This window comes from Sorangium sp. So ce834 (assembly GCF_051521425.1).
Taxonomy (GTDB): Bacteria; Myxococcota_A; Polyangia; order Polyangiales; family Polyangiaceae; genus Sorangium; species Sorangium cellulosum_D.
In genome coordinates this window covers 7,252,572-7,310,242 of record NZ_CP150351.1, presented here as the reverse complement: position 1 = coordinate 7,310,242, position 57,671 = coordinate 7,252,572, and the positions used below count along the sequence as shown (strand labels likewise).

The window sequence follows — 57,671 nt, the reverse complement described above, 5'->3', positions numbered from 1 at the left end:
GATTAAGGCGACATCGGACGAGCTCGGCGTTACCAGTCGTGGGGCAGCGACATGAATCGCGTAGGAGGTCACAGGGCCTTGCTGGTCCTGGCCTCCACGGGCGCGCGCGTCGCTGACAACAAGATAGGAGAAGAGAAATGGCAACGTCCGTAGTGTTTGGTTCGGTGAGGCAGTCTGACGGCGGGATGCTGAACCCCGGCTCCGGGGGCTGGTCTTCCACGAGGGTTTCGACGGGGAGGTACAAGATCACCTTCAATGCCACGTCGTCGCAGGCTCCGATCGTCGTCGTCACGCCGGTCGACGATGCCGGCAGACAGTCCGCCGACAACCAGTTCTCGACGTACAACCACGAGCACAGCCCGCCAGCGGTGTATGTCTGCTCGGTCGACAAGGCTAGCGGTGCGCTGGAAGACGCGAACTTCTCGTTCGTCGCCTACGTCGTTCAGTCGTAGGGCGCATCCCGCCCGGCGGCTCTCCTCGGGTCGTCGGTGGCGACGATCCTCCTCCCTCCGTTGAAGACCACGCCACGCCCTCACACCCCTCCACGGCCGCGGCTCCCGACGTGATGTGCGGACCGCGCTCTCCCCACCCGGGGTGGATCGCCGCTCCCAGCCTGCACCTGCCGTGACGACCGCTCCTCCGGCGGCCGGAGGGCGGAGGTCTGCCCTCAAAAAACCTTCCGGCGAGGCGCGCATGATGCTCAGCGGCCGGAAAATCCGGCATCTCAGCACGGTCACCCACGACGGCGAGGTCGTCTTCTTCGGCACCAGTACCCGACCCAGGCGCCGAAGAGCGCGCCGCGGAGCGCTGTCTGGCTGGCTCCCAAAATTTTCACATTCTCTGACGTTTGTGCTCCCTTCTCCTCCAATGCCGGGTCGTGCGCCTCGCTTTGTCCAGACAAGCCATAGGGGTGAAGGGCCCTCCCGCGCCGCGCAGGCGCCGGGGATTGCGCGGGCTCAGCTTGTGTGCACGAGCGACGTCGGCGAGGCTCGGGAGGCCTTCCGCCGCGTTTACGTGGACGCGACCCTCGAGCCCAAGCGCGGCACATCGTTCGGCTGTGCGATGGTGGTCGCCTCCTTCGGCACAATCCGTGTCGTGACGGGCGACTGGCCCGGCGGAGGGCGGGCCTTCGTGCCGGCAGTCGGGGAGCAATACATCCTGTCTCTCTCGGCCGAGGGCGAGAGCGCCGGCGACCACGCGGGCGAGCCCTTCCGCGTCGTGCCGGGCCGGCGGGGCGCGCTGTTTTCACCAGGGCGATCCTGCTCGCTCGATGTCAGCGGGGAGTTTCACGGGCGGACCCTCGTGATCGACCGCGGAGCGCTCGATGCCCATTTCACCACGCTCACGGGCGCTGCGCTGCGCGGCCCGATCCGGTTCGGTACGGCGCTCGACATCGAGGACGGACCGGGCCGCACGGTCCACGAGGTCGCGCAGCTCTTCCGCCGCCAGATCGAGCAGTCATGGGCCTCGCCGATGCTGCTCGCCGGGCTGCGTGGTGCCCTCTTCACGAGCCTCCTGGTCCACACCCGGCACAGCCTATCGGAGGTCCTCGATGCACCGCCGCCGCGCGTGGCCCCGGCGTGCGTCCGCAAGGCTGAAGAATACATGGCCGCGCGCGCTGCGGAGCCCATCACGCTGGCCGACATCGTCGCCGCTGCGGGCGTGCCGGAGCGGTCCCTGCGAGCAGCCTTCGTGGCGAGCCGGGGAATGCCACCGATGGATTTCCTGCGGTGGCGCCGGTTCGAGCTCGCGCGCCGCCAGCTGGCCGAGCCCTCGGCCGGCACGTCGGTCGCGGGCGTCGTGGCCGCGCTCGGGCTCGGTAACCCGGGGCGGTTCAGCGTCGACTACAAGCGCCGGTTCGGCGAGAGCCCCTCCGAGACGCTGTCCGCGGGGCGCGTGGCCGCGGGCCTGCCACGCCTCCAGTCGCGACGCCGGCCCTGAACGTCACGAGCGCTGGCACCCACGAGCAACAACTCCGGCGACAACGCCACCCCGGGCCAACCGCCCGCAGCACACCATGGCGTACCCGCAGCCGGGTTCGACCTCGACGTATCGCACAGATCGCTATCGATCGCGTGCGCGAACGATGTCGCCTGTCCAGAAACGGCAGCGAGCTGTCCACGAACGGCAAGACAAGCGCACGCACGAGCTCGTCGCTGTTGCATCCTCGCCTGAACCTATGGTGGAAGATCGCTCTGTCATCGGACTCGGCAGGGTCGCCGCGGTCGGTCACGGCGGTGCGTCGTGGTGTCCGCAGGTGAGGCATTCAGGCAGCAGCAGGCGGCGGCGCGCGACTGGACCTGGGCGACGGGAACCGGCGGAGCGCACTCACCGAATGCCATGCAGGGGCCTGCGTCAACATCACCTCGGCAAGCGCCGATTCGACACTGGCATCTAACTTGAATATACCGGCCGACCCTTCTCCAGCCAGCGCAAGCACAACCTTGAAAGGATGACCCATGCGGTATCTTGCAGGTTCACTTCTCCACGCTCTGACGATCCCGGCTCTCTCCACCCTGCTGCTCGCAGGCTGTACCAGCGCCGGCCCCTCCGCGGCCGACGGCGACGAAAACGGGGACGCCGTGGGCGGGGGACATGACGCGCTCACCCCCGAGCAGTGCACCTATTTCGATCCCGGCGGCACGGTCCAGATCTGCCACCACACCGGCTCCGCGACGAAGCCGTACACGATCCTTCGTATCAGCGACAAGGCGTGCATCAACGCGCACAGCGCCCACGACGGTGACTACATCACCAGCACCGACCCGAGCTCGCCGCTCTACGACCCGACCTGCAACGGCCAGGGCTGCCTCCCCGTGAACGCGCCGTGCGACGCCACCCTCCCGTGCTGCGATGGCCTGCTGTGCCAGAACGGTACCTGCACCGACCCCTGCGCCTCGGCTCCCTGCCAGAACGGCGGCGCCTGCGCCGCGACCGAGAGCGGTTACACCTGCACGTGCGCGCCCGGCTGGACGGGGACGAACTGCGAGACCAACATCGACGAATGCGCGCCGAGCCCCTGTGTCCACGGCACGTGCAACGATGAGGTCGACGGGTACACCTGCACGTGCGCGCCCGGCTTCTCCGGGACGAACTGCGAGACCAACATCGACGACTGCGCGTCGGGCCCCTGCGTCCACGGCGCGTGCAACGATCAGGTCAACGGGTACACCTGTACGTGCGCGCCCGGCTGGACGGGGACGACTTGCGAGACGGCCGTCTGCGTCCCCACCACCTGCGACGCTCAGGGAGCGACCTGCGGCTCGATCGCCGATGGCTGCGACGGGACGCTCGACTGCGGTTCGTGCGGGTCGGGCTTCACCTGCCAGAGCGGCACCTGCCAGCCCACGGGGCCCACGGGGCCAGCGTGCCCGTGTGATGGCATGCCCGGGTGGGGTCCCCCTGCTCCCCCCGTCCGGTGCATCAACTACTCGGGTTTCATGGGCCCCGGCAGCATCTACTACTATCTGAAGAGTGACGCCAATGGCCACGAGGGCCCCTTCGTCGAGTTCGCTGTCAACGGCCAGTTCGGTCCGGAGCCCGACCAGTGCGGATACGTGTCGGTGGCCAACACCCTCACCACCATGCCGCTCACCAGCCAAGCTCAGGCGGACCTCTGCGTGCAGAGCTTCCTGAGCTTCGCCGGCAGCTGCCCCTGAGCTGGGCGACGCTGCGTCAACATCACCTCGGAAAGCGCCGCAAGGCTCCAACGTCATCGTGGGATCTCCACCCGCGCGCGGCAGTGCGCCGGAGGCTGGTCGGCCTCAGTAGAAGTCGTACCTGGCGCTCAGGGCAGGCATGAAGAGCGGGAAGAGCGGGGCCGTGAGGGGCTCGCCCGGAAACCAGGCCGAGGCGGCGTGATCGACCCCAGCCGCGGCGTCGACGAACACCCGCCGGCTCGACGCCGGCCTCGGCACGGCGATGAGCAGGGGCACCGCGAGCCCCAGGGTGAGCTCGACCCGCCTGGCCAGCCGGACGCCGGCGCGCACCTCGGGCGCGACGTACACGAAGCGCGCCGCCGCGCTCCGCTCGAGCGGGCCGAACGACGGCGCGCCGCTCGTCGACGCCCGCGCGCTCGCGCGCGACCCCGCGACCGCGCCGAACAGCCCGCCGGCGCCCAGCCGCGCGTGGAGCAGGAGGCGCTCGCCCGACGAGTACCCGACCCAGGCGCCGAAGAGCGCGCCGCGGAGCGCCGTCGTGTCGTCGACGCGCACCGAGTACGACGCCCCGCCGGCGGCCTCGAGCGTCGCGATGCGCCCGCGGACGGCTTGCTGCACGCCCAGATAGCCCGCGGAGGCGCCGAACGAGAGATGGTCGATGCCGTACCCTCCGTGGACGAGCAAGCTGACGCCAGACCCGAGGGGTTCGCTGCAGGACCCCACGCACCCCGTCGGCGTGTCCTCGCCGAGCGACACCACGAGCGGCGCCGCGGCGCTCACCTCGGCGAGCAAGCGGGGCGTACGGCGCGGGCCGCGCGCCTCGCGGTCGTCGATGGCCCCGGCATCTCGCGCCAGCCGGATCCGGCGTGCGTCCGGCCCCTCCCTCGGCGGCTCGGCGATCTCGAGCGTGCCCGTCTCCTGGAGCCGGATCAGCCGCGCCGTCACCTGGACCGTCTCCCCGCCGTCCACGTCGAGGCGCTGCTCGAACGGCTGGTACCCCGCCTTGACCACGCGGACGGTGTGGGGGCCGCGAGGCACGCGCAAGGGCGCGCCGAGCGGGAGCTCGCCGCGCGGCACGCCGTCGAGCAGGACCGTCGCGCCCGGCTCGGCGCCCACGATCGCGATGGCCCCGACGGCATTGTAAAGGAGCTTTACCACCAGCAGGATATCGCGCTTGTCCTCGCCCTTGAGCCGCTCGGAGAAGTCGCGCAGCGCGCTCTCGTACAGCTCGATGGCCTCCAGGTAGCGCTCGAGCTGGATGAGACACGCGGCGGCGTTGGTCGTCCCGTTCAGCGTCATGAGCAACGCGCGCGATGTCTGGAACTCGGCGAGCGCCTCGGCCCAGCGCTCCTGATCGCGCAGCGCGATGCCGCGCTGGAAGTGCGCGCGCGCATCCTCGCGACGCCGGACCTCGCCGGGCCCGCCCGGCTGCGCGGCGGCGAGCGAGCCGAAGGGCAGCGGCGCCAGGAGCACCGCCGCGAGGAGGAGGCCGCCATGCGCGGAGCGTCGGCGCGTCGTGCCCGGCATCGCGCGCGCCCTCATTCGAAGGCGTCTCCGGCCAGCACGCCGCTGCGCGGCTTCCCGTGCGCCTCCGCGGCCGCGCCGGTCGGGCACCTGGGGGTGACCTGCGCCGCCGGGGGACAGACGCACGCCGGACCCTCGCTCGGCCGCGCGGCGCCGAGCGCAGCGCCCAGCGCGGATCCGGGCGGCGATTCCATCGCCAGGTGACCCGCCAGCACGTCGTGCTCGGCGGCGACGCCGGGCAACATGGATTCGAGCGCCGGCTCCGGCGTCTCGGCGAGCTCCGGCGTCTCGGCGAGCTCCGGCGCGGCGGCGTCGACGGCTTCGGCGGCCGGCGGCTCGGCGGGCGCGGCCGGGAGGAGGCCGCGCCCGGAGCGGCGCGCCGCTCGCGCCAGCGCGGCGAGATCGAGCGAGGGCGGCGAGGCGCCGGCGTCCGTGAGGGTCACGGTGGTCTCGCCGTGCCGTGCCCCCCTGGAGACGCGCACCCGGTGCGTCTGCCCGACCTTGCCCGAGAGCTCGATGACGCCGTCCCGCCGCCGCACCGGGACGCCGTCGACCTCGACCACGGCGTCGGCGGGCAGGACGATCAGCTTCACCCGGCGCTCGCCGGCGCCGAGCCTGTGCACCTCCGGCCGCGCCGCCGCGGGGGCGCGGGTCTCGACGGCGATCTCGCCGGCGGACGTCGCCGGCTCGGCTCCGCCCTCCTCGACGCCGGGCTGCCCGCACGCGCCCAGGGCCGACACGAGCACCAGCGCCGCCGTCGCGGCCGTGTCGCGCGCCATCATCGCCCCCGGCCCTCCGCGAGGAGCGGCGCGCGCTGGTACGAGCGCTCGCACGCCGCGTGCCGATCCCGGGCGGCGGATGCCGTCTCCCCGAGGTAGGTGACGCGCATGTACGGCGGCAGGCAATCGGTATGCGCGGTCAGCAGGCGTTTCTTCAGGGTGTCCACGTCGATGCTCCATGTGTGAATGCCGTTGTCCATGGCGACGGTCATCAGCCGTTGCCCTCCGTCGAGGAAGGCCAGCGCGATGACCGGCGCCGACGCTCCGAGCACGATGGGCGCGCCCTCGCCGGCAGCGCTCCAGAGGCGGACGGTGGCGTCGGCCGACGAGGTGACGACGCGCTCGCCGTCGGGGCTGAAGAGGGCGCGAAGGACCGCGCCGTCGTGCCCGCGCAGCACGACGGGCTCGCCCTCGCCGCGCGCGCTCCACACCCGCGCCGTCCCGTCGTCGGACGCCGTCACGACGCGCTCGCCGTCAGGGCTCCACGCGCCGGCGTGGACGCCGCCGCCGTGCCCGCGCAGCACGACGGGCTCGCCCTCGCCGTCGGCGCTCCACACCCGCGTCGTGTGGTCGAGCGACGTGGTGAGCACGCGGGCGCCGTCAGGGCTCCACGCGGCCGAGGTGAGCCAGTCCTCGTGCCCGCGCAGCACGACGGGCTCGCCCTCGCCGTCGGCGCTCCACACCCGCGCCGTCCCGTCGTCGGACGCCGTCACGACGCGCTCGCCGTCAGGGCTCAACACGGCGGCGCGCACCTCGGCCTCGTGGCCCCTCAGCACGACGGGCTCGCCCTTGCCGTCGGCGCTCCATACGCGCGCCGCGCGATCGAACGAGGCCGTGACGACGCGCGTGCCGTCGGCGCTCGGCGCAGCGCTCGCCACCCACCCCTCGTGCCCCCTGAGCACGACGGGCTCGCCCTCGCCGTCGACCCGGAAGACGCGCGCCGTCCGGTCCTCGTGCGCCGCGACGACGCGCTCGCCGCCTTCGACGATGGACGCCGCGTGGAAGAAGCCGAGGTCGCGACGCCGGTGCGGCATCGCCCGGAGCGGCTCGGCGCTCCACACCCTCGCGGTGCGGTCGGACGAGCGCTCCCACGGATCGGATGCCGCGGTGACGACGCGCGCGCCGTCGGGGCTCCACGCCGCGGAGCGGAGCGGCGCGCGGTGCCCGACCAGGACGAGCGGCGGGCCGCTGCCGTCCGCCGGCCAGAGGCGCGCCGTACGGTCCGCGGAGGCGCTGGCGACGTACTCGCCGTCGGGGCGCCATGAGACGAAGGTCACGGCGAGCGCGTGGCCGGAGAGCACGACCGGCTCGGCGTCGCCGGCGGCGCTCCAGACGCGCACGGTCCGATCGGCCGAGGCGGTGGCCACGCGCAGGCCGTCGGGGCTCACGGCCGCGTGCAGGACGCTGTCCTCGTGCCCGGCGAGCACCACGGGCGCGCCGGCGCCGGCCAGCGTGAAGACGCGCGCCGTCCGGTCGCGCGAGCCGGTGACGACGCGCGCGCCGTCGGGGCTCATGGCCACGGCGATCACCTCGCCGGTGTGCCCGCGGAGGACGCGGCTCCTGCCCTTCGCGATCAGCCAGACGCGCGCCGTCCGGTCGTCGGAGGCGGTGACGACGCGCGCGCCGTCGGGGCTCCACGCGGCCGCGTTGATGCGGCCTCGGTGGCCCGTGAGGACGACCGGATCGCCCTCGCCGTCGGCGCGCCACACGCGCGCCGTGCCGTCCGCCGAGGCCGTGAGCACGCGCGCGCCGTCCGGGCTCGCGGCCACCGCGGTGACGGCGCCGCGGTGGCCCCTCAGCACCACCGGCTGACCGGCTCCGTCGGCGCGCCACACGCGCGCGGTGCCGTCCTCCGAGCCCGCGAGCGCGCGCTCGCCGTCGGGGCTCCACGCGGCCGCGAGGATGGCCCCGCCGCCGCCCTCCAGCACCACGGGCTGGCCGGTGCCGTCGGCGCGCCACACGCGCGCGGTGCCGTCGGCCGAGGCCGTGAGCACGCGCGCGCCGTCGGGGCTCCACACGGCCGCGGCGAGGGCGCCCGCGTGCCCGCGGAGGGTCGCGCGGAGCGCGTTCGCGTTGAGGGCGTCGCTCGCCAGCTCGATCCAGCCGCGGCGCGCGCTCGGCAGCTCCGCCTCGGGCAGGAGCTTCATCGCCAGCGGGAGCTGCGCGCGCACCGCGAGCTCGCGGAAGCCCGCGAGGATCCTGGCGTCGTGCGCCTCGGAGCGCCGCTCCTCCGCGGCGTCCCGCTGCCGGTCGGCCTCGCGTCGAGCACGGGCCTCCTCGACGCGCAGGCGATCCGCGCGGAGCTTCTGGCCGTACGCCACCGAGCCGAGCGCCGCCGCGCCGGCCGCGACCAGGAGCGCCGCCGCGGCGACGGCGGCGGAGCGGCGCCGCCGCGCGCGCTCCTCGGCGAGCCTCGCCTCCGCCTCGGCCCGCTCGCGCCGCCGCGCCTCCAGGTGCTGGCGCTGCCGCCGCTGATCGAAGACCTCGCGCGCCAGCCAGTCGTGGCCGATCTCGAAGTACCGGCTCCCCTGGTGCTCCGCCGCGTGGAGGATGGCCGCCCCCTCCAGCGCCCTCAGCGCCGGCCCGAGCTCTTCCGCGGGGAGGATCCGGAGCAGCTCCTTCTCGGTGCGCAGCGTGCGGCTGCCGTCCGCCGTCACCAGGTGATCCTCGAGCAGCCGCTCGGCCCCGCCGCGCAGCGCGCCGAGGCCGGCGAGCGTCGCCTCCAGGTACCGGCGCAGGATGGCCTCGGCCTCGACCGCATAGGCCGGCGCTCCCCCCTCCGCGCGCTGCTCGAAGAGCGCGCGGCAGACGATCTGCGCGTACGCGGCCTGCGCCTCGGCCTCGTCGCCCGCGGCCTGGCCGGGCACGCGCACCTGGAGCAGGAGCGGGCGCATGTCCGCCGGCGCCCACGCCTGCGGCGGCTCGCCCGCGGCGGCCGCCTGGCAGACGGCCTCGCAGAGCTCGGCGACCGTGAGCGGGCCGACGCGGAAGCCGTGATCGAGGAGCCGGCGGTGCTCGCGCAGCCGATCGCGGAAGCGGCCGAGGTAGTCCTCGCGGAGCGACAGCACCAGGCGCAGGTTGCGGGTGGGCAGCCCGGCGAGGCGGTCCACGCAGTCGAAGAGCGCCTCGGCCTCGGCCGGGCCGCGCGTCGCGTAGAGCAGCTGCTCGATCTGATCGAGGTAGACGACGGCGAGCCGCGGCGACCCCCGCGCCGCGCGCTGCGCCGCCGTGAGCAGCGCGTCCGCGGGCGAGGCGCCGGCCGGCCGCTCGCCGAGGCCGAGGGCGCCGTACACCGCGTCCGCGAGCCAGCGCGTCGGGTCCTGATCCTCGGGCCAGGCGTCGACCCGCGCCACGCGGACCTCCTGCTTCTCGATGAGCGACGGGAGGACCGCCGCCTGCACCAGGGAGGACTTGCCCGCGCCGGACGGCCCGAAGACGGTGACGCAGCGGTTGGCGAGGATGGATGCCTCGAGCCGGTAGGCGAGGTCGCCGCGCCCGAAGAAGCGATCGCGATCCGAGGCGCGGTAAGGCTGCGGGCCTGGGAAGGGGTTTCGGTTCAAGGGGCGTCCTCGGGCGCGGAGGCGGCGGGGGCAGCGCACCTGTCGGGCGACTCCGAGCGGGTCACCCAGCGCCGGAGATCGACGCTCACGGTCCCCAGGCGGGCGCCGTTCAGCACGCGGACGTTGTAGGACACGCCGGGCGCCGTCTTCTGAGCCTCTCCCCACGCGCCGAGCGCGCCGCCGAGGTCGCGCGCCGCGCCCCCCTCGCACGAGAGCCGCCCTGTCCAGGCGCCGCCGCCGGTGTCGAGCGCCGCGACGTTGAACGAGCACGCGCCGAGATCGCAGGTGTTGCCCGGCCCCACGGCCGCGTCGGCGCAGTCACTCTTCTGGTAAGCGACGCTGAAGCACTCGGGATAGTCCGCGAAGAAGAGGGAGGTCCCCTGGAGCCTCCGGTGCGACGAGCTCGCCGCGCTCAGGGAGGCGCCGCCGGTCGAGGGCGCTCCCACCGCGACGGTCAGGGCGCCCGCCTCCTCGGCCGCCACGTCGATCGTCGACGCCTTGATCGCGCGCGTCAGCACCTTCACGTAGGTCGTACCGGTCTCGGCGAACAGGCCCGCGCACGCGCCGCTCGCGTTCAGGTAGACCGCTGAGAGCCTGCTCTCCTCGAGGTCCGTCAGGGTGACGCTCGCGCTCCGCTTCGAGGACGCGCCGAGCGGGGGGGCGATGCTCACGGCGGGGCCGAGGTCGGCGCGGAGCTTCCCGTCGAGCGCGTCCTCGTAGTGGAGCACCACGGCCGACCAGCTCGGGGCCGCGGTACCGGGGTCGCCGTCGAAGCACGCGTTTGTCTCGGGCTGGCCCCCGAGCAGCCGGCGCCCGAGGCCCGCCGAGCCGCTCACGGGCGTCCGCGCGCGGTAGTCCGGCGCGAGCTCCCGAACCGCCTTGTCGATCGTGACCGTCGCGGCGCTCGCGCACGCCGTGAGCGGGAGCGCTGCCAGCGCGGCGACCGCGGCGCGGGCCGGCGAGGGCGTTCTGTCGTCGGCGAACTTCACGGTGGACCTCCTTCGAGCGCGGGATGGCGCGCCCGCGATGAACGTGCGCTGCGCGGCTACGGCGAGAGCGACGAGAGGACGTCCTCGATCTCGCCGGCGAGCCGATCGACGTCCGCCGACGCGTCGCGGGCGAGCCAGTCGACGTCGCCCCTCCGGCGGTAGATCTCGGCGCGGATCCGCGGGACGACGACGAGCTCTGCATCCCCGTCGAGCTCGTCGGCGAGCAAGGTCACCGAGACGTCGCACACCTTCGTGCTGCCGGCCGGCTCGGGGATGCGCAGGGTCGCCGTCGCGGTGGCGCGCTCGACGTCGAGGCGCGCGGTCGCGCGGCCCTCGAAATGGGCCGACAGGGCCTCGCCCACCGATCGCAGCAGCCGCTCGATCGCGCGCCTCGGCGTGTCGCCTTCGCCGAGGGGAGCGCGAAAGGAGACGCCGACCGTCACCGACGACGAGCCGCCGAACGGGAGAGGTTCGTTCTGGTCCATAGGATCTTCCGTGGTCATGGGCGCGGTCCTCGGGGCGGCCCCCTCGCTCGCGCAGAGATGCCCTCATGAACCGGACGGCGCCGAATGTCAGCTTAAGAAAAATTCATGAGAGCGCGGCTGGCGACGGGGCGACCGGGAGATCCCTGCTGAGGCGGGCGACGCCGAGCTCGTCATCTCAAGAGAAGTCAAGGTGAGCACCGCGCGGGCGTCCGCTCAACCCGCCTTCCCCTGCTTGGCATACTCCTTCCGGATTCCCTGCAGGAGGTCCTCTACCGTGAGGGGGCGGCCGCCCTCTCTCAAGGCCTGAAGTGAGGCGTAGCGGATCACGTTCATGATCGCGCCCCCCGCGAGCGCGTGTTCGCGCGCGATCTTCTCCAGGTCCACGGCGCCGTCGAGCCTCGCCTTGGGCGAGAGCCCCTGCCGCCACAGCCGCGCGCGCTCCTCGGCGCGCGGCGTCGGAAAGTAGATGATCGACTCGAACCGCCGCGCAAAGGCGTCGTCGAGGTTGTCGCGCAGGTTGGACGCCAGGACCGCGAGCCCGTCGAAGGTCTCGATGCGCTGGAGGAGGAAGGAGACCTGCTGGTTGGCGTAATGGTCGTGCGCGTCCCGCGTCTCGCTGCGCTTGCCGAAGAGCGCGTCGGCCTCGTCGAAGAACAGGATCCAGCCCCTGCGCTCGGCCTGGTCGAAGACCCGGCCGAGGTTCTTCTCCGTCTCCCCGAGGTACTTCGACACCACCAGGGAGATATCCACCTTGTAGACCTCACGGCCGGTGGACTTGCCGAGCAGGCAGGCGGTCATCGTCTTGCCCGTGCCCGGCGGGCCATAGAAGAGGCTGCGGTAGCCGGGGCGCAGCTTCCCGGCCATGCCCCAGTCCGCCATCAACGTCTCTCCGTGCTCGATCCAGGTCTCGATCTCCTCGAGGTGCTTGCGGGTGCTGGGCTGCAGCACGACGTCGTCCCAGCCGAGGCGCGTCTCGATCCGCTGGGCGGGAAAGCCGGGCCCGCAGCCGAGCCGTCGCGGCTCGCCGGTGGTGAAGAGACAGAGCAGCTCTTCCGAGATCCGGAGGGGAGCCTTCATCGGCGTCACCTCGTCGCCGCCCCCGAGCCTGAGGACGTCGTGCCTGGCGAAGAGGTGCTCTGGATCCAGGAGGAGCTGCGCCGAGAACCGGACCGCGAGGTCGTCACCACCGAGGATGAACGCCAGCGTCTCGGCCGTGGGCAGGAGCTCGCCGTCGGAGCCGAGCTGGGCGCCGCCGAACTCGGTGAGCCTCCGATTCACGGCGGTGTCGCGGCCGAAGCAGACGTCGAGGAGCTGGGGCCGCAGGTGCGGGACCAGGGCGAGCACCAGGGCGAGGCGCTCGACGAAGGAGAGCTGATGGCGCCGCACGAAGCCGGCGTACTCCGAGCTCGACCCGCCGAGGTCGGGCGGCGCGATGTCGAGCACGCTCCCCTCGGTCGCACCGTCGCCGAAATGGATCTTGATCCGCGCCTCCAGGACGCTGCGAAACCAGAATAGCTCCCGCTCGAGGTCGGCGGCGTTCTCCACGATCTTGGTCATCCTTGCCATACCCATCGAGCCGCGGCGCTCCTCCTCGCTCCAGAACCGCTGCGCGAACGGTGGCACGACACGCCCCGGTCACGCCGCTAAATACGAGGCCTCTTAAAATGGCTTAAGTTGTCAATGCGGCCGGCCGCGGGTACTACGGAGGTCGAGCTCGGCGCCGGCGGAGGACCCAGTGCTTCGTCCGCGGGCATCGAAGCGCTGTTCCATCGTGGCGATCCGCTCGACGGAGCCTGACGTTCAGGCGTCGCGCCGCGGATGCGCTGACCCGAGATCTTCAAGGATGAGAGCCAATGAGAGCGGGACAAGTTCAGAGCTCTAGGAGTCGTCAGCCGTGATCAGCGACATCCTCGTCCTGCTCAGGAACACGGTGAACGAGCACCTGACCGCGAGCTCGGGCTGGCGCGGCCCAGTGCCCGACCAGGGGCCGGTCGTCTTCCTCGACAGCGAGAAGGTGGACAGCCTCGAGCTCAAGCTCGGAGCCGTCACGCTCCTCCTGGTCAACCTCGAGGAGGATCACACGCTGCGACCGGCCGACCCGTTCCGGGTGACGCTGCCGGACGGCACCACGCAGCGCGTCCAGCCTGCGATCCAGATAAACGCTTACGTCCTCTTCGCCGCCCGCTTCAAAGAGTACGAGCAAGGCCTGCGGTGCATCTCGCTGATCCTGCAGTTCTTCCAGGGCCGCCGGGTCCTCGACCACGAGAACACGCCGGCGCTGAGCGACAGGATCGAGAAGCTCACCATGGAGCTCTTGACGCTCCCCCTCTCCGAGCTGAACCAGCTCTGGGGCATGCTTCGGAGCGCGTATCAGCCTTCGCTCCTCTACAAGGTCCGGATGGCCGTCTTCCAGGACAAGGACGGCCTCAGCGCACCGCAGATCAGCGATCCGGTGCTGAGGATCAACCCGTGAAGCACGCAGCGATCATCGAGGTGCTCCTGAAGCACGCGTTCTACACCGACCTCCGGTGTCCGTCCTTCTCGATCGAGCCGAGCGACGCCACGGCGCGCCTGCTCCGCAATCATCGCTGTCTTGTGCGATCGAGCCCCGAGGGCGTCCGGGTCCTCTCTCCGGTCGACCCCATGGGACAACCCTTCCTCCCGCTCCCGGGGGACGCGGCGCTGCTCTTTTACATCGAGGTCCAGGGCGGCGACTTCGTTGTCGTCACCGACCTCACCGGCGTCCGCGGGCACTCGGCGCCGGTCTTCACGGACGCCGGCGCTGGGACCGACGGCGAGCTGCGGCTAGCCCCCGCCGACCCGGCCCGGCCGCGGCTCCCGACGGGCGTCTTCGCCGCCGTCGAGATCCGCCCCGGGAGCGCGCCGCAGCCCGCCCGCTTCCAGGTCAGCTTCCCGGCCAGGCAGGCGCGATGGGCCTACTACTGCGTCACCGACCTGGCGCCGGCCGGGGGCGAGCTCACCGTGGTGGACGCCTCGCCCGCCGGGGCCATCGACGCGCTGCGCTTCAGCGCCGTGACCCTCGACCCTGTGGACCCGGTCGCGGCGCAGATTGCCAGTCGGTATCCCGGGATGCGCTGCCTGTGCTTCGTCTCCGATCAGCCCGTCGCCGCTCGCGCAGAGCCGAGGAAGAGCCTCGAGCTCCGGCTCGGCCCCGACCGCGTGGCGGGCCCGCTGCCCAATCCGTCGATGCAGAGCGCTGCAAAGGAGGATGTGCTGTTTCAGATCATCAAGTATCGAGCGCAACCGTTTCAAACCCCCTGAGATCGAGGAACAATGCCTGCTTATAAGACGCCCGGTGTTTACGTGGAAGAGGTGTCGACCCTGCCGCCCTCCGTGGCGGAGGTCTCCACTGCGATCCCCGCCTTCATAGGATATACCGAGAAGGGCCCGAAGAGCCCGTCGATCGCCCAGGTGAGCACGATGCTCGAGTACGAGCAGCTCTTCGGCGGGCCCAATCTCGCGACCTTTACGGTCACGGTGGACGCCGCGTCCCAGGTGACCGGGGTGACGCGGAGCTCCGATACCAAGTTCTTGCTGTACTACGCTGTGAGCCACTACTTCAAGAACGGGGGCGGGAGATGTTATGTCGTCTCCGTCGGAGACTACACGTCACCGCCCGCCAAGGACAAGATCGCCGACGGCCTTCTGCTGCTCGAGAAGGAGGACGAGCCGACGCTGATCGTCTTGACCGACGCCGTGAGCCTCGTCGCCGCGGACTACCACGAGCTTTGCCAGGCGGCCCTTGCCCAGTGCCACAAGCTGGGGGATCGCTTTGCGATCTTCGACGTCAAGAAGGACGCGGCGCCGGACAAGAAGGACATCGACGTGTTCCGCGACGAGATCGGGACGAGCAACCTGGCCTACGGCGCCGCCTACTACCCGTACCTCCAGACCTCCCTGAGCTACGCGTACGCCGACGCGGACGTCACCGTCACCATCCAGGGCGGGGCGGCGACCGGGGGCACCCTCGCCACCATCAAGTCGAGCCAGACGGCGACCTATCAGCAGGTCAAGGCCAGGCTGACGGCCGAGCGGGTCGTCCTCCCGCCGAGCGCGGCGGTCGCGGGCATCTACGCCAGCGTCGACCGGGATCGCGGCGTATGGAAGGCTCCCGCCAACGTCAGCGTCGCGGCCGTCATCGGCCCGGTGCTGAAGATCACCAACGACGCTCAGGATGCCCTCAACGTCGATCCGACGGCGGGTAAATCGATCAACGCCGTGCGCGCGTTCACCGGCAAGGGGACCATCGTCTGGGGGGCGAGGACCCTGGCCGGCAACGACAACGAGTGGCGGTACATCCCCGTCCGGCGGCTCTTCATCATGATCGAGGAGTCGGCCCGAAAGGCGACCTCCTTCGCGGTCTTCGAGCCCAACGACATGACGACCTGGCTGAAGGTCAAGGGGATGATCGAGAGCTTCCTCTACAGCCTCTGGGAGCGCGGCGCCCTGGCCGGGGCCTCCCCGGCGGCGGCCTACTTCGTCAACGTGGGCCTGGGCAAGACGATGACCAACCAGGACATCCTCGAGGGGCGAATGATCGTCGAGATCGGGATCGCGGCCGTGCGACCGGCCGAGTTCGTCGTCCTTCGCTTCTCTCACAAGCTGCAGGAGGCCTAGGCCATGGCACTGACCAAGAGCGAGATCGTGACCGCGTATCCTCTCCCGTCGTACAACTATCGAGTCGAGATCGCGGGCGCCGCGGTCGGCTTCTCGGAGATCTCCGGGCTCAGCATCAAGCGCGAGACGACGACCTACAAGGAGAGCCCCACCGGCGGGGCGGCGCCCGGTCCGGTGGTGATGAACATGCCGGCGCAGCCCACCGCGCCGACGCTCACGCTGAAGAAGGGCATCGTCAAGAAGACCAGCGTCGCCACGCTCTACGCCTGGATCAGCGCGATCCAGGTGAACCAGGTCGAGAAGAAGGACATCTACGTCCGCCTCTGCGACGAGAAGGGCGACGCGGTGATCAGCTGGAAGGTGCAGAACGCCTTCCCCACGAGGCTCGACGCGCCCACCTTCACGGCATCGTCCAACGAGGCCGCCATCGAGAGCATGGAGCTGATGGCGGACGCGATCCTGATCGAAGAGGCGTAGAGCGGCGCGATGGCCCAGTCGACGGACAACCAGCGGACGAGCTACCCGCTCGCTGCGTACAACTTCCGCGTGAAGGTGGGCGAGGCCTCGATGAGCTTCACCGAGGTCTCGGGTCTCGCGGCCGAGCGCGAGCACGTGACGTACGCGCACGGCCTGAGCTTCCAGGAGGGCCCCGTGATCATGACGTTCAACTCCAAGCGCTTCACGCCTGTCACCTGCAAGCGCGGCACCGTCCTCGGGGCAGATCCGCTGTTCCTGTTCAACTGGCTGGACAAGCGGGACAGCCGGAGCATGGAGGTCAGCCTCTGTGACGCGACGGGCGCGGCGGTGCTCGCCTGGAAGGTCGCCGTCGCGGTACCCGTCAGCCTCAAGGCGCCGGCCTTCAGCGCCACCACGAACGACGTCGTCGTGGACACTCTCGAACTGCAGGTCAGGGAGGTCTCCGTTGTCAGGCTCTGACGTTCGCGAGAGCGGCGGTCCCTCCGGCCGAGATCCGGGGCCCCGCGCGGATCCGCCGCGCGGCGCCCCGGGCCCCGGACCGAAGGGATGGAGGTCAGGATCATGAGCGCTGCCATCCCGGAGCTCGTTCCGCAGAGCGAGATGTTCGTAAACTTCCGCTTCGGCGTCTTCTTCTTCGCCGGCGGCGTGGTGCCAAACCCGCTCGACGTCCGCTTCAAGAAGGTGACTGGGCTCTCGGCGACAGTGAAGACGACGCCGCTCGAGGAGGGCGGACAGAACCTCTACACCCAGCCGCTGCCCTCGAGGGTCGAGTACGGCAACCTGGTGTTGGAGCGCGGTATGGTGGCGAGCTCGCCGCTGCGCCTCGACTTCGACGCCGCCATGTCCCTCTTCAAATTCGCCCCCTCGAACGTCCTCGTGACCCTCTTCAGCGAGGCGTACACCCCGGTGTCGGCATGGTTCTTCTCCAGAGCCTATCCGGTCAAGTGGTCGATCGCCGACCTCGCCGCCGAGCCGAAGGAGCTGCTCATCGAGTCGCTCGAGCTCGCCTACGCCCGGATGCAGATCATGAAGGTATGACCATGCCTGTGGAGATCAAAGAGCTGGTGATCCGCGCCGTCGTGGCGCCCCCGGAGGGGGCGCCGCGCGCGCGCGCCGCCGCGCCCGACGCCGCCGGGCAGGAGGCCGTGATCGAGGCGGCGGTCAAGGAGGTCCTCCGGGTCCTCAAGGCGTCGAAGGAGAGATGATCGTGGGACTGAACCTCTTCAAGCTCGAGAAGCTCAAGATCACGGCGTTCAAGGACGTCGGGCGCCGGCAGCCGAGCGGGGCGCCGTTCGAGGCGATGTTCAACCCGGCGTCGTTCTCGCAGCGCTACGCGATCGCCTGGGGGGCCAAGCAGGGGGTGGGCTCCAGCGGGCCGCAGCTCTCGTACAGCCAGAGCAAGCCGAGCGAGCTCACGCTCACCCTGATGGTCGACGGCACCGGCGTGGAGTCGATGGGAATCGTCGCGCCGGTGCGGAAGAGCGTGAAGGATCGCGTGAAGACGTTCCTCGACGTCACCTTCCGTTACAACGGGGACATCCACGAGCCCAATTACCTCCTCGTGGAGTGGGGCTCGCTGAAGTTCTCCTGTCGTCTCTCCGCGGTCGACATCAAGTACACCGCGTTCGAGCGCGACGGCACCCCGCTCCGGGCAGAGATCGAGGTGACGCTGATCTCCGACAAGGCCGCCAAAGCGCGCGCCAGGGAGGAGGGCAAGACGTCGCCGGATCTGACCCACAGCCGGATCGTGCGCAGCGGGGACACGCTGCCGCTGCTGACCAAGGACATCTATGGCTCGTCCGCCCGCTACCTGGACGTCGCGCGGTGGAACCGCCTGGACGACTTCAGGAGCCTGATCCCCGGCCAGGAGATCTTCTTTCCGCCGCTCGCCAACCTGGGCGCCGGCACCTCCGGGGAAGGGTAGACGGCGCCATGCCCGCGGTGACTTCCACGATCCTCAGCGACGGCAAGCCGATGGACCCGGCCTACGAGCTCATCTCCATCGACATCCGGAGAGAGGTCGACCGGATCCCCCGAGCGGAGCTGCGCGTGCTCGACGGCGACGCCGCGCAGCAGGCGTTCGCTATCAGCGATACGGGCTTCTTCGCGCCGGGGGCGAAGATCGAGATCAAGCTCCGGTACGAGGGGGAAGAAGACCGGTGCGTCTTCAAGGGGGTGGTGGTGCGGCACGGGGTGGAGGCTGGCGACGACGGCTCCGTCCTGGTGATCGGGCTCAAGGACGCCGCGGTCAGGCTGACCGGAGCGCGGCGGAGCGCCGTCTTCCGGAAGATGACCGACGGCGCGATCGTGAAACAGCTGATCGAGGCGGCGGAGCTCGAGGTCGGCACCATCGCCGAGACGAGGCCGGAGCACGCGGAGATGGTGCAATACCACGCCACGCCGTGGGACTTCATCCTCTCACGGGCCGGCGCGCTCGGCCTCCTCGTGGTCGTCGAGGACGGCAAGATCTCGCTCCGTAAGATGGAGATCGAAGGCGCGCCCAAACACTGCTTCTCTTATGGCATCAGCGAGATCTTCGACGTCGAGATCGAGGCCGACGCCGAGCACCAGTACGAGGCCGTGGAGAGCGTCGCCTGGGATCCCAAGGAGCAGAAGCCCACGCCGGCCCGCAAGGCGAAGAGCGCCCACGCCACCCAGGGGAACCTCGACGGGGGCAAGCTCGGCGGGGCGGTCGGCAACGGCACCTGTACGCTCTCCCACCCGGTCCCCGTCGTCGCCGAGGAACTCCAAGCCTGGGCCGACGCCCGCATGGCGAGGAGCCGCATGGCGCTGCTCCGCGGGCGGATCGCGGTGCCGGGCTTTGGCGACATCGGGCTCCTCGACGTGATGGAGGTCGAGGGGATCGGCAAGCGCTTCAACGGCAAGACGCTGGTGACGGGGCTCCGCCACCGGGTCGACGCGTCGGGCTGGCGGACCGACGTGCAGTTCGGGCTCTCGCCCGAGGAGCTCTCCCGCAAGGAGGAGTTCCGCGAGGCGCCTGCGGCCGGGCTCCTGCCCGCGGTGAGCGGGCTGCAGATCGGCGTCGTCGCAGAGTTCGAGGACGATCCCGACGAGGAGCTCCGGGTCAAGGTCATCCTCCCCGGGGTCGACGCGAAGCAGGACAAGGCCGTCTGGGCCCGGCTCGCCGCGCCCGACGCAGGCAAGGCGCGCGGGTACTTCTTCCGGCCGGAGCCCAAGGACGAGGTGGTGGTGGGCTTCTTCAACGACGATCCGCGCCGCCCCGTGATCCTGGGGGCCCTCTTCGGGTCGAAGAACGCGCCCCCGAAGGTGATGGGAAAGCCCAGCAAAAAGAACGACAAGAGCGGGATCGTGACCAAGTTCGGGACGACGATACAATTCCTCGACCCCGACGACGGCGCAAAATCGATCGTCCTCTCCGACCGGCACGAGAACTCGATCTCCATGGGTGAGGGTGGGATCGAGATCAAGAGCAAGAGCAAGGGGGATCAGGACTCGATCACTCAGAACTCGATCACCATGGGTAAGGATGGGATCGAGATCACGAGCAGCAAGCATCTCAATCTCAAGATCGACGGCAACGTCACGATCAGCGGCAAGGAGGTCGACATCAAATGAGCCAATCGAGGCAGGAGGTGAGAGAAATCCATCTCTCGGTGACGGTGGACGAGGCGAACCTGATCCTGGAGGGGGTGGGGCTGCTCCCGTTCGCCAAGGTCTACGCGCTGGTCGCCAAGGTGCAGCAGCAGGCAAGCGAGCAGCTCGCCGGCAAGCCCGACCGGGAGGAGCCGGATGCAACCTGAGAGCTCTTTCCTCGGTCGAGGCTGGGCCTTCCCGCCCTCGTTCAGCCGCGGCGGCGCTGACGTGGAGATGGTCTCCGGCCCCGCCGACGTCCAGCAGAGCCTGCAGATCCTGGTGGGGACCTCGCCGGGCGAGCGGGTCCTTGCGGAGACGTTCGGCTGCGACCTCGCGAGCCTGGTGTTCGAGGAGCTGGATCAGGGGCTGATCAACACCATCGAGCGGCTCCTTTCGGACGCGATCCTCGAGCACGAGCCGCGGATCCAGGTCGATCGGATCGACGTCGCGGCGAGCGACACCCAGCCGGGCTGCGTGCTCATCGCGGTCAACTACACCATCAGGGGTACGAACTCGCGCTTCAACATGGTCTTCCCGTTCTATCTCACGGAGGCGACCCTCCCCGGGTGGTGAGAGCGCCATGAAAAAAAAGCTCAAGAGCCCCGAGGAAGAAAGACTCATCCTCGTCAACGGCGACAAGGCGATCTTCCTGCCCAGTTTCACGCCCGCGCTCGTCCATCCCAGGCCCGGAAAGCTGGAGGGGAGCGGCCCAGGGACGCTGAACGGGAAGAAGCTCTGCGTCGAGGGTGACGAGGGCAAGGTCTCGGTCGCCAATTGCTCTTACGTGATTCCGGGGTACTCCATCCCGGGCAAGGGGACGCTGAAGATCGCCGCCCTCGGGAGCGATCAGAAGGCGGAGAAGACCAAGACCGGCGACAATGCTGTCCTCCTGAAAGGGACCACGTTCACCGCGACGTTCGAGGTCCAGAACCCGGCGAAGCAGCCGCCGAAGGGGCCGGGGCCGCCGATCCCGGACTCGACCCTGAAGTACCAGGGCAAGGGCATGTTCACGACGACCAACAAGATCTTCAAGGGAACCTGAAAGGCAAAGCCATCCATGTCGAGCACGTCGAGAGAGCCTGCGGGCGCAGAGCGCGACGGTACGAGCCAGGCGGGGCGCGCGCTCGCCGCGCTCGATCCCGGCTACGTCTCGGTGGACGAGCGAACGTCCGCGGAGCTCCTTTCGTTCGCGCGCGCCTACGGCAAAGAGCTCACGTACTACGGCGCCGGCGGTGGGCCGGAGGGCGACTGGAGCGGATTCGTCGACGCGAAGCTCCGGCCCGAGGACGTCGCGGCGTTCCTCCGGGAGCCCGAGAAGTTCACCCCCGAGGCCGCGCCCGAGCTCTACCGGCCACATTTCGTCCTCTTCCTCGCGTTCCTGCAGCTCTTCGAGAAATCGCGGGCCGAGCTCAACACGCTGACAGGACGGCACCTCGACTTCTACTATCGCCAGGTCCTGCGGATGGCCCGGAGGCCGCCCGTCCCGGATCGGGTGAACCTGATCGTCGATCTCGCCTCCCGCGGCCGGGAGGTCCTGCTGCCCGCTGGGACGGTCCTCGACGCGGGCCCGGACAGCCTTGGACGAGCCCGGAGCTATGCGACTGATCGGGATCTCGTCGTCAACCAGACGCAGGTCGAAGCGATCAGCTCCCTCTTCATCGATCGACGGCGCGTGGGGCTCCGGGAGATATCGAGCGGCTACGCGAACGACAAGCCGCGGGCGTGCGAGGCGATGTTCGCTCTCGCGGTCGGAGGCCCGCTTCCGCCCTATCCCGGCTCCGGTCAGCCGGTCGACTTCGCCAAGCTGACGAGCCTTCGCGACCTCGTGAAGCGCTCGGACAGCGGCTTCTTCATGTCGCCCCCCACGCTGCGCGATCTGATGGAGCAGAGAAAGGAGCGCGCGGAGACGCCCTCCGAGTGGGACGAGATTTACGCCGCGCTGGAGCTCGCCGGCACGAAGAAGAGGGGCGCTCCGTTCGCGCTCGCCCGGAGCTCGCGGGACCTGGAGGCGAACCTCCAGGAGGCCGTGGGGCCTTTCACCTACGGCACGCTCGCCCAGGTGAGCACCGTCGACGATCTCTACGAGCACCGGGCGCGCGGCGACGTGCAGGCGTTCATCCAGGGGACGCTGTACTTCGCGCTCGCCGACTTCGAACGGATGATGCAGCTCAAGAGGCGGTTCGACGCCGCGTGGGGCGAGATCAATCGCATCCTCGAGAGCGCCGGGCAGAAGCGGCGGAACGACCCCGACTACCGGCTGTTGCCCGCCGACGTCACGGCCTTCGCCGACAACGCGAAGGCTGCTGTCGGCACGGACGGCATCGAGGCGTACTGGGGAGAGGTCCTCGTGCTCGAGGGGTACTTCTACATGCCGGTGGAGAGCTTCGCCATGGCCATGGGCGAGGTCCTCGACACGCCGCAGGACGACTGGAGCCAGGTCTTTTCGATCCTCGAAGAGGCCCACCGGGAGAAGCTCCGCAAGGACCGCAGAGACGAGCTCCGGCGGCTCCACGAGGCCACGCCGCCGGCGCGCCTCGTGGACCTGATCCGGTACGTGCTCGGCGAGGACCCGAGCTCGGAGGACGACCCCGCCGCGATGGAGCGCCTCGAGCCCTACCTCGGCAAGCCGGATCTCGCCAAGCTCCAGGAGTCCGCGACGACGCGCGACTGGGAGGGGATCTATGCCCTCCTGGAGATCGCCCAGCGCAATCGGCTCGGCGAGCCGCCGGCGGAGAAGGAGGAGTGGTTCAACCTATTTCCGGCGGAGGACGCCACCACGGTGTCCATCCGCCCGAAGGGCACCGCGGGAGGCGCTCCCGCATGGGCCACCTTCGGGGCGGCGCGGCCCTCCTCGAGCACGGACCCCGCTCCCGAGCCCGTCCTCGGCTGGGCCCTCTGCTCTCCGCTGCTGGTGCTCGGCGAAGGCCAGCGCGTCATCACCCTCACCCTGGGGTTCAGCCCCGCGCGCACCCCCCTCGAGGATCTCTTCCTCAAGGGCGGAGAGCATCCGCTGCTCTTCCAGCTCAGCACCGCCAAGGGCTGGGTCGAGTGCACTTCCGTCGGGGTGCAGATCGGTTCGTACAAGGTTCTGACCGGCACGACGTCCGAGGGCGACCCCCTCGGAGCTCGATTCACGTTGACCCTGCCGCCCGGCGTCGACCCGATCGCGGCGCCGCCTGCGGGGCTCGCCGGGATGGACAGCCCGTGGCCCATCTTGCGGCTCATGCTCCGGCCGATCTGGAGCGGGGCAGACCAGAAGTACGTGGTCCGCTACCGGGAGCTCGGCGACCTCCTGATGGTGTCGGCACACCTCAAGGTGGAGGTCCAAGGGCTCAGGGCCATTGCGCTCCAGAACGACGAGATGACGTTGGATGCGAAGAAGCCCTTCGAGCCATTCGGCAGCGCGCCGGCCGTCGGATCGCGCCTCCTCATCGGACACCCCGAGATCGCAGGCAAGAAGCTCGACAGCCTGGCCATGAGCTTCCAGTGGATGGGAGCGCCGGCGGACCTCGCGTCTCACTACGCCAACTATCCGGCTGCCCCTTTCGCCTTCACCGCCAAGGTCAGCTTGATCGACCGACGCGGGGCGACGGAGCTCGTCAAGGCAGCGCCGCTCTTCGGCGCGAAGAGCTCCGATCCGACCTCGATCACCGTCACCACCGCCCTCACCGCGGCCGCGGCGGCCGACCCCCAGGCGCTCGTCGAGGGCTCGATCGACGAGGACCTGTCGGCCTCGGGGCGCACCCTGCAATGGGAGCTGAACGCCCCGGATTTCCAGCACGGGAGCTACCCCGTGGTGGCCTCGAGCAAGGCGCTCGCCCTGTCGGTTGCTGTCGCCAGTAACCCCGCGGCGGTCAACGCCGCGCAGTACCAGATAAACCCGCCTTACACGCCGAAGCTGAAGAGCCTGACCCTCGATTACGCGTCCTCGCTGGAGCTCCGCTTCGACGGCGCGCCGCGGGCCGCGGGCGTCGATCGGGTGTTCCACGTTCATCCCTTCGGCGCCTGTGACGGGGAGAGAGAGCGATCGAGCGCCGGCCTCTCCTTCCTGCCCAGATACGAGAACGACGGCGAGCTCTACCTCGGCCTGCGCGACCTCTCCCCGCCCCAGACCGTCTCCATCCTCTTCCAGATGGCGGAGGGCAGCGCCAACCCGGATCTGCCGCCGCAGCCCGTCAGCTTCAGCTACCTGAGCGGCGACCGCTGGATCCCCCTCGGGCACCGTCTGATCTCGGACACGACCCGTGGCCTCACCAACTCCGGCATCGTCGAGCTCGCCCTCGACCCGGCGGAGCCCAGCACCCGCCTGCGCAGCGATCTCTACTGGATCCGCGCCGCCGTGGAGCGGGACCCACGGAGCCTCTGTGACACCATAGCGGTTCACACCCAGGCGGTGACAGCCACCTTCGTCAACCACGACAACGCGCCGGATCACTTCAGCGAGCCCCTCCCCGCCGGGACCATCACCAAGCTGAGCTCGGCGATCCCGGAGATCGCGGGCGTGCGCCAGCGCTACGCGTCCTACGGAGGCCGGACGGCGGAGGGCGCTGACACCTGGGCCACGCGCGTCAGCGAGCGCCTCCGCCACAAGCAGCGCGCGCTCACCGTGTGGGACTACGAGCGCCTGGTCCTCGATCGGTTTCCGGAGATCTACCGGGCCAAGTGCGTCCCACCGACGCTCGGCGAGCCCGGGAAGGTAAAGGTCGTCATTATCCCCGATGTCCGGAACAAGCTGCCGGCCGATCCCTTCGAGCCCAAGGCGCCGGCGAGCCTGCTCACGGACGTGCGGGAGCACCTCTCGGCGCGGGCCCCCGCCTCCGCCTCGATCGCGGTCGTGAACGCCCACTACGTGGCCGTCCGCGTCCGCCTCGGCGTGCGCTTCCGGGCCGACAGCAACGACGCCTACTACACCCAGCGGCTCAACGACGATCTCAACCGCTTTCTCGCTCCCTGGGCCTACGCCGAGGGCGCTGAGCTCGCCATCGGCGGGAGGATTTACGCCAACAGCATCGTCGATTTCGTCGAGCGCCGCCCTTACGTGGACTTCGTCGCTGGCATCAAGCTCTTTCGCAGCGACGATGGAGAGAGGTTCCAACTGGTGTCGCCCCCGGCCGACGGGAGCGGAGCCTTCGTTGGGACGATGAGGCCTGACGAGGTCCTCACCTCGGCCAGAGGGCACCAGATCGATATCCTCCGCGAAGGTTTGTACGAAGAAACGCGGATGACGGGCATCAACTTCATGACGCTCGAGCTCGATTTCTTCATCCACTAAGAGCCTGGGATCACGCTCAGGCGCCCGAGGCGACGTGTCGGTCGCTCGGTGAGAAAGGCAATCGCACACCATGGAAATCAACAAGAAGAGCCGTGCTGAGCTGAAGGCGTACTTCGTCAAGAACGCCCTGCCGACGGAGGGCAACTTCAGGGATCTCATCGACACGGGGCTGAACCAGAAGGACGACGGCCTCGTCAAGGCGGCCGATCAGCCGGCGCAGATCGCGGCGTCGACGGCCGGCGACAGGCCGGCGATCCACCTCTACGAGAGCTTCGCGACGGACACCAAGCCCGCCTGGGCGCTGAGCCTGCAAGCCGGCGGCAAGAAGGGACTCGGCATCGGCGACGGCGACGGCCAAAACCGCCTCTTCATCGATGCCACGACCGGCGGCGTGGGCATCGGCACGGCCGATCCGGCCGGCAACAAGCTCCGGGTGGCGGGGAACGTCCTCGTCGACGGCGCCGACGGCGCCGCGATGCTCGTGCTCAAGGACGGCAACATGGGCATCGGCACAGCCGATCCGGCCGGCAACAAGCTCCGGGTGGCAGGGAACATCCTCGTCGATGGCGCCGACGGCAAGGCGCGCATGAGCTTTGGCTCCACCACTCGCCAGATGCTCAACCTGTGGGCTGAAAGGTTTGGAATCGGCATCCAGAACGGCACCATGTACTTTCGCACCGACAACCATTTCGCCTTTCACAAGGGCGGCGTGCACGCCGACGGCGCGCTCGATCCCGGCGCCGGCGGCGCTGCGATGCTCGTGATCAAGGACGGTAACGTGGGCATCGGCACAGCCGATCCGGGCAGCTACAAGCTCAACGTCACCGGCAACGTCAAGGTCGGGGGGGCGATCACGCCCTCGGTCGGCAACTCCGCGAGCAACGGCATCATGTTCCCCGCCGATCCCGGCGGTGGCAGCGGCGATGCGGCGTGGATTCGTTACATGGTCGTCAGCGGCGAGTCGACCCAGCTCCAGATCGGCACCAGCAACGACCCCGACGACACCGTTTCCATCTGGCAGTATGGCGCGGAGAGGCTGCTCGTCTCCAACGGCCAAGTCTACCTTAACGGCATGCTGCCATTTTATTCGGATCGCCGGCTGAAACGCGACATTGCGCCGCTTGGCCCCATGCTCGGGCGGGTGCTCCAGCTCCAGGGGGTGCACTATCGCTGGATCGACGAGAAGATCAGCTCCGGCTTGCAAATCGGGCTCATCGCGCAGGACGTGGAGGCTGTCTTCCCCGAGCTGGTATCCGCGACCCACGAGGGCACGAAGGGCATCGATTACGCGCGCCTCGTGGCGCCGCTCATCGAGGCGGTGAAGGAGCTCGCCGCCGAGGTCGAGGCACTGAAGCTCGCGCGCGCCTCCTGAGCGCGACACTTGGAGCCATCCGATGGACTACGCTCTTCTGCGCCAAGAGGGAATCCGCCAGCTCGAGCGGATGACCGGCGGGCAATGGACGGACTTCAACACCCACGATCCGGGGATCACCCTCCTGGAGCAGCTCTGTTATGCCCTCTCGGATCTCGGCTACCGCACCGGGTACGAGATCCCGGATCTGCTCGCCGACGGCGGGGACGATCCGTACCGGAGCCTCCACCTGCCGGCGGAGATCCTCACCTCGCACCCGGTGACGCCAGCTGACCTCCGCCGGCTCGTCCTCGACGTGGAAGGCGTCAAGAACGCCTGGGTCGAGCCGGCCACGGCGGACGCGCTCCAGCCCTACTATCTTCCCGTGGAGCGGGAGATACGCCTCGCGCCCAAGGACATCGCCTCCGACCCGGTCCGCCTGCGCGGCCTCTACCGCGTCCTCATCGAGGCGTCGGAGCACAGCCAGGGCACCCAGGTCAGGGCCAGGGTCGCGCGAAGGCTCCACCAGAACCGCCCCCTGTGCGAGGACTTCGCCGAGATCACGGTGCTGGAGCCGCAGCTCATCCAGGTCGAGGCCACCGTGGAGATCACGCCGGTGGACGACCCCGCGGCGCTCCTGAACGAGATCGGCCGCGCGATCGCCGACGAGATCTCGCCGCCCATCCCCTTCGCGACGCTCTCGCGGTTGCTGGACGCCGGCATCAGCGTCGACGCGATGTTCGAGGGGCCCCGGCTCGAGCACGGGTTCCTCCCCGACGAGGTGCTGGCAAACGCGACGCGGCGGACCGTGATCCACACCTCCGATCTGATGCGCGCGATCACGGACATCGCGGCGGTGCGGGCGGTGAGCCGGATCCGCGTCTCCACGGGCGGCGCCAAGGAGGAGTGGTCCCTGCCGGTCGACCCGGATCGGGTTCCGAGGATGAACTTCGATGCATCCGTGATCACCCTGATGAGCGCCGGGAGGCTGATCGCCCAGGCGAAGGCGGAGAGGGCGCCGGCCGCCCCCCGGGGCGCGGGCGACAGCGCGCTCGCGGTGCCCGCGGGGCGCGACCGGAACGTCGGCGCGTACACCTCGGTGCAGCAGCACCTCCCGACGCTCTACGGGGTCGGCGAGATGGGGCTACCGGACTCGGCGACGCCCGCGCGCAAGGCGCAGGCGAGGCAGCTCGCGGCGTACCTGATGTTCTTCGATCAGCTCCTCGCCAGCGCGTTCGCACAGCTCGCCCACGTCAAGGATCTGTTCTCCCACGGCGACGGCACGCGGACGTACTTCACGCAGGTGCTGGACCAGCCCGGCCTCCGGCTCGAGGAGATCCGCGCGCTCGACGACGGGCACCGGGCCCGGCTCAGCGACCTCGTGGAGACCCCAGAGGAGGTCGCCTCCCTCGAGCGGAAGCACCGCTTCTTGAACCACCTCCTGGCCCGCTTCGCCGAGCCGATCGGCGGACACGAAGCGACCATCTCGCCGGCGGAGCGAGCGCGGCGCAAGCAGCGTCTCTTGCAGCGATATCCCCGGATCAGCAGCGCGCGGGGGACGGGCTTCGATGGCCTCGCGCCCGCTGGCCCCGCCAACATGTCGGGGCTGGAGGAGCGGCTCCGCATCACGCTCGGGCTCGCCGGAGGCGAGGAGATCGCCGTCGTCGAGCACATCCTGCTCCGACCGATGCCGGGCGACGAAAAGCAGGAGCGCCCCGGGCCGACGGACGCGCCCACGGACAGGCCGCCCGCGCTGCTCTCGGCCGCGCGGGAGAGGGACCCCTACTCGCTGCGATTGACGTTCGTGCTCCCCGACGGGGTGGGGCGATTCAGCGATCCAGCGTTCAAGCAGCTCGTCGAGAACACCCTCCGCGCGGAGACGCCGGCGCACCTGACGCCGTATGTGCTCTGGATGGCGGCCGACGCCTGGGCGGCGTTCCGGACGGCTCACGGGCAGTGGTTGCAGAAGCGGCGGGAGGTCCTCGCCGCGACGTTGGGCGTACACCTGGAGGAGCGGAGCTCGTAGAACCATGTCCACCGCGAGACCTATCGACGTGCGCTGCGCCCGGGACCGGCTCATCGATCTCCTCGGGCTCGGGGAGACCACCCCGATCCGGGACGTGGACGTTCAAGAAGCGCAGCTTACCGTCAACGTGGGCGCCCCCTGCGAGATCACCATCGATCCCGCCCAGGCGGGCGTCAGGTACGAGCTGTTCGACGGAGACGCGCCGGTGGTGCCCGCCTGCTCCGTGGACGGGACCGGGGAGAAGGCGGTCCTCAAGGGGCCGATCATCGACAGGGAGGACAAGACCTTCCGGATCCGCGCGAAAAAGCTCGATCCGTTGACGCGCGAGACCTTCCTGTTCCAGACCGCGACGGTGAAGGTGGGGCTTGTCACGGATCTCCCTGTCTCGACGCCCGAGATCGCCGAGGTGCCTCGCCTCGTCGACCACGGGAGCCGCGTTTTGGTGAGCATCACGGGCAGCCAGGCGGGCGCGACGTACGGGCTGATCGACGCCGCGGGGAGCCCGATCCCCATGACGCCCCCCGAGCGCGTGAGCGGGAACAAGGACGGCGCCATCACGCTGACGGCCAGCCGGGTGACCGAAGACACGGTGATCCGGGTCGACGTCCAGAGGACGTTCGACGAGGGCGAAGGGCGCGCCCCGCTCCACGCGGTGCTCACCGCGGAGCTGCCGATCGCGGTCCGCGCCGATCGGGATCTCGTGGTGTCGGCCGTCGGATCACCGGTCCTGCCGCAGGGCAGCGCCACGATCACCATCGCTGGGAGTCAGCCGAACGTGCGTTACAGCGCCCACGTCCGCGCGCTCTCCACCGTGGACTTCGTGCCCGACGCGGGGTCTGCCCTCGTGGCGATCGCCGTCCCCGGCACGTCCGGCGTCGAGGTGTACACCCCGCGGCCTCCCGCGCTCTGGCAGGCGCCGGCCGGCTCCGTGCAGCACGGGGACGCGATGCCGGGCAACGGCGGCGTCGTAGAGCTCGGCGTGGGGCCGCTCCTGGACGACAGCATCGTCGTGGTGCAGGCACGCAAGATCCACACGGCGGCCGGCGCGCCGCTCGAGTCCGCGGTGCAGCTCGAGCAGGCGGCGGTCGTCCTGGTGAGGCCGGAGCCGGCGCCCCCGCTGGTGCTGCAGATCGCGGCGAACGCCGACGGCGCGAGCGGCACGCTGCTCGTCTCGGGCGGCCAGCCCGGGGTCTTCTACCACTTCTACCCGAGCAACGAGGCCAGCGAGCTCGGCCTGCCGGCGTATTTCCACCGGCTCGACGAGCGGGACCCGTCGATGAACAAGGGCATCGCGGCGACCGAGCCGGAAGGGTCCGACAAGGTTCCGCGCCGGGGGCTCCGGGTCGAGATGGATCTCGTGATCACGCGCGATCCGCCGGAGCCTCTGGCCTCGGACCCGGCGTACGTGCGCCCGCTCGATCCCCTGGTGGACATCGCGCCGCTGCCCCTCGGCGGCGCGGTGGACGTGATGGCCATCAAGGCCCGCACCGGGATCGGGTGGGTCGCCAAGCGATCGGTTACGGTGACCCCGGTCGCCGAGGAGGGCCCACCCAGCGAGCTCGGCGCTGCCCCCGAACCCGCGGCGACAGAGCCGTGACCGCGCCGCGCCATCAGATCCGCCGGCAGATCCTGGAGGTGACCGTCCAGGATCGCGAGGCGGCGTGGCGGCTGCAAACCGAGCTCGGCCGCATCCACGCCCAGCGCCTCGAGGCGGTCATCGATCGGTGTTGCACCGAGCTTGGCGCTCCAGATCGCCTCCAGCGGATCGCGCTGGTCGAGGTGGATCTCGGGCGGATCGATCCCGACCACCTGGAGCGCGATCTGGTCGACAAGCTCAGCCCGCTGCTGCGGGAGGCGCTGGCCGCGCGGATCCGCGAGGAGGACGAGAAGACCGCGCTCCGGGGCTTCGATCCCGAGGTGATCTCCCGGCTGGAGCTCGTGGCGTTCTTCGCCCGCACCGGCGCGCTCCCCTGGTGGGCGGACAGCACGCGACCGCGGCTCCTGGACGAGACCCTGGGGCTGCTCCTGAAGCGCGCGGCGCGCCCGCTCGCGGCGCTGATCCGGGCGCTCGAGCGCGAGCGCGGCGCACTGGCGAGGATCGTCCGCCACAGCCACGACGCGCAGCTCTCGGTGCTGTTCGACGCTCTCGTGGCGTCCTCGCAGGCCGACCTCCCTTCGAGGCCGGTGGAGCTCGGCGCCCTGCTGCGCGCGCACCGGGCGGTCGCTGGGGCCACTCCGGACGGCTTCCGGGCGTGCGTCTGGACGGGCGCGCTGCGGGCGGCGTGCGTCGAGGAGAGCCCGAGCGACGGGCGGGTGGGCTTCTGGCGTGACGCGCTGGCCCGGATCGCGCTGGAGGCCGGCGTGACCCTCGGGTCTCTCCTTGCGGGGCTGCATGTGCCTCTGGGGCCGAGCCCATCGGCCTGGCCGGGCGCGCTGGGGTCGGTCGGGCAGAGTCCCGGCGCGGGCGTGGAGAGGCCGGTCCGCGAGACGCGGGGAGAGCATCCGTCGAGCGATCCGGGGGCCGCGGCTGCGGACCAGGATCTGTCCCTCGATCCAGCGTACAGCGACGCCGACGAGGTCTACGTGGACAACGCCGGGCTGGTGGTGCTCTGGCCCTTCCTCGGGCACCTGTTCGAGCGCCTGGGTCTCTTTGCCGACGCGCAGTTCAAGGATCGGCGCGCCCTCCACCGCGCGGCCGGCCTGCTCCAGCACCTCTGCACGGGGGATCTCGAGCCGGCCGAGTACCAGCTTCCCCTGACCCGCGTGCTCTCTGGCATGCGAATGACAGAGGTCTTCGACTTCGGTCCTCCGGTCACCGAGGCAGAGGCCGAGGAGTGCCTCAACCTGCTCGCGGCGGCGATCGCGAGCGCGCCGATCCTGGGGGAGATGTCGATCGCCGGATTCCGTGGCTCGTTCTTGATTCGCAAGGGCGCGCTCTCTGCCCGTGACGGCGCGTGGCTCCTCCGCGTGGAGCGGGCCTCGTACGACGTGGTGCTGGATCGGTTTCCCTGGGGGATGAGCTGGGTGAAGCAGCCCTGGATGGAGGCGCCGCTCTCTGTGGAGTGGTGACCGCGGCTTCGTTGAACGCACGCTTGGCGGTGACGCGCGGGGCCGCCTCGTTTCTCCGCCCGCGCCGAGGAGAGTCTCATGCAAATCGCTGTTGACCGGTCCACTCCGAAGATCTCGCAGAGCGCCACGCGCACCTCGCGGGCCCGCTCTCCGGCGCCGCCGCTCGTGCAGCGGAGAACGACGCCGCCCGCACGACCGCCGGCCGAGTCGACCCGAGCGGCGCTGGAGCAGGCGTTCGGGGCTGAGGTCTTTGCGGCTGCGGGCCGCGGCGTCAATTCCACGGGGATCCCGTCGCCGGTGAAGGCCAAGATGGAGGCGGCGTTCCGGGCTGATTTCTCCGGCGTGCGGGTGCATCAAGGCTCGACGCGGGCGGCGGCGCTGGGGGCGGTGGCGTACACGCAGGGGAGCGACATCCACGTGGCGCCGGGGCAGTGGTCGCCCGAGACGCGGGCGGGGCAGGCGCTGCTCGGGCACGAGCTCGCGCACGTGGTCCAGCAGCGAGAAGGGCGCGTACAGGCGACGGCCCAGTACAAGGGGGTGGCGCTCAACGATGATCCGGCGCTGGAGGCGGAGGCGGACACGCTGGGAGCCAGGGCGGCCGCAGCAGGGGAGCGCGCCGTCCAGCAAGACCGGAGCCGCGCGGAGCTGCAGCCCGGACCATCGCGCGGCACAACCGCGCCGCTCGTCCAGAGGGCCATCACGGGAGTCATCCAGCGCGTGAAGAGGAAACCGGAAGTAGAGGGTCTGAAAGAAAAGATGGACGAGCTCCTCGAATCGATCGAGGAGCAGTTGAAAAAGATCACCGCGCACACCGAGCAGGTTAGCCCGACCCTCGACAGCGATGACGATAAGGATGATCTCGAACAGCTCAATGAGTGGGTCGAGGCTGCCAAGGACGGCTTCGATGCCGCGAAGAACCTTCGCGACGACGCCGCGAACGTAGCTGAGCGCCCTCAGGGCCAAAGGCCCTCCCGCCACGTGAATCAAGCGAGCGCTCACGGTCAGAGCTCGCACACGTACAAGGAAGACTACTGGGACGAGATACAGGAAAAGGCACGAGAAGTCAATCGTCTACTCGTTAACATCAAAACGAGTTTTCCCGTCAACGCCGGTGGTTTCAGCGCCGCCGGTCGTGCCCACGCCATGGATGTCGAGGTGCTCAACGCTGGCACCACCAGCGCCGGGAAGCAGCAAGACAACAGCTTCATCGAGGACATCGAGATCGACACCGAGCGACTGACCGACGCCAAGGCGGTGTTCAAGGCCGACTCGAGAGTCAGGACCGAGGCCGCGGGGAGCAGGATCGTCTTGGGCAACAAACAGGCCGGAGCTCTCCCTGGGCCTGGGTTGCTCACCCAGGTGGAAAACATCTTGAAGCCGCTCGGCGCTCCCAACTGGAGCGCGAATTTCAAGGACACGCCGGTGCCGAAGGACCGGGGACAGGGTCAATACGCCAACATGGCGAACACCAACGCCACGGGCTACGCCTGGCTGGCCGGAGTGCCAGGCTACCAACAGCAACGCTGGGAGTGGCTCCACGTCCGCGGCGCAGGGCTCGGCGGCGCCACCGACGGCACCAACCTGGTGGTCGGCACCCGCGACGCCAATACCCATATGATCCCTTTCGAGTCTAACGTCCGAATCTTGGCCACCGAGGCCGGCAAAAACGATAACTACGACCATCTCGAGGTAGACTGGTCGGTCGGAAATCCCGACCTCGATGCAAAGCACAAGGTCGAAACGATCCAGATGGAATGGAAGCTCGTCAAGTCCGCGGGTAAGAACGTCCCGGAGCCCCAGGGGAAAGCCACGTTCAAACCCCTGGAGACAGGCGCCAATATCTCCAAGAAGGAGGTGCAGTACATCGAGGAAGCGATCAAGAGATCCCGCGACACTATCCAGCCGTAGCAAGCGCGTGCACGTGGAGAAGACGCCGCCCCTCGACAAGTTCAAGGTCATCAGGAACGGCGGTGACGCGCGGGGTCGCCTCGTCTCAGTGCCCGCGCCGAGGAGAGTCTCATGCAAATCGCCGTTGACCGGTCCAGCCCGAAGACCTCGGGGAACGCCACCCGCACGTCGGGGGCCCGCGCTCCGGCGCCGCTGCTCGTGCGGGGGAGGGCGATGCCGCTGCTGCCCCGACCGCCGGCCGCGTCGACCCGAGCGGCGCTGGAGCAGGCGTTCGGGGCTGAGTTCTTTGCGGCTGCGGCGAAGGCGGCTGGGCCCGGCGTGGGGACCGGGAGCGGACCGGGCCGCGGCGTCAATTCCACGGGGATCCCGTCGCCGGTGAAGGCCAAGATGGAGGCGGCGTTCGGGGCCGACTTCTCCGGCGTGCGGGTGCATCAGGGCTCGACGCGGGCGGCGGCCCTGCGGGCGGTGGCGTACACGCAGGGGAGCGAGATCCACGTGGCGCCGGGGCGCTGGGCGCCGGAGACGCGGGCGGGGCAGGCGCTGCTCGGGCACGAGCTCGCGCACGTCATGCAGCAACGGGCCGGGAGGGTCAGGCCCACCAAGACGATCGCGGGGGTGGCGATCAATGATGACCCGGCGCTCGAGACAGAGGCCGATGCGCTGGGGGCCAAGGCGGCGCGGGGGGACCAAGTCCCTGCATCGGGCACGCGCGCCCCGCAAAGCAGCCTGGCCTGTAGCCCTCTGCAGCGCTCGCCGCTGGTCGCGCAACGAACTCCGGACGAAGCCACCGGCCCCAGGGAGCCAGGCAATTACCACATCAACGGAAGGCAGCGGAGGTTTTACCGCGATTACGGCAAAGTGGCCTGGGGGCGCACGGATCCCGAGAAATGGCCTCAGGATCCGAAGAAGCAGCGAGCGATCTTGTACGAAGCCATTGCGATCCCGGGGCAGGGGTTCAACGATCTCGTTGTGCGCTTCGGCGGCACCGAGGCGGACCCTCACGACCTCGGCCTCACGGTCATGCTCAACAAGCCGTATGAGGGGAACAGGCACGAACCGGCCGAGAAGGATCTGGACAGGATCCGCGCCGGCGTCTTCAACAGGTGGAGCGGGCCGCCCGTCAGCATCGGGACCCTGGTGTGGGATCGAGGGACAGAGGGGAACATCCGAGAGGCGGTGCCGTTCGCCACCTTGCGGAAGGAGGCCGCGGCGAGCCCCGAGGCTGGCAACATCAGAGATAAGCTGGAGAAGAATCACAACTTTGTATGGCGAAAATTGGGAGACGACGACATGCCGTTCGTGGTCCCGAACGATGTGAATAGCGCGGCCATGAAGGCGCTGGGCGAGGAGGAGTCGAAGCCCGAATATGAGGGGATCGAGGCGCATTTCGTGACCTTCGGCTACAACCTGACGACCGGCGGTGTGACGGATCTGATGCGCAGAGTCCTGAAAGCCGTCTACGGAGCAGAGATGCAGCTGCGCGACGAGATCGCCGAGGACCCGCAGATCCTCACGAGCTATCCCATCGAGCCAAATACATTTTATCGCCTCCCGCGGGACACGGAAGGCACGATCTACAACGAGATGGTCGGCACCCTTGAGGGGGTCGGCGGCGGCGGACAGATCAAGGAGGGCCTTCGACTGCTGGCTGCCGCGCGAAGGACATTGGGCCCCGTCCCGCACTCGGGCCGCCACACGACATCAGAGAACACCGCGGCCGGAGGTCGGAACGATGAATTGATCAATGTGCTGACGCCGCTCGTCAATGACGCGAACGCGGGCAACGCCCCTCCCGTCGACCGCAAGACCGAGGTCAGGGCGCAGATCGAGCGGCTGGATCAGAGTTACTTCGGTGCCGGTGTCTGGCAGCGAAACGTGAGAGAGATCACGGGTAAGGATGTCGATCCTGGCGCCGTTCAAAAGATCAATGCGCTCGTGGAGAAAAAACTGGTTGCCATCGTCAATTTGATCTTCCGATTCCTGAATCAAGAGGCAGCGACGCACAGGGAGGGTGTACCAGCCTGATGAAACCACGCCTCGCCCCTCCCGAGCACAGCCGAGCGTCCGCCCCACCGGCCCGCGTGAACGCCCCCGCGCCCCGGCGGCGCAGGAACGCGATCTGACCCCCGTGCGGCCGGGGCGTGCTCGACGCGCGGCCATGAAAAAATCGACGCTGACCTGTGAGCATCCGGCTGCGCTCCGGGCGCTCGTCCTCGATCCGCAGAGGCGCGACCGCGGCTTCGTTGATCGCAGGATTGGCGGTGACGCGCGGGGCCACCTCGTTTCTCCGCCCGCGCCAAGGAGAGTCTCATGCAAATCGCCGTCGACCGGTCCACTCCGAAGGCCTCGGGGAACGCCACCCGCACGTCGCGGGCGCGCCCTCCAGCGCCGATGCACCTGCCGCGGAGGGCGCCGCCGCTGACCCGACCGCCGGCCGAGCCGGTGCGCGCATCTCTGGAGCGGGCGTTCGGGGCTGATCTGTTCGCGGATCGGGAGGGCGCCGCGCGGGCGCCGCGTTCGAGCGCGCCGCCGGCCGGAGCGCCGAGGGTCGACACGGCCGCGTCCGAGGCGCTGGCGCAAAAGCCGGCCGAGGGGGCCGATCGGCTGCTCGAGGCGGCCTCCGCCCTCGCGGCCGCGCTGCCGGACACCGCCCGGAAGCTCGAGCCGCCGAAGTTCGACTGGGAGACCCACCCGGCCAACCTCCGCCTCTCGGAGCGGGTCGCCGTCCTGGAGGAGCGCTATCCTCCCCTGAAGCTCCGCTGGGTCATCGACTGGGCGCGCCGGTTCATCGAGCAGGTGGTCGCCAAGGCGGACGCCACGCCCGCGGGCAAGGGCGTCTTCGACGATCGCCTGGAGCAGATGGCCAAGGAGCTCGCGGCGAGGATCGACGCCACGAACCCGCAGCTGCGGGCCGGGGGTGGGGCCCCGCAGAAGGGGATCTCGGGCGGCGCGGGCACCCTCCTGTGGACGGGCGGGATCGATTACAAGGCCGCTCAGGCTGCCGCCCGGCGGGCCGCCGAGGCCGAGAGCGAGGCCGGCAATCAGGACGCGGCTTCGGTGGAGATGACCATCGCCGGGGAGCTCCTCGACAGCATCAATTTCTCGGGGAATGGGATCGACTACGCGCCCGAGGCGGACAAGCTGTGGAACGAGCTGTCCCGCGCCTTTGCCGGAAACGCTCGGGGGGCGGTCCGCGTCCACACGTTGTACGGCGTCCGGAGCCCGAGCATCTTTTACTCGGTGGAGAGCCTGGCGCTGCTCCTGGTGCTCGAGGCCCAGGAGGCGCGCGAGAAGGGCGGTAAGAAGCAGGACGGCCCCGTGGTCGACGAGATCCGGATGGTGATCTACTTCCGCAAGGGCGAGATCGACCCGGAAACGGGGCAGCTTTCGGTTCCGAAGGACGAGAGCGGCAGGATGAAGGAGGAGCTCGTGAAGCAGCGGGAGGACCGCGTGACCACCTCCTACCAGCTCGAACGGGCGCGGGCGAACGCGTGGGACAAGGCGCTTGCCTGGGAGCCGACCTTCGCTGTCGCCGGCTCGGTGAAGCACCGCGCCGCGCTCCTCGACGCGCGCCGCGCTGACGGAGCGGGAAGGAACACCCAGTTTAATTTCTCTTAAGATGACGACGCCAGGTCTCGTAGGTTTCATTCGGAGACGTCACCGCCGAAAGGGACCTGCCATGTCACGGAACGTCTTCCTGTTCGAGTTCGCCGCCACGCGGGGCGACGCGGAGGAGGTCGAGCGAGCCCTGCTCTCGCGCGCCTCGGCCTTCGCGCTCGGGGCCTTCCCCACGCTCGATCCGGCGCTCTTCGCGCACCGGATCCTGCGCGGGAAGGACGCGTCGTACACCTGGGAGATCGGCCTCGACGAGATCGAGGAGGCCCGGCGCGCGGAGCTCCACGCCGCGCTGCTGGAGCAGATCCAGGCGTCGCTCGCGGGCGTGGCCGAGCTCCGATCCTCCGCGGCGTACGTCGACCTTTCGCTCCCCGCGCCCGGCCCCGATCCCGCCCGGGCCAGGGGGGGCCCGGGCGGGGCCCTCTCGTTCGCGGACGGCGATCTCCCGGTCTGGGAGGATCACGCGCGCGGCTCGGGCGCGGTGGAGGCTGGGAGCGCGCTGCCCGAGGATCTCACCGCCGAGATCGCGCGGCGCCGCGCCGCCGTGCCGGTCGAGCCGGGGCTCAAGCCCTGGGGCGCAGGGCACATCTACACAGGCAGCGCGGACAAGGCACACCTCGCCTACCTGCACGGCTATTTCGACGCCCGGGCGGCGAGGGCGAGCCCCGCCGATCGGCGGAAGATCATGGCCTTTCGCGCGTTCCAGGCGCGCGAGGGCAGCACCGCCGCCATCAACACCTACGACGACCAGATCGTCACCTGGGGGACGGGCTGGGGCGGCCGCGGCTGGCTGGGCAAGGTGATGGAGCGGGCGACCGCGAACGACGCCGTGCGCGAGGCGCTCGGCGCCGCCGGCGTCCGCTACCGCGGCAGCAACGTGTACGACGTCGTCGATCTCGACGCCGGTAGGGTCGTCACCGGAGGCAAGGAAGCGCTCGAGATCCTGCGCCGCTCCGTCCCGCTCCTCCACCTGCTGATCGATCTGGCCAGGAATCCAGCCACGCGCGACGCGGTGACCGAGGCCCAGCTCCGCACGTTCATGGATGGCTCGGGCAACATCTGCGGCGCCGATGCGATCGCGACGCAGGCGCTGTTCAACCTGATCGCGCACCTCAAGCACTGGGCGCCCGGGTACGTGATCGGGTGTCTCGAGTGGGCCGTACCGCAGCTCGGCCCCGGGTCGCCGTCGGAGCAGCGCGACCGGCGCCTCGCCGCGCTCGTGGGCCGCTACTTCTATGGCAAGGCGCGCAAGCACAGGTGGATCCCGGACTTCAGGCAGTTCCGGCTCTACTTCCGGCACATGAAGGACGACGGGCTCGATTGCCTGGACGAGCCGTTCCTCCAGGCCGCGGGGCCTCCGGCGGATGACCCGTTCGCCGCCGCGATGGGCGCGCCCGCGGCGGCGCCCCCGCCGGAGGCGCCGAACCCGCCGAAGGCTCCGCGCCTCACGCGCGCCGCCCTCGCCGGGCGACCCGATCTGGAGAGCGTCGCCTCGGGTCGGGGCGCGCTCCGGAGAGGGGCGAGGGGACCAGGGGTGAAGGCGCTGCAGGAGGCGTTGATCGCGCTGGGCGAGCGCGTGCCTGGCGGCGCTGACGGCGCGTTCGGCCCGGGCCTCGAGGCGGCCGTCAAGCGGTTCCAGGCCGAGCGCGGCCTCGCCGCCGACGGCGTGGTCGGCGCCGCGACGCTCGCGGCCCTCGACGCGGCCCTCGTCGCGAGCGCGGCGACCCGGGCGACAGGCGCGGAAACATCAACTCGAAGAGAAGAGGAGGAGCACCGATGACCGCAGAGAAGAGCGATGAAGGCGCGCCGCCGCGGGCGAGCGTCCCCGCGTGGGTGGACATGGACCCGGCGCCCGCCGAGCCGCCCCAGGAGTGGCTGGCTCGCCCGGTCGCGTTCGCCGACGACGAGCCGCCACCGCAGCTCGTCCGCACCGTGAACCTGCTGGACCCGCCCGAGCACGGCCTGCGCGGGCCCGAGGACGCCGAGGGACTCGCCGAGCTCATCCTGTCCCGCGCCAGGGAGGGGATCGGCGACATCTTCTCGCACCCCGATTACGACACCGCCTCCGGCGACCGCGAGGACTGGGCGCGGGCCATCGCCGAGCACCAGACCGGCATTCCGTACACGATGCCAGCCTTCTTCTACGGCGCGCAAAGAGGCGTCGCGAAGGCGATCGCGGGCAGCGGGCGGTACCCGATCGTGGGGCAGTGCCAGCAGTCGGTGACCACCGCGCTCTGCATCGGCGGCTGGGACGGCGGCCCGTACGGCGACATCGGCTGCGGGACCGACGCGCTGCCGGCGGCAGCCAGGCTGGGCGACGGCTGGACCTCAGTCCCGAAGGTGCTCGCCGACTGGCCCGACGATCTCTGGGAGAAGGTCACGGTCGGCTCGTGCCTCTTCTGGTCGGCGTCCGGCGCCGCTGGCGCCGGGAGCGGGCACGTGGCGATGGTGATCCGCAAGCACCCGGTCGAGCGCAAATGGCAGCTCTGGGACACCACCACCTCGTTCAACGACCCCGCGACGCACGCCGCCGCCGGAAGGGGCGCGCGCATGCTCTGGGAGTCGCACTGGTGGCCGTTCATCCCGCCGGCGCTCTCCGGCGGTCGGTGGTCGTTCCGCGGCATCGCCCGGATCGACGGCCTCGGAGAGGTCAAGAGCGATCTGAAGCCGCGCGGGCGCGCCCGCCTGCTCCTCCGGCGCCGCGGCGACGGCGAGCTGCTCTATCGCTCGGAGTGGATGTCGATGGAGGACGAGGGCCTCCCCATCTCCTGGCTGCTCCGTTCGCTGCGCGGCGCGCCCTTCCACGACCGCATCGAGCCCACGTGGTGCGTCAACTCGAAGTCCGACGCGCCGAACAAGCTCGCCCCGGACAACCGGCCGCTGCTCGACGTCTTCTGCGATGCCAGGGGCAACGCGAAGATGTCGTGGAGCCCGGCCCAGGGCCTGCACAACCGCCCTCACCAGGCGATCTGGGCGCCGCCCGCGGCGCTCCGCTGAGCCGCGGCAGCGGGCGCCCCAGCAACCGGGAGACAACCTTCATGCGTACCCTCATCATCAGTGATCTGCACCTCGGCAACGGGGGTGACTACGACGTCTTCGCCGGGGGGGAGGCGCTGCCCGCGCTCCTCGACCGGATCGCGGGCGAGCCCGCGCGGGTCGTGGTCAACGGCGATGGCGTCGACTTCCTCATGAACGAAGACCCGCTGGAGCTCGATCCGGCGCGCGCCGCCGCGCAGGCCCGCGCGATCGCCGCCGCGCCCGCGAGCGCCGCCGTGCTGGAGGCGTTCGGGCGCGTCCTCGCGCGCGGCGGTGAGGTCATCGTCCGCCTCGGCAACCACGACGTGGAGCTCGCCGTCCCGGAGGTGCAGGAGATCCTGCGCGCGGCGATGGATCAGCCGCCCGAGATCGCAGCGCGCCTCACGTTCCAGCTGGGCGACGCCCCCGCGATCCTCGACGTCGGCGGCGCCCGGATCCTCGTCACCCACGGCGAGCACAACGACAACTGGAACAAGGTCGATTACGGGCGCCTGGCCCGGCTCGACCGGTTCAGGTACGCGGCCGGCTCGGTCCTCGTGAAGCAGCTCATGAACCCCATCGCGCGCCGGCACGGCCTGCGCTTCGTGAGCCTGCTCAAGCCCGATTTCCAGGGCGCGGCGCTCGCCGCGCTCGCGGTCGCGCCCGGGATCGTGAAGCAGCTCTTCAGCGCGGCCTCGCTCGACATCGCCTGGCAGCTCTTCAAGAAGGCGGGGTCGGCGGCCTCCTTCGCCGAGGAGGAGGAGGATCTCGGGCTCGCCGAGCGGTTCGCCGACGCCGGCCTCGAGGCCGAGGAGGCGGCGGCGATCGAGGCCACGCTCGGCGACGGGCCCGCGGCGTTCGCCGATGAAGAGACGATGTCGACCGCGAGCCTCAAGCTCGCGCGCGCCGGCCTGAAGCTCTACGCGGGCATGCAGAAGAGGCTCGCCGGCACCCTCGGGGACGAGTACTTCCGCCTCGAGCCCGAGGAGGCCGAGTGGGCCGACGCCCGGCGCCTGGCGAAGAAGTTCGACGCCGGCGCGGTGGTGCTCGGCCACACCCACGCGGCCCGCTGGAAGGTGGCCGACGGCATCGCCTTCGCCAACACGGGCACGTGGATCTGGCTGATGCAGCTCCCGCGCTCGGACGCCGGCGACGAGGCGTGGACCGAGCTCCTCGAAGAGCTGCGCGATAACCCGAGGCTCCTGCCCGAGCGGCAGCGGGCGGCGAAGACCGTCCAGCGCCTCACCGCCGTGCTCCTCGACGCGCACCCGGACGGCGGCGCGACGATGCGGCTCGTGCAATGGGACGATGGCAAGCTCCACGCCCTGGGGGCCGCGCGCGTGCCTTCGGGCGACGTGGCGCGCTGAGAAGGAGGAGTCATGTCCGACATCGAGCTGCTCCTCTGCCACGCCGACGATCAACGACCCGTCCTCGAAGAGGGGTTGCCGCTCGAGTCCGCCGCGGACGAGCCGCAGCCCGGCGGAGAGGAGCTGATCCACGATTTCGCCGACTTCTCCGACGATCCCAACGATCTCTCGCTCCAGCGCTGGTCCGTCATCGCGCCCGAGGGGCCCGCGGGCGACGCCCTCCTCGCGCTCGTCGAGCCCCTGATCCGGAAGCGGGAGCAGGACCAGGGCGCGCCCGTCGTGCCCTACCGCGTCCCCGCCGGCATGGACGCGGACGCGGCGATCCGGTGGAGCAAGAGCGTCTATCATGACGAGTCGGTCGCGCTCGAGGATCTGCCGCGGTATCTGCTCGTGCTCGGCGACCTCGACGAGGTCTCGCTCGAGCTCCAGCAGGCCATGGCGAGCGAGGCGCTCGTCGGTCGCCTGGTGTCCCGGTCCGCCGCGGGCTACGCGGCGTACGTGGACAAGCTCCTCTCCTCGGAGCGCGCCCCTTCGAGGGAGGCGCGGGCGCGGGCGCTCTTCTTCACCGCGCAGGACGGCACCGCGGCGACCACCATCGGCCACAGGGCGCTCGTCGCGCCCAGCGTGGCGCGGTGCCGCGACACCCGGCAGAGGGGCGGCTTCAAGGCGAGGGACATCGAGGAGATCGGGTATGACGGCGCCGAGGCGGCGAGGAGCGCGCTCCTCGAGCAGCTCGGGCGGCCGGAGCCGTCGATGCTGTTCACCATGAGCCACGGCCTGGGCGCGCCCCGCAGGGGATGGACATCGGCGGACGAGCAGCGCGCCGTGCAAGGGGCGATGAGCCTGGGCTCCGGCGTGCGCATCGCGGCCGAGGACCTCGGCGACAGGCCCTTTCTGCCCGGCGGGATCTGGTTCTTCCTCGCGTGTTATGGCGGCGGGACGCCGGCGGCGAGCGCCTATCACCACTGGCTCGCCCGCCTGCGCGACGCGGGCGGCTTCGGCGGGCGGGTCGACGGCGTGCTCGCCGGCCTCCCCAGGCCGGGCGATCGGCCCTTCATCGCCGCGCTGCCGCAGGCCGCGCTGGCGAGCCCGCGCGGCCCGCTCGCGGTCATGGCCCACATCGATCTGGCCTGGACCTACAGCTTCCAGGACATGGGGCCCGACGGCAAGGACAGGGCGTCGCGGTTCGAGGGCGTCTTCAGCTCGCTGGTCAAGGGCGCCCGCGTGGGCAACTCGTACAACGAGCTCCTCCGTTACCTGGGGAACGCCAACCACGAGCTCGCCGCGATGTACAACCAGGAGGCGAGGGCCGAGACGGCGGGCAAGCCGCTCGCCCCCGACCAGGGTCGCGCGAAGCGGCGGGCGAACCTGTGGATGCTGCGCGAGGATCTCGCGGGGTACGTCCTCCTGGGTGATCCGGCGGCGCGGCTCGCGATCGACCGCGACAGGGGAGCCGTCAAGGCCACGCCCGCGCCGGCGGAGGTGCGCTCGCCCGTCCCGCAGCTGCCCGCCGCGCCGCCGGCCCCGGCGGCGGGGCGCGCGCGGGACGCGGCGCGGATGCAGCGCGCCGTTCACGAGAAGATCCTCGGGGAGGAGGGCGACAGGAAGATCGCCGAGAGATACGGTATCACGCGCGAAGAGCTCCAGCGCTGGTACGACGCCTATTGCGAGGCCGGGCTCGAGGCGCTGGGCGAGCTGCCGTAGCGGTGCGCACGCCCGAAGAGGAGCCCGACGCCCCGCCGGCCCTCCCCCCCGCCGAGCCCGCGGGCGAGGCGCCGCCACGCAGGGCCCGGCGGCGCCTCGTCCTGCGGTCACGCCGCCGCGATCACGTCGACAGCGTCAACACCAGCAGCCGGCTCCTCAGGGAGCAGCTCTGGACGCTCGCGCTGCTCGCCCTCCTCGTCCTGCTGCTCCTCGTGGCGCTCACGGCCACGGCGCGAGCTCCCGTCCAACAATGGCCTGCCTGGGGAGTTCGGACCCTCCTCGGCGTCTTCTCCTTTGGCGCCCTGGGAGCCACCTTCAGCGCTGCTCGATCGCTCAAGGGTTCTTCCCTCCGGGCCAGGGCTCACGCGCAGGTGTCGGACGCGCGGGTCACCCTCTCGCGCGCCGTCCTCGGGGCGCTGCCGGGGCTCGCCGCCTACGCGTTCCTCCAGTCGAGGGTGCTGAACCTCGGGGACGCCGACAACAGCAAGGCCTTCGCGATCGCGTTCATCGCTGGCTTCAGCGAGCGGCTCGTGCTCAAGGTGGCGGAGACGTTCGCCGGGGAGCAGAAGGCGAGGTAGCGACGCCGGCGGGCGCGCCGCGCCCGTCACGGGGCAGAGCGCGTGTCCTGAGGTCGCGCGTGCTCGGTCCGAGGCGAGACGAACCGGACGACGGCGCGCGGCGCGAGGCGATAACCGTGCTCATGGCGCTCGATGACGTCCCTGAGCCCCATGCGGCGGAGCTGGGTCAGGGCCACGTAGACGCGGTTGGCCCCCGCGTTCGCCACCGGCCGCTCGCCGGGCCAGCCGGCCTCGAACAGGTCCTGGAGCGAGAGCGCGGCGTCCGGCGCCTCGTCGTGCCGGTCGACGAGGGCCGTCACGATGCGGCTGAGCGCGTGCCCGAGCGTGTGCTTCTCGCCGTCCTTTGCCGCGATCCAGCGCACCTCGCAGCCGAGGACCAGCGTGGGCGGGCAGGCCGGCGCCGCCTCCGCTGCGAGCGGCAGCGGCCGCCCGGCGAGCAAGCTGGCCACGAGAGACGCGAACGCCTCGGGATCAGGCGCCTCGCTGCAGGGCGCGAGGTGGTGGAGGAGGTCCGCCTCCTCGGCGCGCCTTCGCGTGTGCGCCGGCGCGAAAGGGGCGCGCCGCTCCAGCTGCTCGGGCCGATCGAGGTCCATCGAGCGGATGTTCCGGTCGGCGCCGCGCGCGCTCGCCGCGCTGCCCTGGACCGCATGCCGGAGCGACCGCGCGAGGAGCGACAGCGCGAGCTCGTCGCCCGCCGGGGTCGGCTCGCCGCCGGCCGCCACCTCGGGCGCCTGGAACTCCAGGACCCTGTCGATCTGCTGTTCTCCGGCTCTCTCGAGCGGGGCATCCCTGCCGTAGCCGACGAGATAGAAGCGCCCTTCGCGTGAGAAGAGGACGTCAGCACACGAGACGCGACCGATGCAGACGGGCCGCCCGTGCTTCGGATCGACCACCGCGTGGGCCGCCCGCATCGCCTTACGGAGGCTCGCGACGAGGCCGGCCGCGCTCCCGGGCGGCACCTTCCAGCCGGCGTCGTTCAGGAGGCTCGTGAGGTCGACGCCGTCGATCACGGCGTCACAGGCGAGCTCGATGTACGGCATGCCGTCGGCGACCCCGCGCGCCGCGACCTTCGGGATGAGCGGGTGATCGAGGAGCGCGTGGACGCGCTCGATCTCGGCAAATACGGTGTTCGCCCGCGCCGCGCTGGCGGCCGGCCCGGGCACGATGACCACGCAGGGCTCCGCGTCCCCGGCGCGCGTCGCCGCGACGACGTGGAGGCCGTCGCGAAGGCGGATGGAGCGCGGGGTCTCATATCTGCCGAGCCATCGTGAGCGAGAATCGTCCGTGAGTTCCATGATCGTGTCCGTTCTTCAGTCGCGCACGCCTGCCGGCACACATCATTAATCACGTCCCAGGGACGTTCCCGCCGATGGGTTCTTAATAGTTTTTAAGGTGAGAATTCCTCCTGCTGCGGTCTACAAAGCCACGGAGTCAGGCACGGCAGGCAGCACAACCTAGCGAGGCTTGTCTTTCGATGTGGCTGGAGATCGAGCTCGACATCAGCGGTGATGAGGTGCGCGTCAGCGCGCGTGGCAGCCGGGGAGAGCGCCCCGCGGGGCACGCGATATCCTCCGAGCAGGGCCTCGGTGCCCTGCAGGCCTTCGCCAACAAGATCGGGAGGGCGGTCCGGGGCGCTAAATCGCTCGATCCAGCGGCGGTGAGCGACTCGCAGGCGCTCCACGAGGAGGTCTTCAAAGGGGAGCTGCGCGACGTCCTCGTGCGGCTCGGCGAGGCGTCGAAGGGCGGTCCGCTCCTCTTGCGGCTCTTCGCCCGAGATCACGCGCTCCAGGCCATCCCCTGGGAGGCGCTCTGCAGGCCGGGGACGTCCGAAGGGTTTTTGGGGACCGACCCCAGGGTGCTCTTCGCGCGCGGCGTCACCTCGTCGGAGCCGTGGGAGCCGCGCGAGGTCAAGGGCGCCGTCCGGGTGCTCGGGATCGCGCCGGGCACCGGCGAGCGGGCCCTCGACGTGCTGCGCGAGGCGCTCGCCCCGTCGATCGACGCCGGCGAGGTGGAGTGGCTCGATCCGATCGCCGGGCCGGAGATCAGCGCGCGGGCCCTCTTCGATCGGCTCCGTCGCGGCAAGAGCCCGCACGTCGTGCACTGGCTCGGTCACGGCGGCGTGGATCTCTCGGGCAAGCCCGTCCTGCGCGTCTCGGACGACGAGGACGGCGAGGAGGCCTGGATCACCGCCGAGGCGCTGGGGCGTGAGCTCTCCGCCGCCTTCTGCGAGGAGCTGCGCCTCGTGATCCTCGAGGCCTGCGAGGGCGCCAGGGCCGGCGCGCTCGGCAGCGCGGCGGAGATCCTGGCCAGGGCGGGAGCGGACGCCGTGGTGGCGCACCTCTGGCCGGTGAAGGCCGACGTGGCGCGCGCGTGCTCGACCGAGCTCTACCGCGCGCTCACGGGCGCCTCGCTGAGCCAGGGCGACATCGGCGCGAGCGTGGCGGCGGCGCGGCGGACGCTGCTCTCCCAGAGCGCCGAGGCATTCTCGCCGATCCTGTACCTCCGCGGCTCGGACTCGGTTGTCTTCAACTTCCAGGGCCGCCGCGTGACGAGGCCGGGGAAGAAGGGCCGATCGAGGGCGCTCGCGCCCGCGCTCCAGGGCCTGCTCGAGCGGCCGTTCACGATGGTGCTCGGCGATCTCGAGGACGATCGCGCCGCGCTCCAGCGGGAGCTCGAGCAGTTCATGCAGGAGAGCGGCGAGCCGGCGGCGCAGGGGATGTCGCTGAGCGCGCTCACCCAGCGCTGCGTGCTCCGGTTCGGGCAGGAGGTGCTGCACTCGCTCTTCCAGCAGGCGCTGACCGCTTCGCCCGCTGCGACGGCCCCGCCGCTCGTCGAGGCGCTCGCGCGCTTCGTCCGGCCGGGGGTCCACGTCACGCTGCTCTGGCGGCCCTGCCTCGAGCACGCGATCGCGCAGAAGCTGCCGCAGCGGACCGTGTACGCCATCCAGCCGTCCCTCCTGGGCGCTGGCGGCAAGCCGCGCGTCGTCAAGCGCGCCGCGGGGGCGGCTATGTGGAAGATGGATCCCGTCATGCCCAGGCGCTTCGATCTCGACAGCGAGATCGTCGTCCTCCGCCTGTACGGCGGCTACTCGGCCGAGCCGCGCCCCATCTTCTCGCCACCGCTGCTCACCGAGGACGATCACATCCACGGCCCCCTCGGCGCCGACGGCGCCCGGCCGCCGCTATGGATGGAGGAGCTCCTGGCGCGGCCGCGCGTCCAGCCCGGCCTCTTCGTCGCGCTCTCGAGCCTCGACTTCCGCCACCGCATGCTGCTGCGCTGGCTCTACGATCAACGCCCGGCGCCCCCGGACAGCCTGGCCGTCCTCGCGCCTGGGGTCGAAGGGAGCGAGATCGAGATCTGGGGCAACGGCGGCGGGCTGCCAGGCACGGGCCACATCGCGGCCACCACCGGAGATCTGGTGGAGCTCGCGGAGCAGCTCGACGCCTTCGCGCTGGAGGACGCCTCGTGACACACCCTCCCTTCCAGGCGAGTCCCCTCCGCGATCCCGCCGGCCTGCGCCGGGGCAGGGCGCGCGCCGCGGCAGACATGGATCCTGTCCACCCGGGCTCCGGGCCATCGAGGAGCCAGTGACCATGAACCCCAGCGAGGGCCGGCTGGACCTCCTGCTCGCCGACGCCGACGAGCGCCGCCCCGTGCTCGACGAGGGGCTGCCTGACGACACCGCTCAGCGCGCGCCGAGGCCCAGGAAGGCCCGCGATGCCAACCACTGGCGCCGCACCGACGCCGATCGCAACGACCTCACCCTCCAGCGATGGGCGGTGATCGCGCCCGAGGGCCGGGAGGGCGACCGGATGCTCGAGGCCATCCAGCCGCTCGTCGCGCTGCGCGAGGCCGAGCAGGGCTCGCCCGCGCGCGTGGTTCGCGTGCCGCACGGGATGGACGCCAAGAGATCGGCGGACTTCCGGAGAGACATCTACTGGTCCGAGGAGGTGGCGGAGGAGGACAGGCCCCTTTACCTGATGATGCTCGGCGATCTCCATCACACCTCGGTGGAGCTCCAGCACGCGCTCGCCAATGACGCGCTCGCGGGGCGCGTCCACTTCGCGGACGGCGCGGGGGAGACGGATCTCGCCGGCTATGCCGCCTACGCCGAGAAGGTCGTTCGCTACGCGCAGCGCGGCACGCCCGAGACCTCGCCGGAGCTGCTCTTCTACGCCGCGCCCGACGGCTCGGCGGCCACGGTCACGGGCAAGCTCAGGCTCGTCGGCCCGAGCCTGGCCACATCGATGGAAGCGCACGCCAGGGGCAAGCTCCCCGCGGCCGCGGTGCGCGAGATCTCCGCCGGCAGCGTGGACGATCTGCTCGCCGGGGGCGGCGGCGGGCGTCCCTCGGTGCTGCTCTCGGTGAGCCACGGCCTGGGCGCGCCCCGGCGCGGCTGGCGCAGGGAGGAGGACGCCTGGCGGCGCCAGGGGGCGCTCGTGATCGCCCACGACGAGATCCTCGACGCCGAGCGGCTGCGGGGACAGGCGTTCTTGCCGGGAGGCATGTGGTTCTATCTGGCCTGCCTCGGCGCGGGCACGCCGGCGGAGAGCGTCTATCACGCCTGGCTCTCGCAGCTCGCGCAGGAGGATCGTTATGGTGGCAGCCTGAAGGCCGTGCTGCACAGCCTCCCCGCGTCCGGCCAGCGCCCCTTCGTCGCGGCCCTGCCGCAGGCCGCGCTGGCCAACCCGGCGGGGCCGCTCGCCGTGATCGGGCACGTCGACCTCGCGTGGACGTACGGCTTCTCGGGCACGAAGAGCCTGTCGGAGAGCAAGAAGTCCCGTATCTATCGCCCGCTCGAGGTGCTGGTCCGCGGCAGCCGCGCGGGGATCGCGCTGGAGGCGCTGATGGAGTTCTACCGCGGCGCGAACGACGATCTCGCGCAGAGCTACCAGCTCGAGGCCGACGCGCGCGCGGCGGGCCGCGCCGATCCGACCGATCGCGCCGCTCGCGCGCACCTGTGGATGCTGCGCAACGATCTCCGCGGCTACGTGCTGCTCGGCGATCCGGCGGCGCGGCTGCCGCTCCAGCAGCTCGCGCTGCGCGCCGAGGCGCCCGCGCCCGTGCCTGCCGAGGTGGGGTGTACCCGGCCGGAGGCGCCGGCCGCCGACGCTGCGCCCGCGGCGCCGGCGCGGGAGGCGGCCGTGCTGGCGATGATCCGCGGAGACGAGGCGCCGCGCGCGATCGCGGCGCGCGCGAGGGTGTCGCTGGAGACGTTGTGGAGCTGGGTCGACGCCCATCGCGCGGGCGGCCGCGAGCGACTCGGTCGGTGAGGGAGCTCCGCGGGGTCGTGCAACCCACATCATCGATCAGGCAGCGTTTGCTGGCATCTGCACATCAAGAACGTGTGCGAACCACGCGAGCCGGCGCGACGCAGCGGCCCCGGCGCCATGAGACGCGAAGTACATGAGGTCTCTCTGGTGTCATGGAGCGCTCTCGCCGAGGCGGGCCATCACCGCTCAGCAGCGTGCGGCCACGTACCTAACGCCGGCGCAGGCGCGCGCGCCATCATCCCTTCGGACAGCTTGACGCGCGACGGTACCCATGATGTCGCCCTGCGGTTGGGCTCAGGAAAGCGGGCTGTTCGTCACGCCCGCATCCAGCGCCCGCCGACATCGTCGATCCCGAGGCCGTGTCCGCTCTCCAGGCGTTCGGTCCTCGGCCAGACCTCGCAGGTCAAGAGACCCTCCCCGTCGCGGCGCTCACCCGTCTCGCCCGCGGCTCCGCTCCAGCAGCGCCGCGAGCTCCGCCGCCGACGCCACCCCGAGCTTCGCCGTCGCGCTCGCCCGGTGCTGCTTCACGGTCGACTCGGCGAGCCCCAGCTCCGCCGCGATCTGCTTGTTCAGCTGCCCGCGCGCGATCCGGTCGCACACCTGCCGCTCGCGCGGCGTGAGCGCGTCGAGCCGCGCCGCGAGCGCCGCCTGTTCCCCCCGCGCCGCCCGCGCCCGCGCGTCGAGGTCCATCGCGCGCCTCACGGCCGCGAGCAGCTCGTCCGCCTCGAGCGGCTTCAGCAGGAAGTCCACCGCGCCCTCCTTCATCGCCTGCACCGACGCGCGCACGTCCCCGTGTCCGGTGATGAAGATGAGCGGCAGCCGGCACCCGGACGCCCTGAGCGCCGCCTGGAGGTCGAGCCCGCCGAGCTCCGGCATCGCCAGGTCCACGATCACGCAGCCGGCCCGCGCGTCCGGCGCCCCCGCCGCGGACGCGAGGAACGCGCGCGCTCCCTCGAACAGCTCCACCTCGTAGCCCGAGGCGCCGAGCAGCCGGCCCACGCTCCGCAGCACCGCGCCGTCGTCGTCGATCACCACGACCTTCGCCGTCACGTCCGTCATCGTTCCTCCTGCACCGCCTCGCCCGGCAGCTCGAGGCGCGCAGCCACGCCGCCCGCAGGCGCGCGCTCGGCCCACAGCCGACCGCCGTGCGCGGCCGCGATCGACCGGCAGATGCAGAGCCCGAGGCCCAGACCCTCCGACTTCGTCGTGAAGAACGGCTCGAAGAACCGCTCGAGATCGTCCATCGCGCCCCCCTCGCCCGAGTCCTCCACCACGAGCGCCACGCGCCCGTCGGCGCGCGCCGTCCTCACGATCACCCGGCGGTCGCCGTACGGCCGCCCGGAGACGGCGTCGAGCGCGTTCGAGATCAGGTTCAGCGCCACCTGCTGGAGCTGGACCGCATCGCCCCGCACCGCGGGCAGGTCGGGCGCGAGCTCCAGCGCGATCGTCGCCCCGCGCAGGAGCGCGTCGTTGCCCACGAGCCGCGCCACCTCGCGCGCCGCCTCGTTGAGGTCGCACCGTTCCCTCTGCGCCTCGCCCTTCTTCAGCAGCACGCGCATCCGCCGGATCACCTGCCCGGCCCGCCGGGCGCCGGCGACGATCTCCTCGACGGCAGCGCTCACCTGCGCGACGTCCGGCGCCGCGCGTCGCAGCAGGATCTCCGCCGCCTGCGCGCTCGTGAGCACCGCGGAGAGCGGCTGGTTGATCTCGTGCGCGATCGAGGACGCGAGCTCGCCCATCGCCGCCACGCGGTTGAGGTGCGAGAGCGCGCTGAGCGACTCGCGCGCCTGGCTCTCGGCGCGCTTCCGGCCGGTCACGTCGAAGTGGGAGACGACCGCCCCGCCGTCCTTCCACGAGAGCCGCCGCGCCCGCACCTCGGTCCAGCGCTCGGCGCCGTCGTGACGGTACTCGACCGTGCCCTCGACGTCGCGCCCAGCGAGCACCCCCTCCACGAGCTCGATGACCCGCCCGGCGCCAGCGTCGCCCGCCGCCGCGGCCCGCCGGAACGCGCCGAGGTAGCTCTCTCCCTCGGCGACACGGTCGAGCGGGCCCGGCGCGCCCTCGCGCGACGCGCGCGCCCACGCCCGGTTCGTGCGGTGCATCACCCCGGTCTTGTCCACGACGGCCACGAAGCCGACCATCGAGGCGAGCACGGCGTCGCTCATCGCCTGAGCGCGCCCGCGCCGCCGCCGCTCGATGACGAGCCCGGCGATCAGGGTGGTCTGGAGCGTGACCGCGATCGCGGCGCCCGCCGCCCACCGGCGGTAAAGATCCCAGAAGGACGGCACCCGGAAGTGGACCTCGGCGCCGGGCGGCAAGCGGTCCTCGGGGATCCGGAAGAGAGCGAGCTCGCGGGCATCGAAGGCGAGCGCGTTCGCGTCCGCGGCGCGGATCGGGATCGACGTCGCGGACTCGCCGCCGAGGAGCCGCAGCGTGAGCCCGCCCAGGTCGCGCCCGACCCGCCGGTAGTCGACGATCTCCCCGCCGACGATCCCTTTGCCGAGCCCGACGCCGTGGACGGAGAAGAACGGGCGCTGGGTCTGCGCTCGGACCCGCTCGAAGGCCTGTAGCCCGACGAAGCGGTCGCCGGCGCCATCCATGTAGAACGTGTCGAACAGGACGATGGCGTTCTCCGGGAGCGCGGCGAGGCGCCGATCGAGCTCGGCGAGCGGCAGGCGCGCGAGGTCCAGGAGCGCGACGCGGTCGGCGAGGGGGCCGAGATCGCGGGCGATCCCGTCGTGGCGCGCGCGTTCCCAGGGGCTCGCGCCCATGACGAGCGCGACCTCTCGCGTATCGGGGAGGAGGCGCAGCGCGCTCTCCGCCGTCCGGAGCCACGCGTAGTCGAGCCAGATCCCGGTGACGTCCGGCGCGGCGGGCACCGCGAGAGCGGCGCTCCGGTCCTCGCTCAGGAAGAGCACGGGCACGCCGGACCACAGCTCGCGCCGCAGATCGAGCACGACCCGGAGCACGTCGAGCCGGAGCGCGACGATCACGCCGGGGTGATAGCTGCTGTATTTCGCCCGATAGAAGCGGCGGAGCTCGCGCGCGTAATCGGGGGTGTCGAACCACGACAGGTCGAGGAACTCGAGCTTGAAGGTGACCGGCCCGCTCCACCCGACGCGCACCGATTCCCGGAGCTCGCCGGTGATCGAGGACATGGCCGGCGCGGTCGGGTCATCCGACTGGAAGACCAGGACCTGCGCCGGCGCGTTGTCGGCCAGCGCCGGCGCGGGCGCGCCGAAGGCGATCGCGAAGGTCGCGATCAGGAGCACGAGCGCCGAACAGGAATTCCGTGGATGCCTCGACGGCGCCGCAGATCGCTCCCGATCCCTTCGTCGCGCTGGTGTCGGTAACAAGAGAGATGAACTTATCACGGCTGTTTCGGCGTTCTCATCATGTCCAAAGGGGGTTACCGAGGCGCGCAGACGACATGCGCCGAGCTGGCCAGCGCGCGCCTCGACCTCCACGGCCGCCTGGCCGCGCAGCCCGGATGAAGGGCACGGTCGAGGACGCCGGGGCGGGGGGCCGCGCGTCACCGCCGCTCGTCGGGTGTGTCTCGCCTGCCACATCGCGCTCCCGACTTCCGCTGCCGACGTGCCTCTTGCGCCCGCGGCACCCCCATTGCTGAGTCGCGGGCCATGTCCGCCGCTTCGCGCCTCCGGTTCGCGCCCGCCGCCCTGGCGGCCATCGCCCTCAGCCTGGCGTGCGTTCAGGGCGCGCGCGCCCCCAACGTCCCGCCCCGCGGGACCCTCGCCCCCGGCGCGCTCGACCCCGGCGGAAGGCCCGCGGAAGGCCCGTTCGCCGTGGTGTTCGGCGCGCCCCGCGGGCAGACGACGAGCCCCGCCGAGATCAGCCTCGTCTTCAACCGGCCGATGCGGCCGCTCGACCTCGCCGGCGGCGAGGCCGCCGCGCCCGCGATCCTCAAGCCGCCCGCGCCGGGGCGCTGGCGCTGGGTCGGCACCAGCGGCCTCACGTTCGCCCCCGACGGGCGCCTGCCGCGCGGCACCGCGTTCACCGTCGAGGTCCCGGCCGGCACCCGCGCGCTCGACGGCAGCGCGCTCGCCGAGCCGTACGTGCTCACCTTCCGCACCGAGCTGCCCAAGGTCGCGCGCGTCGAGCCGTGGTCGGGCAGGGACGACCTCCGGCCGGACGCGCGCTTCGAGCTCCGGTTCAACCAGCCGGTCGACACCGCCGAGGTCGCGCGGAGCGTGTCCCTCACGTCGGGCGGCCGCGCGGCCAAGGTGGCGTTCGACGTCCGGCGCCCCGACCCGAAGAACGAGCTGCTCGCCGAGATCGTCCCGCGCGCGCCGCTGCCGCGCGACAGCGAGATCGAGCTCGCCCTGGCCGCGAGCCTCCGCGGCCGCGAAGGGCCGCTGCCGGCCGGCGAGGAGCAGCGGTTCTCGTACCGCACCTACGGGCCGCTCCGGGTGGTGCGCACCGACTGCGATCGCGACACGCCGCAGGGGGCGTGCGCGGCCGAAGGCGGGTTCTCGCTCGCCTTCTCGAACCCCGTCCGCCTCGCCGACGCCAAGCGGGCGATCTCGGTGGAGCCCGCCGTCAAGCTGAGGTGGCCGACGTGGCTCGAGGACGAGTCGTTCACGAGCCACATCCACCTCGGCGGCGCCTTCGCGCCGGGGCGCAGCTACCAGGTGCGCGTCGCCGCCGGCCTGCGCGACCAGCACGGCCAGGCGCTCGCCGGCGCCGTCACCGAGCAGGTCGCGTTCGGCGACCGCTGGCCCGAGGCGCAGATCGGCCTCACCGGGAGCGTGTTCGAGCCGGCGCAGCGGCGCGAGATCCCGGTCGTGTCCGTGAACGTGCGCGAGCTGTCGCTCGCGGTCGGCGCCATGACCGAGGAGGCGGTGCTCGCGCTGGAGGCCGACCCGCACAGCCCGGGGCGGAGCCCCAAGATGGACGAGATCGCGGCGCTGCCCGCCGGCAAGCGGTCGGTCCTGCGCCCGGCCGCCGCGACGAACACGCCGGCGACGCACCTCGTGCGGGCCGGCGAGGTGCTGGGCGGCGAGGGCAAGCGCGGGCCGCTCGCGATCGGGATCAGCTACACCGCCCGTCCCGGGACGCGGCACGCGCGCACCGCGTCCGAGGCGGTGATCGCGCAGGTGACCGACCTCGGGATCAGCGCGAAGGTGTCGCCCAACGGCTCGCTCGTGTGGGTGACGCGCCTGTCGACGGGCGCGCCGGTGCCCGGCGCCAGCGTGTGGATCCGGACCCCGGACGCGCGGGCGCCCGCGGCGGTGGTCACCGACGCCGACGGGTTCGCGGTCGTCCCCGCGGCGGCGTACCGCCCGTCGGCCTCGTCGGGGCCGGAGCGCGGCGTGATCTTCGCGCGCTCGGGCGACGACTGGACGTACCGCCGCGTGGCCGACGCGCTCAGCGGGTGGCGCTTCGGGGCGCCGTCCGACTTCGGCGAGGCGCGCCCGTTCGGGATGGTGTTCTCGGACCGCGGCATCTACCGGCCGGGCGACACCGTGCGCGTGAAGGGGATCTTCCGCGAGGAGGCGGCGCGCGGGACGAGGACGCCGGCGGGCAGGAGCGTCGCGTTCAAGGTCGAGGGGCCCGACGGCGAGGCGCTCGTCACGCTCTCGCCGTCGCTCAGCGCCTTCGGCACCTTCTCCGCCGACGTGAAGATCCCGGAGACCGCGCGGCTCGGCACGTACAGCCTCGCCGCCACGGTCCAGGGGGGCGACGCGGGGTGGCCGGACGTGACCGGCAGCGTCGAGGTCGCCGAGTACCGCCCGGCCGAGTTCAAGGTGAGCGTCGAGAGCGACCGGCCGAGCTACGTCCGCGGCGACAAGGCGCGCTGGATCGCGCGCGGCGACTACCTGTTCGGGGCGCCGATGACGAACGCGGAGGCCCGGCTCTCGATCACCCGCGCGCCGGCCTCGTTCTCGCCGCCGGGGATCGAGGGGTTCACGGTCCGCGAGGACGAGCTCACCGACGCGCTGCCGGACCGGGCGCCGCGCGAGTTCGAGGTGCAGAGCGGGCGCGAGAAGCTCGACGCGGCCGGGCAGGCGGCGATCGGCGCGGCGCTCGCCATGCCGGGGCAGCGCGGCACCGAGTCCGTGACGTGCGAGGCGGAGATCACGGACGTGTCGCGGCAGGCGATCGCCGGGAGCTCGACGGCGCTCGTGCACCCGGCCGAGTTCTACGTCGCCCTCAAGGAGCCCGATCGCTTCGCGAAGGCGGGCGACGTGCTCCGGCCGGAGATCCTCGCCGTCGATCCGAAGGGGGCGCGCGTCGCGCAGGTCGCCGTCCGGGTCGAGCTCGTGCAGCGGACGTGGACCCTCGCCCGCCAGGAGAGCGGCAGCGCGTACCGCAGCGTGAGCGCGCCGGTCGACAAGGTCGTCGCGCGCTGCGGCGTCACGACGGCGGCGGCGCCGCGGAGCTGCGAGCTCACGGTGCCGTCCGGCGGCTACTACCTCCTGCACGCGACGGCCAAGGACCGCCGCGGCAACCCCGTCGGCGCCGCCGCCGGGGTCTACGCGCTCGGCGAGGGCGGCGGCGGCTTCGGCGACAGCGACCAGCTCCGGGTCGAGATCGTGCCCGACCGCGACAGCTACGAGGTCGGGCAGACGGCGCGCGTGATCGTGAAGTCGCCGTTCGCCGGCGCCGACGCGCTGGTCACGGTCGAGCGCGCCGGGATCGCCTCGCACCGGCGGGTGAAGCTGTCGGGCGCCATGCCGGTGATCGACGTGCCGATCACCGACGACCTCCGGCCGAACGCGTTCGTCTCGGTGCTGCTCCTGCGCGGGCGCACGAAGCCGCCGCCCGCGCCCGGGAAGGGCGGTACCCCGGGGCCCGACGTCGGCGCGCCGGCGTTCCGCCTCGGCTACGCGCCGCTCCGCGTGAACCCGGAGGCGCAGCGGCTCGCGGTGCGCGTCGTCCCGGACAAGACGGACGCGCGCCCGGGCGATCCGATCCGCGTGGACGTCGACGTCCGCGATCGCGCCGGCCGGCCCGCCCGCGCGGAGGTCGCGCTCTACGCCGTGGACGAGGGCGTGCTGTCGCTGACCGGCTACGAGACGCCGGATCCGATCCCCGTCTTCGGCGCGCCGCGCAGCCTGCGGGTGGCGACGATCGAGACGCGCGAGGCGCTCGCCCGCGTGCGCAACCCGTTCGCCGACCTCGGCGCCGACAAGGGGCGCGCGGGCGGCGGCGGCGCGCAGGGCGGCACGGGCGTGCGCCGCGACTTCCGGCAGAGCGCGTACTATCACCCCGCGATCGTCACCGACGCCGCCGGGAAGGTGAGCGCGAGCTTCAAGCTGCCGGACTCGCTCACGACCTACCGGGTGATGGCGGTCGTGGCCGCCGAGGACGATCGCTTCGGCTACGGCGAGTCGCGCGTGACGGCGAGCCAGCCGCTCATGGCCCGGCCGGCGCTGCCCCGCTTCCTCCGCGCCGGCGACGCGATCGACGCGGGCGTGGTCGTCACGTCGAAGGGGCTCGGCAAGCCGGCGACGGTCGAGGTGGAGGTCGCCGCGTCGGGGCTCACGCTCCAGGGCGCCGGGAAGCGCGCCGTGGAGCTCGCCCCGGGCGCTTCGGCCGAGGTCCGCTTCGCGCTCTCGGCGCCGCGGGCCGGCCCGGCGACGCTGCGCTTCCGCGCGAGCGGCGGCGGCGCGTCGGACGTCGTCGAGGTGACCCGCGAGATCAAGGCGCCCACGTCGCCGGAGGCCGTCGCGCTCTACGGCGACACGACCACCGCGAGCGCGGAGAAGCTCGGGGACCTGTCGGCGATCCGCGACGACACCGGCGGGCTCACGGTGAGCCTCGCGCCGACGGCGCTCGTGGGCCTCGGCGGCGGCGTGGAGCAGCTCCTCGAGTACCCGTACGGGTGCACCGAGCAGCTGACGAGCCGCATGGTGCCGCTCCTGTCGCTGCGCGATCTCGCGAAGGCCTACGGGATCGCGCTGCCGAAGGACCTCACCGCCGTGATCGGCAAGACGGTCCGGGAGATCCTCTCGCACCAGCGCGGGGAGGGGGGCTTCGGCTTCTTCGCCGAGTCGGACAGGGCCGACCTGTGGACCACCGCGTACGCGCTGTGGGGCCTCGCCGAGGCGAAGCGCCACGGGGTCGCGGTGCCGGCCGACGCGATGGAGCGCGCGACCTCGTTCGTGCGGGCGCGGCTCAATGAGGCCGGCGACGACCCGCTGCGCCGGGCGACGGCGCCGTTCATCCTCGACGTCCTCGCGGCGAACGGCGCCCCGGATCCGGGGCGCGCGAGCCGGCTGTTCGACGAGCGCGACAAGCTGCCGCTCTTCTCGAAGGCGCTGCTCGCGCACGCGATGGTGATCGGCAAGAGCGACCGGGCGGCCGTCGACCAGCTCGTGGGCGAGCTCGAGGGCGCGCTGCGCCTCGACGGCCCGATCGCGCGGGCCGTCGACAACCACGGCGACGCGTACGCGGTCCTCATGGACTCCGAGGCCCGCACCTCGGCGCTCGTGCTGCGCGCGCTGCTCGCGGCCCGCCCCGCGCACCCGCTCGCCCCGCGGCTCGCGGCCGGCCTGCTCGCGGATCGCCGCGGGGGCACGTGGCGCAGCACGCAGGAGACGGCGTGGGCGCTGATCGCGCTCGATCAGTACCGGAGGGCGCAGGAGAAGGCGGCGCCCGACTTCGACGCGCGGGTGTTCCTTGGCCAGGCGGAGCTGTTCTCCGCGCCGTTCCACGGGCCCACGACCGAGCAGGTCAAGACGTCGATCCCCGCGGCGCGGCTCGCGAGCGCCGGCGGCGCGCCGCTCGCGTTCACCGTCGACGG

At 71.3% G+C, this 57,671-nt stretch carries 40 protein-coding genes (1 of these 40 only partly in view); 31 read left to right on the top strand and 9 right to left on the bottom strand.

All coding sequences use genetic code 11. The annotated features are described in order from the left end of the window. Positions 1-137 precede the first annotated feature (137 nt). The 3 genes from WMF20_RS26165 to WMF20_RS26155 all read left to right on the top strand — a co-directional run bounded on the left by WMF20_RS26165 (position 138) and on the right by WMF20_RS26155 (position 3,659). Positions 138-452, top strand: coding sequence for a hypothetical protein (locus tag WMF20_RS26165; RefSeq protein ID WP_129576976.1), 315 nt, complete (start codon positions 138-140; stop codon positions 450-452). A gap of 241 nt (positions 453-693) precedes the next feature. After that, a complete protein-coding gene (locus tag WMF20_RS26160) occupies positions 694-1,941 on the top strand; it encodes an AraC family transcriptional regulator (protein WP_437604681.1) in 1,248 nt (415 codons plus the stop codon). 518 nt (positions 1,942-2,459) lie between these two features. After that, on the top strand, positions 2,460-3,659 hold the full coding sequence (locus WMF20_RS26155) for a calcium-binding EGF-like domain-containing protein (protein WP_129576974.1): 1,200 nt from the start codon (positions 2,460-2,462) through the stop codon (positions 3,657-3,659). 105 nt (positions 3,660-3,764) lie between these two features. Here WMF20_RS26155 and WMF20_RS26150 read toward each other — a convergent pair whose 3' ends face one another. The 6 genes from WMF20_RS26150 to WMF20_RS26125 form a co-directional block, all read right to left on the bottom strand. After that, the gene (locus WMF20_RS26150) at positions 3,765-5,186 is read right to left on the bottom strand and encodes a PEGA domain-containing protein (RefSeq protein WP_437604680.1); all 1,422 of its coding nucleotides are present in this window, start codon (positions 5,184-5,186) and stop codon (positions 3,765-3,767) included. An 11-nt stretch (positions 5,187-5,197) separates the two neighbouring features. Then, positions 5,198-5,965 (bottom strand): hypothetical protein, encoded by a 768-nt coding sequence (locus tag WMF20_RS26145; protein ID WP_437604679.1) that lies wholly within the window; start codon positions 5,963-5,965, stop codon positions 5,198-5,200. Continuing rightward, positions 5,962-9,522 (bottom strand): nSTAND1 domain-containing NTPase, encoded by a 3,561-nt coding sequence (locus WMF20_RS26140; protein WP_437604678.1) that lies wholly within the window; start codon positions 9,520-9,522, stop codon positions 5,962-5,964. Before WMF20_RS26140 ends, WMF20_RS26145 begins: the two co-directional genes overlap by 4 nt. Further along, positions 9,519-10,511: a hypothetical protein gene (locus WMF20_RS26135; RefSeq protein ID WP_437604677.1), complete on the bottom strand. Its 993-nt coding sequence runs from the start codon at positions 10,509-10,511 to the stop codon at positions 9,519-9,521. Before WMF20_RS26135 ends, WMF20_RS26140 begins: the two co-directional genes overlap by 4 nt. A gap of 56 nt (positions 10,512-10,567) precedes the next feature. Then, positions 10,568-11,014 (bottom strand): hypothetical protein, encoded by a 447-nt coding sequence (locus WMF20_RS26130; protein ID WP_437604676.1) that lies wholly within the window; start codon positions 11,012-11,014, stop codon positions 10,568-10,570. A gap of 195 nt (positions 11,015-11,209) precedes the next feature. Then, complete coding sequence (locus WMF20_RS26125) at positions 11,210-12,568, bottom strand: ATP-binding protein (protein WP_437604675.1); 1,359 nt, start codon at positions 12,566-12,568, stop codon at positions 11,210-11,212. A 322-nt stretch (positions 12,569-12,890) separates the two neighbouring features. Between WMF20_RS26125 and WMF20_RS26120 the strand changes: the two genes are divergently transcribed. The 25 genes from WMF20_RS26120 (at position 12,891) to WMF20_RS26000 (ending at position 43,631) form a co-directional block, all read left to right on the top strand. After that, positions 12,891-13,469, top strand: a complete 579-nt coding sequence (locus WMF20_RS26120; protein WP_437604674.1) for a DUF4255 domain-containing protein — start codon at positions 12,891-12,893, stop codon at positions 13,467-13,469. Continuing rightward, a complete protein-coding gene (locus WMF20_RS26115; RefSeq protein ID WP_437604673.1) occupies positions 13,466-14,278 on the top strand; it encodes a hypothetical protein in 813 nt (270 codons plus the stop codon). Before WMF20_RS26120 ends, WMF20_RS26115 begins: the two co-directional genes overlap by 4 nt. Positions 14,279-14,290: 12 nt before the next feature. Further along, a complete protein-coding gene (locus WMF20_RS26110; RefSeq protein ID WP_437604672.1) occupies positions 14,291-15,634 on the top strand; it encodes a phage tail sheath family protein in 1,344 nt (447 codons plus the stop codon). Between the two features lie 3 nt (positions 15,635-15,637). Further along, on the top strand, positions 15,638-16,111 hold the full coding sequence (locus WMF20_RS26105) for a phage tail protein (protein ID WP_437604671.1): 474 nt from the start codon (positions 15,638-15,640) through the stop codon (positions 16,109-16,111). Between the two features lie 9 nt (positions 16,112-16,120). After that, positions 16,121-16,570 (top strand): phage tail protein, encoded by a 450-nt coding sequence (locus WMF20_RS26100; RefSeq protein WP_437604670.1) that lies wholly within the window; start codon positions 16,121-16,123, stop codon positions 16,568-16,570. A gap of 102 nt (positions 16,571-16,672) precedes the next feature. After that, complete coding sequence (locus WMF20_RS26095; RefSeq protein ID WP_437604669.1) at positions 16,673-17,149, top strand: phage tail protein; 477 nt, start codon at positions 16,673-16,675, stop codon at positions 17,147-17,149. Next, on the top strand, positions 17,146-17,316 hold the full coding sequence (locus WMF20_RS26090; protein WP_207217499.1) for a DUF5908 family protein: 171 nt from the start codon (positions 17,146-17,148) through the stop codon (positions 17,314-17,316). The genes WMF20_RS26095 and WMF20_RS26090 overlap by 4 nt, the downstream gene beginning before the upstream one ends. 2 nt (positions 17,317-17,318) lie before the next feature. Continuing rightward, positions 17,319-18,035 carry a CIS tube protein gene (locus tag WMF20_RS26085; RefSeq protein WP_437604668.1) on the top strand — a complete coding sequence of 239 codons (717 nt, stop codon included), beginning with the start codon at positions 17,319-17,321 and terminating at the stop codon, positions 18,033-18,035. Positions 18,036-18,043: 8 nt separating this feature from the next. After that, positions 18,044-19,708 carry a type VI secretion system tip protein VgrG gene (vgrG, locus tag WMF20_RS26080; protein ID WP_437604667.1) on the top strand — a complete coding sequence of 555 codons (1,665 nt, stop codon included), beginning with the start codon at positions 18,044-18,046 and terminating at the stop codon, positions 19,706-19,708. Beyond that, on the top strand, positions 19,705-19,893 hold the full coding sequence (locus WMF20_RS26075) for a hypothetical protein (RefSeq protein ID WP_129576960.1): 189 nt from the start codon (positions 19,705-19,707) through the stop codon (positions 19,891-19,893). The genes vgrG and WMF20_RS26075 overlap by 4 nt, the downstream gene beginning before the upstream one ends. Beyond that, on the top strand, positions 19,883-20,299 hold the full coding sequence (locus tag WMF20_RS26070; RefSeq protein WP_129576959.1) for a GPW/gp25 family protein: 417 nt from the start codon (positions 19,883-19,885) through the stop codon (positions 20,297-20,299). Before WMF20_RS26075 ends, WMF20_RS26070 begins: the two co-directional genes overlap by 11 nt. A 7-nt stretch (positions 20,300-20,306) precedes the next feature. After that, on the top strand, positions 20,307-20,768 hold the full coding sequence (locus WMF20_RS26065; protein WP_437604666.1) for a hypothetical protein: 462 nt from the start codon (positions 20,307-20,309) through the stop codon (positions 20,766-20,768). A 15-nt stretch (positions 20,769-20,783) separates the two neighbouring features. Then, the gene (locus WMF20_RS26060) at positions 20,784-24,998 is read left to right on the top strand and encodes a baseplate J/gp47 family protein (protein WP_437604665.1); all 4,215 of its coding nucleotides are present in this window, start codon (positions 20,784-20,786) and stop codon (positions 24,996-24,998) included. A 70-nt stretch (positions 24,999-25,068) separates the two neighbouring features. Continuing rightward, positions 25,069-26,370, top strand: a complete 1,302-nt coding sequence (locus WMF20_RS26055) for a tail fiber domain-containing protein (RefSeq protein ID WP_437604664.1) — start codon at positions 25,069-25,071, stop codon at positions 26,368-26,370. Between the two features lie 22 nt (positions 26,371-26,392). After that, positions 26,393-28,375 (top strand): hypothetical protein, encoded by a 1,983-nt coding sequence (locus WMF20_RS26050; RefSeq protein ID WP_437604663.1) that lies wholly within the window; start codon positions 26,393-26,395, stop codon positions 28,373-28,375. Between the two features lie 4 nt (positions 28,376-28,379). Next, complete coding sequence (locus WMF20_RS26045) at positions 28,380-29,972, top strand: hypothetical protein (RefSeq protein WP_437604662.1); 1,593 nt, start codon at positions 28,380-28,382, stop codon at positions 29,970-29,972. Beyond that, positions 29,969-31,444, top strand: a complete 1,476-nt coding sequence (locus WMF20_RS26040; RefSeq protein WP_437604661.1) for a contractile injection system tape measure protein — start codon at positions 29,969-29,971, stop codon at positions 31,442-31,444. The genes WMF20_RS26045 and WMF20_RS26040 overlap by 4 nt, the downstream gene beginning before the upstream one ends. Positions 31,445-31,522: 78 nt before the next feature. Beyond that, positions 31,523-33,352 carry an eCIS core domain-containing protein gene (locus WMF20_RS26035; protein ID WP_437604660.1) on the top strand — a complete coding sequence of 610 codons (1,830 nt, stop codon included), beginning with the start codon at positions 31,523-31,525 and terminating at the stop codon, positions 33,350-33,352. Between the two features lie 111 nt (positions 33,353-33,463). Then, positions 33,464-35,377 carry an eCIS core domain-containing protein gene (locus WMF20_RS26030; protein WP_437604659.1) on the top strand — a complete coding sequence of 638 codons (1,914 nt, stop codon included), beginning with the start codon at positions 33,464-33,466 and terminating at the stop codon, positions 35,375-35,377. A gap of 285 nt (positions 35,378-35,662) precedes the next feature. Further along, a complete protein-coding gene (locus WMF20_RS26025) occupies positions 35,663-36,970 on the top strand; it encodes a hypothetical protein (protein ID WP_437604658.1) in 1,308 nt (435 codons plus the stop codon). 61 nt (positions 36,971-37,031) lie between these two features. After that, entirely contained in the window at positions 37,032-38,747 is a 1,716-nt protein-coding gene (locus WMF20_RS26020) for a peptidoglycan-binding domain-containing protein (protein WP_437604657.1), read from the top strand. After that, a complete protein-coding gene (locus tag WMF20_RS26015) occupies positions 38,744-39,964 on the top strand; it encodes a hypothetical protein (RefSeq protein ID WP_437604656.1) in 1,221 nt (406 codons plus the stop codon). Before WMF20_RS26020 ends, WMF20_RS26015 begins: the two co-directional genes overlap by 4 nt. A 41-nt stretch (positions 39,965-40,005) precedes the next feature. Continuing rightward, positions 40,006-41,349 (top strand): metallophosphoesterase, encoded by a 1,344-nt coding sequence (locus WMF20_RS26010; protein ID WP_437604655.1) that lies wholly within the window; start codon positions 40,006-40,008, stop codon positions 41,347-41,349. A 12-nt stretch (positions 41,350-41,361) separates the two neighbouring features. Further along, positions 41,362-43,053, top strand: a complete 1,692-nt coding sequence (locus WMF20_RS26005) for a hypothetical protein (RefSeq protein WP_437604654.1) — start codon at positions 41,362-41,364, stop codon at positions 43,051-43,053. Positions 43,054-43,055: 2 nt separating this feature from the next. Next, positions 43,056-43,631: a hypothetical protein gene (locus tag WMF20_RS26000; RefSeq protein ID WP_437604653.1), complete on the top strand. Its 576-nt coding sequence runs from the start codon at positions 43,056-43,058 to the stop codon at positions 43,629-43,631. A 26-nt stretch (positions 43,632-43,657) separates the two neighbouring features. Here WMF20_RS26000 and WMF20_RS25995 read toward each other — a convergent pair whose 3' ends face one another. Next, the gene (locus WMF20_RS25995) at positions 43,658-44,926 is read right to left on the bottom strand and encodes a hypothetical protein (RefSeq protein WP_437604652.1); all 1,269 of its coding nucleotides are present in this window, start codon (positions 44,924-44,926) and stop codon (positions 43,658-43,660) included. Positions 44,927-45,288: 362 nt separating this feature from the next. Between WMF20_RS25995 and WMF20_RS25990 the strand changes: the two genes are divergently transcribed. Further along, on the top strand, positions 45,289-47,100 hold the full coding sequence (locus WMF20_RS25990; RefSeq protein ID WP_437604651.1) for a CHAT domain-containing protein: 1,812 nt from the start codon (positions 45,289-45,291) through the stop codon (positions 47,098-47,100). 124 nt (positions 47,101-47,224) lie between these two features. Further along, on the top strand, positions 47,225-48,904 hold the full coding sequence (locus WMF20_RS25985; RefSeq protein WP_437604649.1) for a hypothetical protein: 1,680 nt from the start codon (positions 47,225-47,227) through the stop codon (positions 48,902-48,904). 429 nt (positions 48,905-49,333) lie between these two features. On the opposite strand, the gene WMF20_RS25980 is transcribed toward WMF20_RS25985, so the two are convergent. Next, positions 49,334-49,963: a response regulator transcription factor gene (locus WMF20_RS25980; protein WP_437604648.1), complete on the bottom strand. Its 630-nt coding sequence runs from the start codon at positions 49,961-49,963 to the stop codon at positions 49,334-49,336. Further along, positions 49,960-52,176 (bottom strand): ATP-binding protein, encoded by a 2,217-nt coding sequence (locus WMF20_RS25975; RefSeq protein WP_437604647.1) that lies wholly within the window; start codon positions 52,174-52,176, stop codon positions 49,960-49,962. The genes WMF20_RS25980 and WMF20_RS25975 overlap by 4 nt, the downstream gene beginning before the upstream one ends. A 366-nt stretch (positions 52,177-52,542) precedes the next feature. Here WMF20_RS25975 and WMF20_RS25970 point away from each other — a divergent pair, with 366 nt between their 5' ends. Then, positions 52,543-57,671: the 5' portion of an Ig-like domain-containing protein gene (locus WMF20_RS25970; protein WP_437604646.1), read on the top strand. 640 nt of this gene lie beyond the right edge of the window; only the first 5,129 of its 5,769 coding nucleotides appear in the window; its start codon is at positions 52,543-52,545; the stop codon falls past the right edge of the window.

Bases quoted from the DNA above. Each gene is read 5' to 3' on its own strand.
- WMF20_RS26100 (WP_437604670.1), top strand. From the start codon at position 16,121: ATGGCCCAGTCGACGGACAACCAGCGGACGAGCTACCCGCTCGCTGCG.
- WMF20_RS26145 (WP_437604679.1), bottom strand. From the start codon at position 5,965: ATGATGGCGCGCGACACGGCCGCGACGGCGGCGCTGGTGCTCGTGTCG.
- WMF20_RS26155 (WP_129576974.1), top strand. From the start codon at position 2,460: ATGCGGTATCTTGCAGGTTCACTTCTCCACGCTCTGACGATCCCGGCT.
- WMF20_RS26075 (WP_129576960.1), top strand. From the start codon at position 19,705: ATGAGCCAATCGAGGCAGGAGGTGAGAGAAATCCATCTCTCGGTGACG.
- WMF20_RS26020 (WP_437604657.1), top strand. From the start codon at position 37,032: ATGTCACGGAACGTCTTCCTGTTCGAGTTCGCCGCCACGCGGGGCGAC.
- vgrG (WP_437604667.1), top strand. From the start codon at position 18,044: ATGCCCGCGGTGACTTCCACGATCCTCAGCGACGGCAAGCCGATGGAC.
- WMF20_RS26005 (WP_437604654.1), top strand. From the start codon at position 41,362: ATGTCCGACATCGAGCTGCTCCTCTGCCACGCCGACGATCAACGACCC.
- WMF20_RS26110 (WP_437604672.1), top strand. From the start codon at position 14,291: ATGCCTGCTTATAAGACGCCCGGTGTTTACGTGGAAGAGGTGTCGACC.
- WMF20_RS26160 (WP_437604681.1), top strand. From the start codon at position 694: ATGATGCTCAGCGGCCGGAAAATCCGGCATCTCAGCACGGTCACCCAC.
- WMF20_RS26045 (WP_437604662.1), top strand. From the start codon at position 28,380: ATGTCCACCGCGAGACCTATCGACGTGCGCTGCGCCCGGGACCGGCTC.
- WMF20_RS25985 (WP_437604649.1), top strand. From the start codon at position 47,225: ATGAACCCCAGCGAGGGCCGGCTGGACCTCCTGCTCGCCGACGCCGAC.
- WMF20_RS26035 (WP_437604660.1), top strand. From the start codon at position 31,523: ATGCAAATCGCTGTTGACCGGTCCACTCCGAAGATCTCGCAGAGCGCC.
- WMF20_RS26030 (WP_437604659.1), top strand. From the start codon at position 33,464: ATGCAAATCGCCGTTGACCGGTCCAGCCCGAAGACCTCGGGGAACGCC.
- WMF20_RS26065 (WP_437604666.1), top strand. From the start codon at position 20,307: ATGAAAAAAAAGCTCAAGAGCCCCGAGGAAGAAAGACTCATCCTCGTC.
- WMF20_RS26025 (WP_437604658.1), top strand. From the start codon at position 35,663: ATGCAAATCGCCGTCGACCGGTCCACTCCGAAGGCCTCGGGGAACGCC.
- WMF20_RS26130 (WP_437604676.1), bottom strand. From the start codon at position 11,014: ATGACCACGGAAGATCCTATGGACCAGAACGAACCTCTCCCGTTCGGC.
- WMF20_RS26015 (WP_437604656.1), top strand. From the start codon at position 38,744: ATGACCGCAGAGAAGAGCGATGAAGGCGCGCCGCCGCGGGCGAGCGTC.
- WMF20_RS26060 (WP_437604665.1), top strand. From the start codon at position 20,784: ATGTCGAGCACGTCGAGAGAGCCTGCGGGCGCAGAGCGCGACGGTACG.
- WMF20_RS26095 (WP_437604669.1), top strand. From the start codon at position 16,673: ATGAGCGCTGCCATCCCGGAGCTCGTTCCGCAGAGCGAGATGTTCGTA.
- WMF20_RS26090 (WP_207217499.1), top strand. From the start codon at position 17,146: ATGACCATGCCTGTGGAGATCAAAGAGCTGGTGATCCGCGCCGTCGTG.
- WMF20_RS25995 (WP_437604652.1), bottom strand. From the start codon at position 44,926: ATGGAACTCACGGACGATTCTCGCTCACGATGGCTCGGCAGATATGAG.
- WMF20_RS26070 (WP_129576959.1), top strand. From the start codon at position 19,883: ATGCAACCTGAGAGCTCTTTCCTCGGTCGAGGCTGGGCCTTCCCGCCC.
- WMF20_RS26050 (WP_437604663.1), top strand. From the start codon at position 26,393: ATGGACTACGCTCTTCTGCGCCAAGAGGGAATCCGCCAGCTCGAGCGG.
- WMF20_RS26150 (WP_437604680.1), bottom strand. From the start codon at position 5,186: ATGCCGGGCACGACGCGCCGACGCTCCGCGCATGGCGGCCTCCTCCTC.
- WMF20_RS26125 (WP_437604675.1), bottom strand. From the start codon at position 12,568: ATGGGTATGGCAAGGATGACCAAGATCGTGGAGAACGCCGCCGACCTC.
- WMF20_RS26105 (WP_437604671.1), top strand. From the start codon at position 15,638: ATGGCACTGACCAAGAGCGAGATCGTGACCGCGTATCCTCTCCCGTCG.
- WMF20_RS26010 (WP_437604655.1), top strand. From the start codon at position 40,006: ATGCGTACCCTCATCATCAGTGATCTGCACCTCGGCAACGGGGGTGAC.
- WMF20_RS26165 (WP_129576976.1), top strand. From the start codon at position 138: ATGGCAACGTCCGTAGTGTTTGGTTCGGTGAGGCAGTCTGACGGCGGG.
- WMF20_RS26055 (WP_437604664.1), top strand. From the start codon at position 25,069: ATGGAAATCAACAAGAAGAGCCGTGCTGAGCTGAAGGCGTACTTCGTC.
- WMF20_RS25980 (WP_437604648.1), bottom strand. From the start codon at position 49,963: ATGACGGACGTGACGGCGAAGGTCGTGGTGATCGACGACGACGGCGCG.